The 49,099-nt window shown below is 33.4% G+C and carries 46 protein-coding genes, 1 other RNA gene and 2 pseudogenes; 35 read left to right on the top strand and 14 right to left on the bottom strand.

What is annotated here, in order from left to right:
- Nucleotides 1–264 (bottom strand): annotated as a pseudogene (locus tag OH814_RS20160) (IS110 family transposase); the annotation flags it as partial.
- A 564-nt stretch (nucleotides 265–828) separates the two neighbouring features.
- Between OH814_RS20160 and rpoN the strand changes: the two are divergent.
- Nucleotides 829–2,292 carry an RNA polymerase factor sigma-54 gene (rpoN, locus tag OH814_RS20155; protein ID WP_076562149.1) on the top strand — a complete coding sequence of 488 codons (1,464 nt, stop codon included), beginning with the start codon at nucleotides 829–831 and terminating at the stop codon, nucleotides 2,290–2,292.
- Nucleotides 2,293–2,353: 61 nt separating this feature from the next.
- On the opposite strand, the gene OH814_RS20150 is transcribed toward rpoN, so the two are convergent.
- A complete protein-coding gene (locus OH814_RS20150) occupies nucleotides 2,354–3,028 on the bottom strand; it encodes a beta-carotene 15,15'-monooxygenase (protein WP_201133556.1) in 675 nt (224 codons plus the stop codon).
- On the bottom strand, nucleotides 3,021–3,512 hold the full coding sequence (locus OH814_RS20145) for an RNA polymerase sigma factor (protein ID WP_076562147.1): 492 nt from the start codon (nucleotides 3,510–3,512) through the stop codon (nucleotides 3,021–3,023). The genes OH814_RS20150 and OH814_RS20145 overlap by 8 nt, the downstream gene beginning before the upstream one ends.
- Before the next feature lie 146 nt (nucleotides 3,513–3,658).
- Between OH814_RS20145 and rnpB the strand changes: the two genes are divergently transcribed.
- Nucleotides 3,659–3,980, top strand: an RNA gene (gene rnpB / locus OH814_RS20140) — RNase P RNA component class A.
- 99 nt (nucleotides 3,981–4,079) lie between these two features.
- Here the strand turns inward: rnpB and OH814_RS20135 are convergent.
- Both OH814_RS20135 and OH814_RS20130 read right to left on the bottom strand, forming a co-directional pair.
- Nucleotides 4,080–4,949, bottom strand: a complete 870-nt coding sequence (locus tag OH814_RS20135) for a polyphosphate kinase 2 family protein (protein WP_308829404.1) — start codon at nucleotides 4,947–4,949, stop codon at nucleotides 4,080–4,082.
- A gap of 139 nt (nucleotides 4,950–5,088) precedes the next feature.
- Complete coding sequence (locus OH814_RS20130) at nucleotides 5,089–5,544, bottom strand: DUF1573 domain-containing protein (RefSeq protein ID WP_308829403.1); 456 nt, start codon at nucleotides 5,542–5,544, stop codon at nucleotides 5,089–5,091.
- A 128-nt stretch (nucleotides 5,545–5,672) separates the two neighbouring features.
- On the opposite strand from OH814_RS20130, the gene OH814_RS20125 reads away from it, so the two are divergent.
- The 7 genes from OH814_RS20125 (at nucleotide 5,673) to OH814_RS20095 (ending at nucleotide 12,895) form a co-directional block, all read left to right on the top strand.
- The gene (locus OH814_RS20125) at nucleotides 5,673–8,288 is read left to right on the top strand and encodes a valine--tRNA ligase (RefSeq protein ID WP_308829402.1); all 2,616 of its coding nucleotides are present in this window, start codon (nucleotides 5,673–5,675) and stop codon (nucleotides 8,286–8,288) included.
- Between the two features lie 18 nt (nucleotides 8,289–8,306).
- The gene (locus OH814_RS20120) at nucleotides 8,307–8,921 is read left to right on the top strand and encodes a DUF3239 domain-containing protein (protein WP_308829401.1); all 615 of its coding nucleotides are present in this window, start codon (nucleotides 8,307–8,309) and stop codon (nucleotides 8,919–8,921) included.
- Nucleotides 8,922–9,011: 90 nt separating this feature from the next.
- Nucleotides 9,012–9,653 carry a DUF4241 domain-containing protein gene (locus OH814_RS20115; protein WP_308829400.1) on the top strand — a complete coding sequence of 214 codons (642 nt, stop codon included), beginning with the start codon at nucleotides 9,012–9,014 and terminating at the stop codon, nucleotides 9,651–9,653.
- A 55-nt stretch (nucleotides 9,654–9,708) separates the two neighbouring features.
- On the top strand, nucleotides 9,709–10,596 hold the full coding sequence (locus OH814_RS20110) for a ribokinase (RefSeq protein WP_308829399.1): 888 nt from the start codon (nucleotides 9,709–9,711) through the stop codon (nucleotides 10,594–10,596).
- 90 nt (nucleotides 10,597–10,686) lie between these two features.
- The gene (locus tag OH814_RS20105; RefSeq protein WP_308829398.1) at nucleotides 10,687–11,529 is read left to right on the top strand and encodes an alpha/beta fold hydrolase; all 843 of its coding nucleotides are present in this window, start codon (nucleotides 10,687–10,689) and stop codon (nucleotides 11,527–11,529) included.
- A 93-nt stretch (nucleotides 11,530–11,622) separates the two neighbouring features.
- Entirely contained in the window at nucleotides 11,623–12,264 is a 642-nt protein-coding gene (locus OH814_RS20100; RefSeq protein WP_308829397.1) for an HD domain-containing protein, read from the top strand.
- Nucleotides 12,265–12,304: 40 nt separating this feature from the next.
- A complete protein-coding gene (locus tag OH814_RS20095; protein WP_201133563.1) occupies nucleotides 12,305–12,895 on the top strand; it encodes a hypothetical protein in 591 nt (196 codons plus the stop codon).
- A gap of 2 nt (nucleotides 12,896–12,897) precedes the next feature.
- Here OH814_RS20095 and OH814_RS20090 read toward each other — a convergent pair whose 3' ends face one another.
- The 8 genes from OH814_RS20090 to OH814_RS20055 all read right to left on the bottom strand — a co-directional run bounded on the left by OH814_RS20090 (nucleotide 12,898) and on the right by OH814_RS20055 (nucleotide 19,094).
- Nucleotides 12,898–13,788 (bottom strand): DUF72 domain-containing protein, encoded by an 891-nt coding sequence (locus tag OH814_RS20090; RefSeq protein WP_308829396.1) that lies wholly within the window; start codon nucleotides 13,786–13,788, stop codon nucleotides 12,898–12,900.
- A 64-nt stretch (nucleotides 13,789–13,852) separates the two neighbouring features.
- Entirely contained in the window at nucleotides 13,853–14,266 is a 414-nt protein-coding gene (locus OH814_RS20085) for a DUF559 domain-containing protein (protein WP_308829395.1), read from the bottom strand.
- Nucleotides 14,267–14,721: 455 nt separating this feature from the next.
- Nucleotides 14,722–14,922 carry a helix-turn-helix transcriptional regulator gene (locus OH814_RS20080; RefSeq protein ID WP_076562139.1) on the bottom strand — a complete coding sequence of 67 codons (201 nt, stop codon included), beginning with the start codon at nucleotides 14,920–14,922 and terminating at the stop codon, nucleotides 14,722–14,724.
- Entirely contained in the window at nucleotides 14,919–15,368 is a 450-nt protein-coding gene (locus OH814_RS20075) for a hypothetical protein (RefSeq protein ID WP_115621514.1), read from the bottom strand. Before OH814_RS20075 ends, OH814_RS20080 begins: the two co-directional genes overlap by 4 nt.
- Nucleotides 15,369–15,526: 158 nt before the next feature.
- Nucleotides 15,527–17,185 (bottom strand): ribonucleoside-diphosphate reductase subunit alpha, encoded by a 1,659-nt coding sequence (locus tag OH814_RS20070; protein ID WP_076562137.1) that lies wholly within the window; start codon nucleotides 17,183–17,185, stop codon nucleotides 15,527–15,529.
- 357 nt (nucleotides 17,186–17,542) lie between these two features.
- On the bottom strand, nucleotides 17,543–17,977 hold the full coding sequence (locus tag OH814_RS20065; protein WP_308829394.1) for a hypothetical protein: 435 nt from the start codon (nucleotides 17,975–17,977) through the stop codon (nucleotides 17,543–17,545).
- Nucleotides 17,952–18,107: a hypothetical protein gene (locus OH814_RS20060; RefSeq protein ID WP_308829393.1), complete on the bottom strand. Its 156-nt coding sequence runs from the start codon at nucleotides 18,105–18,107 to the stop codon at nucleotides 17,952–17,954. The genes OH814_RS20065 and OH814_RS20060 overlap by 26 nt, the downstream gene beginning before the upstream one ends.
- Nucleotides 18,108–18,119: 12 nt before the next feature.
- Nucleotides 18,120–19,094: a ribonucleotide-diphosphate reductase subunit beta gene (locus tag OH814_RS20055; RefSeq protein WP_047442389.1), complete on the bottom strand. Its 975-nt coding sequence runs from the start codon at nucleotides 19,092–19,094 to the stop codon at nucleotides 18,120–18,122.
- A gap of 431 nt (nucleotides 19,095–19,525) precedes the next feature.
- Between OH814_RS20055 and OH814_RS20050 the strand changes: the two genes are divergently transcribed.
- From OH814_RS20050 to OH814_RS20035, 4 genes are all read left to right on the top strand, one after another.
- Nucleotides 19,526–20,215, top strand: coding sequence for an ABC transporter ATP-binding protein (locus OH814_RS20050; RefSeq protein ID WP_076562136.1), 690 nt, complete (start codon nucleotides 19,526–19,528; stop codon nucleotides 20,213–20,215).
- A 177-nt stretch (nucleotides 20,216–20,392) separates the two neighbouring features.
- Nucleotides 20,393–21,622 (top strand): ABC transporter permease, encoded by a 1,230-nt coding sequence (locus OH814_RS20045; RefSeq protein ID WP_076562134.1) that lies wholly within the window; start codon nucleotides 20,393–20,395, stop codon nucleotides 21,620–21,622.
- Nucleotides 21,623–21,689: 67 nt separating this feature from the next.
- Nucleotides 21,690–22,958, top strand: a complete 1,269-nt coding sequence (locus OH814_RS20040; protein ID WP_076562133.1) for an ABC transporter permease — start codon at nucleotides 21,690–21,692, stop codon at nucleotides 22,956–22,958.
- Between the two features lie 65 nt (nucleotides 22,959–23,023).
- Nucleotides 23,024–24,220, top strand: coding sequence for an efflux RND transporter periplasmic adaptor subunit (locus OH814_RS20035; protein ID WP_115621517.1), 1,197 nt, complete (start codon nucleotides 23,024–23,026; stop codon nucleotides 24,218–24,220).
- An 88-nt stretch (nucleotides 24,221–24,308) separates the two neighbouring features.
- Here OH814_RS20035 and OH814_RS20030 read toward each other — a convergent pair whose 3' ends face one another.
- Complete coding sequence (locus tag OH814_RS20030; RefSeq protein WP_076562130.1) at nucleotides 24,309–24,602, bottom strand: hypothetical protein; 294 nt, start codon at nucleotides 24,600–24,602, stop codon at nucleotides 24,309–24,311.
- Nucleotides 24,603–24,822: 220 nt separating this feature from the next.
- On the opposite strand from OH814_RS20030, the gene OH814_RS20025 reads away from it, so the two are divergent.
- The 22 genes and pseudogenes from OH814_RS20025 to OH814_RS19920 form a co-directional block, all read left to right on the top strand.
- Nucleotides 24,823–25,152, top strand: a complete 330-nt coding sequence (locus OH814_RS20025) for a metalloregulator ArsR/SmtB family transcription factor (protein ID WP_308829392.1) — start codon at nucleotides 24,823–24,825, stop codon at nucleotides 25,150–25,152.
- A 70-nt stretch (nucleotides 25,153–25,222) separates the two neighbouring features.
- Nucleotides 25,223–25,696: a DUF6428 family protein gene (locus OH814_RS20020; RefSeq protein WP_308829391.1), complete on the top strand. Its 474-nt coding sequence runs from the start codon at nucleotides 25,223–25,225 to the stop codon at nucleotides 25,694–25,696.
- Between the two features lie 76 nt (nucleotides 25,697–25,772).
- Nucleotides 25,773–26,384 (top strand): protein-tyrosine-phosphatase, encoded by a 612-nt coding sequence (locus OH814_RS20015; protein ID WP_308829390.1) that lies wholly within the window; start codon nucleotides 25,773–25,775, stop codon nucleotides 26,382–26,384.
- A gap of 4 nt (nucleotides 26,385–26,388) precedes the next feature.
- The gene (arsB, locus tag OH814_RS20010) at nucleotides 26,389–27,417 is read left to right on the top strand and encodes an ACR3 family arsenite efflux transporter (protein ID WP_308829389.1); all 1,029 of its coding nucleotides are present in this window, start codon (nucleotides 26,389–26,391) and stop codon (nucleotides 27,415–27,417) included.
- Nucleotides 27,418–27,791: 374 nt separating this feature from the next.
- A complete protein-coding gene (gene glyA, locus OH814_RS20005) occupies nucleotides 27,792–29,057 on the top strand; it encodes a serine hydroxymethyltransferase (RefSeq protein ID WP_308829388.1) in 1,266 nt (421 codons plus the stop codon).
- 152 nt (nucleotides 29,058–29,209) lie between these two features.
- Nucleotides 29,210–29,677, top strand: coding sequence for a regulatory protein RecX (locus OH814_RS20000; protein WP_123887567.1), 468 nt, complete (start codon nucleotides 29,210–29,212; stop codon nucleotides 29,675–29,677).
- Between the two features lie 74 nt (nucleotides 29,678–29,751).
- Nucleotides 29,752–32,778: a putative Ig domain-containing protein gene (locus OH814_RS19995; protein ID WP_308829387.1), complete on the top strand. Its 3,027-nt coding sequence runs from the start codon at nucleotides 29,752–29,754 to the stop codon at nucleotides 32,776–32,778.
- 9 nt (nucleotides 32,779–32,787) lie between these two features.
- Entirely contained in the window at nucleotides 32,788–33,024 is a 237-nt protein-coding gene (locus OH814_RS19990) for a hypothetical protein (RefSeq protein ID WP_308829386.1), read from the top strand.
- 291 nt (nucleotides 33,025–33,315) lie between these two features.
- Nucleotides 33,316–35,307, top strand: coding sequence for a nucleoside-diphosphate sugar epimerase/dehydratase (locus tag OH814_RS19985; RefSeq protein WP_308829385.1), 1,992 nt, complete (start codon nucleotides 33,316–33,318; stop codon nucleotides 35,305–35,307).
- A 96-nt stretch (nucleotides 35,308–35,403) separates the two neighbouring features.
- Nucleotides 35,404–36,213: a polysaccharide biosynthesis/export family protein gene (locus tag OH814_RS19980; RefSeq protein ID WP_076562120.1), complete on the top strand. Its 810-nt coding sequence runs from the start codon at nucleotides 35,404–35,406 to the stop codon at nucleotides 36,211–36,213.
- Nucleotides 36,214–36,247: 34 nt separating this feature from the next.
- Nucleotides 36,248–38,614, top strand: a complete 2,367-nt coding sequence (locus OH814_RS19975; protein ID WP_308829405.1) for a polysaccharide biosynthesis tyrosine autokinase — start codon at nucleotides 36,248–36,250, stop codon at nucleotides 38,612–38,614.
- 2 nt (nucleotides 38,615–38,616) lie between these two features.
- Nucleotides 38,617–39,585: an SDR family oxidoreductase gene (locus OH814_RS19970; protein WP_308829384.1), complete on the top strand. Its 969-nt coding sequence runs from the start codon at nucleotides 38,617–38,619 to the stop codon at nucleotides 39,583–39,585.
- 28 nt (nucleotides 39,586–39,613) lie between these two features.
- Nucleotides 39,614–40,891: a nucleotide sugar dehydrogenase gene (locus OH814_RS19965; RefSeq protein ID WP_308829383.1), complete on the top strand. Its 1,278-nt coding sequence runs from the start codon at nucleotides 39,614–39,616 to the stop codon at nucleotides 40,889–40,891.
- 5 nt (nucleotides 40,892–40,896) lie between these two features.
- Nucleotides 40,897–41,217, top strand: a pseudogene (locus tag OH814_RS19960) (GDP-mannose 4,6-dehydratase); the annotation flags it as partial.
- Between the two features lie 34 nt (nucleotides 41,218–41,251).
- Nucleotides 41,252–42,766 carry an oligosaccharide flippase family protein gene (locus tag OH814_RS19955; RefSeq protein WP_308829382.1) on the top strand — a complete coding sequence of 505 codons (1,515 nt, stop codon included), beginning with the start codon at nucleotides 41,252–41,254 and terminating at the stop codon, nucleotides 42,764–42,766.
- Nucleotides 42,767–42,779: 13 nt separating this feature from the next.
- The gene (locus OH814_RS19950) at nucleotides 42,780–43,871 is read left to right on the top strand and encodes a glycoside hydrolase family 99-like domain-containing protein (RefSeq protein ID WP_308829381.1); all 1,092 of its coding nucleotides are present in this window, start codon (nucleotides 42,780–42,782) and stop codon (nucleotides 43,869–43,871) included.
- A 1-nt stretch (nucleotide 43,872) separates the two neighbouring features.
- Nucleotides 43,873–45,081 carry a glycosyltransferase gene (locus OH814_RS19945; RefSeq protein WP_308829380.1) on the top strand — a complete coding sequence of 403 codons (1,209 nt, stop codon included), beginning with the start codon at nucleotides 43,873–43,875 and terminating at the stop codon, nucleotides 45,079–45,081.
- Nucleotides 45,082–45,089: 8 nt separating this feature from the next.
- Nucleotides 45,090–46,208 carry an EpsG family protein gene (locus tag OH814_RS19940; RefSeq protein ID WP_308829379.1) on the top strand — a complete coding sequence of 373 codons (1,119 nt, stop codon included), beginning with the start codon at nucleotides 45,090–45,092 and terminating at the stop codon, nucleotides 46,206–46,208.
- 39 nt (nucleotides 46,209–46,247) lie between these two features.
- Complete coding sequence (locus OH814_RS19935) at nucleotides 46,248–47,282, top strand: polysaccharide biosynthesis protein (protein ID WP_308829378.1); 1,035 nt, start codon at nucleotides 46,248–46,250, stop codon at nucleotides 47,280–47,282.
- A gap of 44 nt (nucleotides 47,283–47,326) precedes the next feature.
- Nucleotides 47,327–47,737 (top strand): WxcM-like domain-containing protein, encoded by a 411-nt coding sequence (locus OH814_RS19930; RefSeq protein ID WP_308829377.1) that lies wholly within the window; start codon nucleotides 47,327–47,329, stop codon nucleotides 47,735–47,737.
- Nucleotides 47,738–47,810: 73 nt separating this feature from the next.
- Nucleotides 47,811–48,929, top strand: a complete 1,119-nt coding sequence (locus OH814_RS19925; RefSeq protein WP_308829376.1) for an NAD-dependent epimerase/dehydratase family protein — start codon at nucleotides 47,811–47,813, stop codon at nucleotides 48,927–48,929.
- A 29-nt stretch (nucleotides 48,930–48,958) separates the two neighbouring features.
- The coding region (locus tag OH814_RS19920) for an NAD-dependent epimerase/dehydratase family protein (RefSeq protein ID WP_308827945.1) at nucleotides 48,959–49,099 on the top strand (141 nt) is incomplete at its 3' end.

Raw genomic sequence — 49,099 nt, 5'->3', positions numbered from 1 at the left:
ATATTTAACAGACATACAGTTAATCAAACTTGATTCAAAACCATTATCCAAAGAAAGATGAAGTATGCGACTACTATAATTACCTGTGGCTTCGATAACCAAACAATAATCTTCTGTGGAAAATTTCTTGAGAAACGATAAAATCGAGCGTTGATTGTTTTGGATATTAAAAACCTGATCTTGATTTACATTATCCGTAAAACTTACCGTTAAAAACTTTGCTCCTACATCTACACCAATCACTTTTTTTGATAATTTTGACATAACAAATTCTTTATTAAAGAGGTTTTCTTCTGATCCACCATGGTAAAAGTTTTACCAACAATGTTCTATCCGGATTTGGAAGAAAAACAGCAGCAGGGGAATAAAATCCGGGGCGATATCTTAGTATCAGTGAAGCGTCTGCCTTTATCCTGCTGCTTTTGCTCTTTGGTTGATTTTTTTAACCAAATTATTAATCTATTTTTACTAATGCAAACTTACCATAGCAGCGGTTACCCCGCAACGGAATGGGAAAGTTAAGGTTTAGCTTTGGCAAAGCGAAGGCGTGAGGAGTAAAAGCGGATAGCCGGATAAAGCTCCTGAAAAATCTAAATAGTAAATTAATTGTGGTAAATTAAAGGCGAATAGTTTTTTCTTCCCAAACAAAGATCTACTTTCTATGAAAAAAATATGAATCTATTCTTAAAGTTTATGTAAAAATATAAAAGCCAACAGATGATCTATTGGCTTTGTAAATTTAATACTACAAAAATCGTGCTAATGATGGTTTTTACAAAAAAAAATATTAAATTCGTAGATGTTATGTTAACAGACACAAAGTAGAATATGCTAAAACAACATTTACAACTTAAATTAGGACAGAAACTTGCTCCTCAGCAAATTCAGCTGATGAAGTTGATTCAGCTTCATACTTTGGAGTTTGAAGAAGAACTCGAAAGAGAACTTGAAGAAAACCCAGCTCTGGAAGTTGCCAAGGATGAATCTAAAGAAGATGAATACTCTACTTTAGACGAAAGCTATGAAAGCGAAGGCAACGAAAGTATTGAGACAGATTTTGATGTCAATGAATATCTGTATGATGATGAACCAAGCTATAAAACGGCTTCAAGTAACTATTCTGCCGATGATGAAGATTTTGATAATGAAAGTCTCCTTACTGAAGGACAATCGTTATATGATTATCTAATGGAGCAAATCAATCTTATCAACATCAATGAAGAAGATCTGAAAATTGCTGAATATATCATTGGTAATTTAGATACCGATGGATATCTAAGAAGAGAGATTAAAGCAATTGTTGATGATCTGGCTTTTTCGCAAGGGATTTATACAACCAAAGAGAAAGTAGAAGATATACTTGAAAATTATATTCAGAAACTAGATCCATCGGGTGTAGGAGCTAGAGGGTTGCAAGAATGTCTTTTGCTTCAGATTGAGAAAAAAGTAAGTTCTGATAAAGCAGTTTCATTGGCTGCTAATATTTTGAGATTCCAATTTGATGCGCTTACGAATAAGCATTACAATAAAATTATTCAGAAGTACGATATCGAAGAGGAAGATCTGAAAGATGCGTTGGAAGAAATCTCAAAATTATCACCGAAAGTAGGCGGAAACTTCGAGACACAAACAATTACCATTAATCAGGAAATTATCCCGGATTTTGTAATTCAGGTGAAAGATGGTCTGGTTATCCCAATGCTTAACAGCAAGAACGCACCGACGTTAAGAGTTTCTGAAGAATATAAAGATATTTTAACGACGTATTCTCATGATAAAAAGTCATCTGAGCACAAACAGGCTGCCTTATTTATTAAACAAAAATTAGATGCCGCAAAATGGTATATTGATGCTATTAATCAGCGTCAGAATACTTTGCTTCAAACGATTAATGCTATTGTGAAATTTCAGCATAATTATTTTATCACTGGCGATGAGAAGTCATTGAAGCCTATGATTTTAAAGGATATTGCTGATATTACAGGTTTCGATATTTCAACGATTTCAAGAGTTGTTAAAAGTAAATATGCAGATACTCCAAACGGAATTCTTTATCTTAAAGATTTGTTTTCTGACAGTTTAACCAATGATGACGGTGAAGAAGTTTCTACTAAAGAAATTAAAAATCATCTTCAGGAAGTAATCAGCAAAGAAAATAAGAGAAAACCTTTAACGGATGATGCATTAGTGGTTATTCTTAAAGAACAAGGATACAATATTGCAAGAAGAACTATTGCAAAGTACCGCGAACAACTTAATATTCCGGTTGCAAGACTTCGAAAAGAACTTTAAAATAGAAAAGCATTTCAAATCTGAAATGCTTTTTTTTATTGCTAAATATTCATGAATATTTTTAATTTTCCTGAGATTCAATTTCTTTTAACTGATTTAAATTTTTATCGAGCCTGCTGATGATAATTCCATACACCAATCGATAATAAACCCATATTAAGGATACGCACAAGATAGTGCTTACTATAATTCCAACGATAAATCCTGTAAAAGTTGAGCTGTTAAATTCAATATTCTGTGCATTTAAAATATAGAAGGTAAACCCAATTAATGCTGAGATTAAAACTAATAACAAACCTATATTAGTTAAAATAAAAGCATTCACAGTTTTTTTGAAGGTGATTATTCTTATAATAAACAGCTTAAGGTCTTCTTCAATTTTAATTTTACGGTAGTTTTGATAAAATTTAAGCACAAAAAATCCGGTTACTACAAGACTTAAAATTTTTACAATTAAATAAATATTATCTAGCTTAGCGACAAGCTGGCTGTCTTTGTGGACCCCCATCTTCTCCAAAATACTCAAAAAACTGTCGGATTCATTACTTTGTATAAGATAAAATACTCCTAAAACGCTGAAAAATAAAAATTCGATCACGCTGATCCAGAAAATATATTTCATGTAATTGCGTGACTTCTTATTGAGCATTTTCAGAATCTCATTATTGTCGTATTTCGGTTTTACAGGTTGTTCCTGCCAGGTTTTCTTAAAGCTGTCTAAATCAAATTCAGGCATGTTTTTCCATTTTTTCTTTAAGGATTTTCTTTAATCTGTTCATTTTCACACGTGCATTTACTTCCGTAATACCCAGGTTTTCGGCGATATCCTTATAAGGCAAGTCGTCGAGATACATCATTACAATTGCCCTTTCTACATTCGGAAGAGTTTTTATGACGGTGTAAAGAAGTGAAATTTGCTGCTGTCTGTCATCATCATCTTCAACAAAATCTCTGTGATTGATGTCTAGCTCGTTTGTTTGTAAACTTTTGCTTTTTTTTCTAAAAAGAGTGATGGCTGTGTTGAGCGCAACACGATACATCCATGTAGAAATTTTTGAATTTCCTTTAAAAGAATCATAGCTCCGCCAAAGCTGCAAAACAATTTCCTGGAAAAGATCTTCTTCATCTTCCAGCGAATTGGTGTACAGACGCGATACTTTAATAATCAATCCCTGATTATCTTTTACAAGCTGTGCAAACTCTTTCTCCTTAGAAATCAAAATAAATGTATAACTGCACGAAGATAATAATATAATGTAACAATGTAATAATTTAACAGTGTAACAATTTTAAAAAATCAGGAATTCTTTCTAATTGGTAAATTGTTACACTGATACATTGTTATATTTAATTATCTTTGCAGCCACGAGAAAGTCGGCTTGTTGATTCTTACTTCGGTAAGGGTAGGAAAGTCCGGACACCATAGAGCAGCAAAGCGGATAACATCCGTCATCCGTGAGGATAGGACAAGTGCAACAGAAAGCAGGTACAGTTCGGCTGTAGTGAAACCAGGTAAACTCTTTGCGGTGCAATGATAAGTATATCGGTTCTTTTCAGTAATGAAAATAGGGGCGGCTCGTCCTGAAAGCCGAGGGGTAATCAGCTCAAGTTTTGCAGCAATGTAAAACGTAGATAAATAACAGGCACTTTTTTTAGTACAAAATCCGGCTTATAGATTTTCTCGTGATTTTATTAAATTGCCACGAATACACGAATGACTTTTATAAATATATTTCGTGCATTCGTGGCAACTTTACTTGATCCTTTTTACTTTTTCCTTGGCTCTTTTACTCGCTTTCCAACTGTTTTTTAGCATCATCCAAACCAGCTTTATCTTCTTTTGAAAGCTCCGGGAATTTCAAATCCATTTTTTCTAAAGTATCGATGATGATCTGTACTGCAGAAAGTCTTGCAAACCATTTATTGTCTGCTGGAATTACATACCAAGGTGCTTCGTCTTGTGAGGTTTCATTGATGGCAGTTTCGTAGCATTGCATATAATCATCAAACAAAGCTCTTTCCGGAAGATCTGCTGCAGAAAATTTCCAGTTTTTTTCCTGCTCGTTGATGCGGTCTAATAATCTTTTCTTTTGTTCGTCCTTAGAAACATTCAGGAAAATTTTAATAATTGTTGTTCCGTTTTGAGCGAGATGTTTTTCGAAGTTTCTGATGCTTTCATAGCGGTTTTCCCAGAACTTTTTATCAAAATCTTTTACAGAATCCCAAGTTTTTTCACTTAAATTATATTCAGGATGTACTTTACAGACCAAAACACTTTCGTAATGAGAGCGATTAAAAATACCGATCATCCCCTTTTGGGGTAAGGCTAAATAATGTCTCCATAAAAAATCATGCGAATACTCTCTTGAACTTGGAGTTTTAAAGCTTGTCACATTACAACCTTGAGGATTTACACCACCAAAAACGTGCTCAATCAAGCTGTCTTTTCCTGCTGCATCCATCGCCTGTAGAACGATCAAAAGTGATTTGCTTCCGTCGGCATACAGTTTTTCCTGTAGCTCACGGAGCTTATCTTTTTCCTGAATCAGTAATTGTACACCTTCCTCTTTAGTGAGTTTACCTTTGTATTCTGTTGATGATTTTTTTATTGAGAATTTTTCTTTAATTAAAAAGTCGTCTGAGAAATTATTAGCCATGTTTTATTTAAAGTTTAGAATTAAATCAAATTTTATGTTTAATAGATGTCATTAACCATTAACGATCAACCAAACCCAATATAAATGTAATAAAAAAACCGCCTCGATTGAGACGGTTTTAAATTTTTTTGAGTAAAAATTATTTTTTAGCAGCAATTTTAGCCGCTTTTTTCTCAGCTTTAGCCGCTGCTTTTTGTTCTGCAGCAGTTAATGGTTTTGGCTCGGGAGCATTAGGAGTTACTTCACCTTTAATGTAAATTACGCTTCTGCTATTTACAGGATCATTAGAAAATACCTCAATCATTTTGTTGAATGGAGAAATACTTGCTGTGTTGTATCCAACTTTAATTTTAGCTGATTTTCCAGGTGCAATAGGAGCTTGGCTAAATTCCGGAGTAGTACATCCGCAAGATGGCTTTACATTCGAGATGATAAGAGGCTTATCTCCTGTATTGGTTACTGTAAAGAATCTTGTGCCGTCAGAATTTGGTTTTATTTGACCATATTCATACGTCGTTTTGTCAAATGTAATAGTTTGTGCAGATGCTAATGCAAATGTTCCGAATAATGCAATTCCTGCTAATAAGTTTTTCATATTCTTGAAAGTTAATATGTTTGTTAGATAAATTTTGAGAAACAAAGTTAAAAATTATTTTAATTAGTGCTTACATTTTTTTACTTTAAACTATTTTTGCAAATTATAAGTTAAAGAAACCAGAATTTATGCAGATTTCAGAAAAGTATAATCCACAGGAAACAGAACAGAAATGGTACAATTACTGGCTGGAAAACAAATATTTCCACTCAGAGCCCAACGAAAAGCCACCTTATACGATTGTAATTCCTCCGCCAAACGTCACAGGAATTCTTCACATGGGGCATATGTTGAATAATACCATTCAGGATGTTTTGGTCCGCCGTGCAAGAATGCAGGGCTTCAATGCTTGCTGGGTTCCGGGAACAGATCACGCTTCAATTGCTACTGAAGCGAAGGTTGTTGCCAAACTGAAGTCTAAAGGAATCAATAAATCTGATATTACCAGAGAAGAATTTTTGAAACACGCTTGGGAATGGACTGACAAATACGGCGGAACAATCCTTGAGCAATTGAAAAAATTAGGATGCTCTTGTGATTGGGACAGAACCCGTTTCACGATGGAAGAATCACTTTCTAAGCAGGTAATCAAATCTTTTGTTGATTTATATAACAAAGGACTTATTTACCGTGGTTACAGAATGGTCAACTGGGATCCGGAAGCGAAAACAAATATTTCTGATGAAGAAGTAATCTTTAAAGAGCAAAACGGAAAATTATATTTCCTTAAATATAAAATCGAAGGTACAGAAGAGTTTCTTTCTGTAGCGACAACACGTCCTGAAACTATTTTCGGGGATACTGCAGTTTGTATCAATCCTAATGATGAGAGATATGCTCATCTGAAAGGTAAAAACGTAATTGTACCAATTGTCAACAGAGTTATTCCGATTATTGAAGACGAATATGTTGATATAGAATTCGGAACGGGTGCTTTGAAAATTACGCCGGCTCACGATATTAATGACTACGAAATCGGACAAAAACATCAGTTGCCAATGATTGATGCTTTAGACGATGACGGAAATCTAAACGAGCACGGATTGCATTACGCAGGTAAAAACAGATTTGATGTAAGAAAACAAATCGCAAAAGAATTAGAAGAAAATGACCTTTTGTTGAAAGCAGAAGATTATGTAAATAAAGTAGGAACTTCAGAAAGAACAGGTGCGGTTATTGAGCCTAAAGTTTCTGTTCAGTGGTTCTTAAAAATGTCTGAAATAGGGAAGCCTGCGTTAGATGTTGTAATGGATGATGAAGTAAAATTTTATCCTGAGAAATTTAAAAATACCTACAAACACTGGATGGAAAACATCCGTGATTGGAATATTTCTCGTCAGCTTTGGTGGGGACAGCAAATTCCTGCTTTCTATTATGGTGATGGTGAAAATGATTTTGTAGTTGCAGAAACGAAAGAAGAAGCAGTAGAACTGGCAAAGCAAAAAACCAACAACGATCAACTAACAACTGACAATTTAAGACAAGACGAAGACGCTCTTGATACATGGTTCTCATCTTGGTTGTGGCCAATGTCTGTTTTTGACGGGTTGAATAATCCTGATAATAAAGACATCAATTATTATTACCCGACTTCAGATTTGGTAACAGGTCCGGATATTATTTTCTTCTGGGTTGCGAGAATGATTATGGCCGGGTTGGAATACAGAAAAGAAGTTCCTTTCAAAAATGTTTATTTTACAGGAATTGTAAGAGATAAGCAGAGAAGAAAGATGTCAAAATCTTTAGGAAATTCACCAGATCCGTTAGAATTGATGGATAAATACGGCGCAGATGGAGTTCGTGTTGGTATTTTATTGAGTTCTGCAGCCGGCAATGACCTTCTTTTTGATGAAGATTTAATGCTTCAGGGAAGGAATTTCATGACAAAAATCTGGAGCGCATTCCGTTTGATCAACATGTGGAATCATGAAGATAAACCCGCAAACGCAACAGATAACCAGACGATCGAATGGTTTGAAAATAAATTGAATAAAACGATTGTAGAAATTGATGATCAGTTTGAGAAATTCAGAATTTCTGATGCTTTACATTTGATTTATAAATTAATTTGGGATGATTTCTGCGGTTCTTATTTAGAAGCAATTAAACCAAATTATGGTGAAGGCATTTCTAAAGAAGTTTACCACAAAACAGTAGCTCTTTTCGAAGAATTGATGAAATTGGTTCATCCGTTTATGCCTTTCCAGTCAGAAGAAATCTGGCAGTTGATTTCGGAAAGAAGTATTGACGAAGCTTTAGTGATTGCACAACAGAAAAAAGCAGAAGGATTTAATGAAGATATTATTAAAAACTTTGAAACAGCTTCCGAAATTATTTCAGGCGTTAGAAATTACCGTCAGACAAAAGGAATTTCTCCAAGAGAAGCGGCTGAAATTTATACAAACGCTTCCGAGTTTGCGAATGAGCCTGTCATTAAAAAATTGGCAAACGTTTCCGAAATCCATTTCGGAGCAAAAACAGATAAGCCGAGCTTTACATTCTTGGTAGGTGCAACGGAAGTTTCGATCCCGTTAAGTGAAAACTTAGATTTGGGAGAAGAAAAAATCAAGACTGAAGAGGAATTAAAATATCTAAAAGGATTCTTAATTTCTGTAGATAAAAAATTGTCTAACGAAAAGTTTGTTGCCAACGCAAAACCAGAAGTGGTAGAAAGCGAACGTAAAAAACAAAAAGATGCGCAGGATAAGATTGCGATCTTGGAGGAGAAGTTGAAAAGCTTATAAAAAATTAATTAGTTTTGAATGAAAGACGATAGAGAAATTTTTACATTAGATAGCAATACGGTTGCCTCAAACCCGGGCAGAGTGAAAGTGATGCCTTTGGTTTTGATGAGACATATTCACGAACCTATTTTTTTATTAATTGCTTTATTGGCTTCGATTGCATTTACTATTGATGTTTCATTAATTTGGGGTGGAATTGTGTTGCTTATTTTTTTAGCAGTAAATATTTTTTATTGGAGAAGAAAAAAAGAACACTTTGCACACGGTGATTCAAATGGTGGAATTGTTATTTCTGAAAACCCCAAATTAGTTGCAGTTACAACAAATCTGTCAATAGGATTTGGAGGCAATTATCCGGTTGTGAAAATTGTATCTTATAAAGGGAAAAAACGACTGAATGATAGAATTGGAACTGTGGCATTGTATCAAGGTTCTAATAATACAACTACTCATTGGGAAGATTTTTTTCCTGTTCCGGTAGAATATGTGAATAATAACAAGATTGAATTAGAAAATGTTTTACAATCTTATTCCGAAGAAAGCTGGAAAGTTTTACAAAATAGAATTCAACAGATAAATAAACCATATAGAGAAGGTTTGTTTAAAATTTATTCTGAAGAAAGTAATTGGTAACTGAAAAGTTTATAAAAATAAGGATGAGACTTAGGTTAAGGTTGAAAAATAATCTTAATCTTAGCCTCAACCTTAACCTAAAAAATTAAAATGACACATCTAGAAAATATACAGAAACTATTCTCCAAAGACTTCGTAGAAAGTCCGTTATTGGAAAGTTTTGAAGTGGGAAAAATATATCTTTCTACCGGAAATCTGGTTGCTTGTGACCCTTTGATTACAAATGATATGCAACCTTTTACTATTCAATTTCCAAAAGGAGATTTTCAGGTTTTATTGCATAAAGAAAGAGAAAGCAATTGTGTTGCTTATGCCGAGATTATTTTTAGTGATGCCAAAATTTCATCATGGAAAATGGCAACAACCAAGGAACAGGACTTGAAGGATTTAGCTGAAGGTGAAGTGTTTGGCTATCCTGTAGAAAGCGGAATGGGCTGTTTTATGGATGTTCAGACTCAGGAACAGCTTAATCTTCTTGAGCAGAAACTTTTCCAGAGAAAAGGAGATGATTTTATGGGAATTTATGAAGAGTTCTTTCATGAGCATTTTTTTGATGAAAACGGGGCCATCGATCAATTTGCGTTTTTAAAACCTACTGAAGAAAATGCAGGAAATATTTTTGCCTTTGAAACGGGCTATGGTGAAGGCTTTTATGCAAGCTATGTAGGGTTTGATGAAGGAAATAATCCGGTAAAAATTATTACTGAATTTATTGAGATATTAGTCAGCTAAAAATTGCTTACATTTAAAAGTAGTTTTTTTAAAAATAAGACTATTTATATTTATGATGAATTTTTCTTCAGTGCACCCAAAAATTGTCGTCGTAGGCAGTTGCTCATTAGATTTAATATTATATGCTGATAAAATACCGTCTCATAACGAAACGGTAATGGCCACGTATTCTGAAAACTATTTTGGAGGAAAAGGTGCCAATCAGGCCGTTGGTACAGCAAGATTAGGAGCTGGTGTTTATTTTGTAGGTTGTGTAGGGATAGATCCTTTGGGGCAACAGATAATGCGAAATCTTGTCAATGAAAACGTGAATGTAGGTTTTGTTTATGAAACCGATCAGGAAGCTACAGGTATTGCCTATGTTACGAGCTGCAAGGGAGAATTTTCTGTGGTTGTAGATTCCGCTGCCAATAAAAAAGTAACTGTGAAGCAGATTGATAATGCTGAAAGGTATATTCACTCATCAAACCTTGTTCTTTTGCAGTTGGAAATCCCGATGGAAGTCGTAGAACATACAGTGAGGAAAGCCAAAAATCTTGGGAAAATAGTTGGTTTGTATGCCTCTCCGGGAGCGAAAGTAAATGAACAGATTTTGGATCAGGTTGATTTTATCATCGCTCGAAGCAATGAGCTTTCTGTTATTTTTGGAGAAGACAAAAGGGAAGAAATACTTAAGAAATATTTTAATAAGCTTTTTGTAAGAGACGAAACCAATTCTACAATTTATTTTGACGGAACCGAAATGAAATATTTCCGCAATGAAAATGAAAGCATGGTTTACAAAATGGGAATGGGCGACGCCTTTACATCGGGTTTTGCAGTGGCATTATGCCACGGAAATACCATTGAAGACTGCGTGAAATTTGGAAATCTTGTGTCATCTAAAGTATCGCTAGGAAAGGGTGCGCAGACAGCACTTCCATATCTTAAAGATCTTAGGTAGACTCTATTTGATGCATATTGAAAACTCTTTTAAATAGAGATTTATAAAACTAAAATTTCCACATTTGATGTGGATTTTTTATTACATACTATGGAAAAACTGATAATCAGTACAAAAGATCAATATCAACTTAGTGCACATATTTTTAAACCAGAAAAATCGAATGAGAAAATTATTCTCATTAATTCTGCAACGGGTGTAAAGCAGCAGGTTTACTTTTCTTTTGCTCAGTTTTTTGCAGAACAGGGGTTCACTGTTATTACTTATGATTACCGAGGAATCGGATTGTCAAAACCTGAAAAAATGAGAAATTTCAAAGCCTCAATGCGAACCTGGGGAAATGAAGATTTTAAAAGGCTCACAGAATTTGTGATAGAAAATTTTCCAGATTATCAGAAGTTCTGCCTCGGGCATTCTGTCGGTGCCCTAATTATCGGGATGAATGAAAATTCTAAAGTATTTGACAAATTTATTTTCGTAGCTACCCAAAATGCTTTTATTGGAAACCTGAAATGGAAGACGAAATTGGAAGCTTTTTTAGGTTTCGGATTTGCTCAGCCTTTTTTTACCGAGCTATTTGGTTATTTCCCAGCACATTGGTTTGGTTTGGGAGAAAGTCTTCCAAAAAATTGCGCTTATGATTGGAGAACCTTAATTTTGAACCGGAAATCTACCGGAAAATTATTGCTTAAAACGAATGATTATTCAAAAGAATTAAACCAAAAAGTATTGGTATTATATGCTGAAGATGATGTTTGGTTAACCGATAAAGGAGTGAAAAGTCTCCTTAATGATGTTTATCCAAACCTGAAACCTAATTATAGATTTTTACAGACTTCAGAATCAGAAAAAGGTGAAATAGGACATGTCAATTTTTTCAGAAGCTACAATAAAAAACTTTGGAATACTATTCTGAATGAAATTAAAAATTAGGCAATTAAAATTCCCATCTTCTGGAGGAGTGGATAAAATTCGAAAGAATTTTTGACGGGGTGGTTTAAAAATAAATTATATCAAAATTCAAAAATGAACATCATACAAAACACAATACAGTTTGTAAAAGAGAAACTGGAAGGCGCAGAAGCAGGTCACGACTGGTTTCATATTGAAAGAGTCTGGAAACTATCAAAGAAAATTGCTCAGGCCGAAGATTGTAATCTTGAGGTTGTTGAACTTTCTGCTTTATTGCACGATATTGCCGATCCTAAATTTCATAATGGAGACGAAACTGTCGCCTTAAAAATTTCAAGAGAATTTTTAGAAAGTCAGAATGCTGAAGAAGAAATTATTCAGCAGGTTTTATTTATAATTCAGAATATTTCATTTAAAAATAGAAATGAAGTTCCCGCTGATTTACCGATTGAACTTAAAATTGTACAGGATGCCGACAGAATCGATGCGATCGGTGCCATTGGTGTTGCGAGAACTTTTAATTTTGGTGGTTTTAAAAATAATCTGATGTACCATCCCGATATTCAGCCAAAACTGAATATGTCTAAAGAAGAATATAAAAAATCAAACGGAACAACGATTAATCATTTCTACGAAAAGCTTCTGCTGTTAAAAGATTTGATGAATACGAATGAAGGCAAAAAAATAGCCGAAGAAAGACATCAGTTTATGCTGACTTTCCTCGACCAGTTTATGAAAGAGTGGAATGTGGATTAAGAACCTCAGCAACAATCTTTAAATAAGTATCTTTGCACTTATGGGATTTATCATTTTTGTTATTTTTCTTTCGCTTGTTTTCTCACTTTTTTTTTCAAAGCTGAAAAGAGGAAAGTTAGGTCAGCTGGCTAAACTTTTCAGGATTGCAAGTGTGGTTTTTGCGGTCTCGGTTTTTACGTATTGGTTTATCAAAAAATCTGTGATAGGAGTCGTAAGCAACTCGCTGTCGTTACAGGTAATTAACAAACTTCCGCAGCCTTTAGATTTTTATGTCATCAATCTAAATAATCTTGATAAAAATACACCTTTAGAAACCAAGCATATCGGAAAAATACGTCCCGAATATTACAGAATAGAATATTTAAAGATGACCAAATCCGATGAATACTGGATTGCCGGGTATTTGGGAAAAAAAAATCTGGTTTACTTTTCCCAGCATTCTGTTCCCAATAAAAATATGGATCAGATGATTGAGGTGCAAAATTATATCAACCAAAGCGAAAAGCTTTCTGCTATAGCAAAAAAGGAAATAGAGGAAGACAATTACCAAAATATGCTGATGGGAATTTGGGTAACGCTTTGTTTTCTTTTACTGTTTCTAAATTTTGTTTTATTGGTAAAAAAGAAATAATTCTAAAATAAACTAGGCATATTTTCCTGCCCCATTTTAGGAATCAGCAGATCAGTTTTCCATTCTTTGTTTAGATTTTCAATAAAATAAGCTGAAAGAAGCGGTGATGCTTTCTCAATGTTTTGATGAACGAAAAAATACAGATTCTGAAGACCTTCTTTTTTCCATTTTGTAAGATGTTTCAACCAATCGTCTAATCTTTGGTAATCACTTTCATCGTTGGCACCCACATATCTGATGAATGCATTTGGAGTCGTTAGTCGCATGTGAAGCATATCTCTTCTTCCGGCAGTATCTACGATAATATTGGTTATATTATGTTGCTCAAAAAGCTCACATGTTTTATCAAAAATCTCTTCATCAGTAAACCATTCCGTATTTCTGAGTTCTATTGCTAAAGGAACTTCTTTGGGCCATTTATTTACAAACTGTTCTAGTCTTTCGTAATCTTTTGGTTTAAAATTATCATGAAGCTGTAGAAAAACCGTTCCCAATTTTTCATCAAAATTCAAGACAGCCGTTGCAAACTGTGTAACTACATCATCAATATTCAGAAGCCTTCTAAAATGGGAAACCGTATTGGTAATCTTTGGGAAAAACTTAAAATTAGCCGGTGTTTTTTCTTTCCATGTCAAAACCTGTTCAGAGCTTGGCATTCCGTAGAAAGTAGCATTCAGCTCGATAGAGTTGAACTGTGTGGCGTAATATGTCAATTCGTCCTTTGTTCCTTTCGGATAAAAGCCTTTAAGATCAGTTTTATTCCATTTTGCGCAACCAATTGATATATTTTCAAGTCCTTTTTTATTTTGCTTTAAAATTTCTTTAGTTCTTGAATGGTCTTTTGGTAACGTAAAATCGATTTTTGAAGGATCTTCTACTTGTCCGAATTTCATAGATTGAGGTTTTAAGGATTATTGAATGATGCTTTAAACAAAGATAATTAAAATTGTTAGAAAATTACTTGGGATTCTTTTCAAGTATAATTGCATCTATTATTAAACCGATCTGAGTGATTACTTTTCCTATGTTGTTTTCAATTTCACAATTAGTAAAGCGGATAATTTTCATCCCATTATCTTGTAAACTTTGAGTTCTCTCATCGTCTTTTTTAATCTGTTCCGGAGGATTATGGTATTCTCCGTCGACCTCAATAATTAGTTTTAATTGATGACAATAAAAGTCAGCGATAAATAGACTAATTGGGTGCTGCCTCCTGAATTTATGACCTTTCAGCTGATTGCTTCTAAGTTTTTCCCATAGAATTTTCTCTGCTTTAGTTTCATTATTTCGTAAAGATTGTGCTTTTAAAAACGAACTTGATGGAGCGCCTTTCCACATTCCATCATCGTAATTAGGTTTTAATTTTTTCATTTGTGTTTTTATTAAAGCTAATAAATTTTCGACAAATCACAATCTGCTCCCTTTAGGGTCGTGGCAACAAATTTCTCTGCAGAAATCAAAAATCATTTTCCCCAACCCTAAAGGGAGTGATTTTAGATTTTAGGAAATACAAACGTTCGTTAAAAGTTGAAATGATGCAGATTATTTGTGATAAAAATATTTGAGTGAAAAATAAATGTGATATGAAATTTTCTCCCTTTAGGGCTGGGGCAACAAATTTCTCTACAGAAATCAAAATCATTTTCCCCAACCCTCAGGGGAGGGATTTTAGATTTTAGGAAATACAAACGTTAGTTAAAAGTTGGAAAGATGGAGTATTTATGAAGGTAAATATTTAGTGTAAACTAAGCTCGATGTGAAATTTGCTCCCTTTAGGGCCGGGGCAACAAATTTCTCTAACCAAATTTCGATTTAGTAAAACAATTTCATTCCCCATCTTCTAACTCAAAAATATCTTCCACTTTCTTATCAAAATATTTCGCAATTTTCAATGCTAAAACCGTCGATGGAACATATTTTCCGGCTTCCATGGCATTAATCGTTTGTCTAGAAACTCCGATTTTTTTTGCTAAATCTTCCTGTGTGATATTTTTTATGGCTCTTTCGAGTTTAATTTTATTTTTCATTTTTTAAGTAATAGATAATTAAATCTGAAAACATACAAAACCAAAGGTAAGAACATACTGAAGATCATTGCTGTGAAAAAGAGGGTTCCAAAAATGGATATAAATAAAATAAGAACAATAGAATAGGTTGCAATCAAACTCCAGAAAACGGACTTTAAGCGTAGACTCGAAATATACTCATCTTCAATTTTTTCTTTGGAAAATCCGACCAAAATTCCGCCAATGATAATTAAAACTCCAAATAAATTGGGGAATAAATCAATGTTTGCGGTTTGCAGAAAACCTTGGTCTTCATTATTCAAAAATCCTGAATTATAAATGACTGGCAGAGAAATTTCAAAGTTCATGACTCCAGATAGAGAAATTAATCCAAGAATTAATGACGGGATAAAAATAAACCAACCGATCATCTTAAAATGGTGAGGAAAAAGTTGTAATGTATTCATGTTACTAATTTTTAATAAAACAAATGTAAAGAATATTTTACAATAAGTAAAGTTTATTTTACTTTTTTGTTTTAAATAAAAACCGCAGAAAAAATTTCCGCGGTTTCAATATTCACAGCCAAAACTTGGCTCTTTAAACTTTTTACTTGACTCTTCAATTAAGCTTCACAAGCCGAACAGCTCACAAAATTCACCATCATTTCCTTAGAAACAGACGAACTTCTTTGGTAATACAAAGTTTTTACACCTTTCTTCCAAGCTTCGATGTAAAGGTAATTTACGTCTTTTACAGGCATTGTTGAAGGAATCTGCAAGTTCAGAGACTGAGCCTGATCAATGTATTGCTGTCTTTGTGCAGCCTGAGAAATAATCTCCATCGGAGAAATTTCTTTGAAGGTTTTGAATACTGCTTTTTCTTCATCAGTCAGTTCAGTCAGGTGTTGAACAGAACCATGGTTTAGCATAATTGTTCTCCACGTTTCTTCGTTGTCAAGACCTTTTTCTTCCAGTAATTTAGCAAGATATTTATTCTTACGCATGAAGTTTCCTTTCGCCAAACCAGCTTTGTAGTAATTTGATGCAAAAGGCTCAATTCCCGGCGAAGTCTGTCCCAAAATCGCAGAACTTGAAGTGGTAGGAGCAATCGCCATTACCGTTGTATTTCTCATACCGTAACCTTTCAATAATTCAGGTTCTCCATAGATGTTTGCTAATTCTTTAGATGCAATATCAGCCTGAGCTCTGATGTGTTTGAAAGCTCTTGCATTAAACTGTGTTGCCTCAAAACTCTCAAAAGGAATCATGTTTTTCTGAAGATAAGAATGGTAACCCAAAACTCCCAAACCAAGCGCTCTGTGACGCAATGCGAAGTCTCTTGCTCCCTGAAGATAATAATTTCCTTCCGTTTTCTCGATAAATTCAGACAAAACAGCGTCAAGGAAATAGATCGCCAACTGTACTGCGTTGGTATCTTTCCACTCGTCATATAATTCTAAGTTCATAGAAGAAAGACAACAGATGAAAGATTCCTGTCTTGTAGACGGAAGCATGATTTCCGAACAAAGATTACTCGCATTGATGGTCAATCCAAGATCTTTATAAACCTGAGGTTTGTTTCTGTTCACGTTATCGGTAAAGAAAATATAAGGAAGACCTTTTTGCTGACGGCTTTCCAAAACTCTCGCCCAGATTTTACGCTTATCGGCATCTCCGTCGATCATATCCTGCATCCAGTAGTCCGGTACGCAGATTCCTGTAAATAGGTTCTGAATCGGACTTCCAATGTCTTTAATTGATAAAAACTCTTCAATATCACCGTGGTCAACATCAAGATACGCTGCAAAAGCGCCTCTTCTTACACCGCCCTGAGAAACCACATCCATAGACGTGTCAAACAGCTTCATGAAAGAAACCGCACCAGAAGATTTTCCGTTATCAGTTACCGCAGTTCCTCTGTTACGAAGTTCCCCAAAATATCCTGAAGTTCCGCCCCCGATTTTAGTCTGCATAATCACCTCACCCATTTTGTGGGTAATTCCTTCAATGCTGTCCGGAATATGCACGTTGAAACAAGAGATTGGAAGACCTCTCTGCGTTCCCATATTCGCCCACACCGGAGAAGAAAAACTGATCCATCCTTTCATGATCATCTCCTTGAAAGCCGGCTGCAGTTCAGGTTTGTATAATTTTTTTGCTGCGGCAGTGGTGATTCTGTCGATTGCACCGTCTACAGTTTCCCCTTTCAGAAGGTAACCTCTGTTCAGCATTTGCTCAGATTCTTCGTTGAGCCACCAGATATTGTTGTTTTGTTCTTCCATTCTTTATATTTTTTTATTGCTTCAGAGTCTTCCGTTGCAGTGAGTTTACACTGAGCTTGTCGAAATGAAGCAATTTTGTTTTCATTATTTTTTATTTAGAAGCATTTTGTGTGTGCTTCTTCTCAATTTTCTACCTGCTTTCCGCTATATCTTTTTTGTGATTGCGAACAACGTTAATTTATCACTTTAACTTTTCTGCCATCGCAATCACAAAAAAGGATGCCGCTGCAATCAGGGCTAGGACGACGTTTTGTTTTTCTTTACTCTAATTTTCGTTTTGCTTCCTATAAAAAATAAATTTCGCAAAATTATACACATAAATTAATTTATCTATTAACGTGTTATTGAATTATAAAATTAAATATTTAAAAAGCTATAAATTGAGCCGAATGCAATTAATAAAAATAAAATTTTAAATATGAAAAAAGACCAACTTCCTATTTCTATATAATCTTGAAATTTAATATCTCCTATTTCATGATCATCAATTAATTTTTTATCATATTTTTTCTCCGTAGAATTATAAATAATATAACAATTAATAGATCTCCAAACATATTGAAAAAAGTCAAGGATGAAATAAATTATAATGCATTTTAAAGGAAAGATTAAATCAATTGGAAGGAGTTGTTCGTTGACTTTTGAATTCTTAAAAATCCATATAATACCGATTCCAGCAAAAGCAAAATTTCTTGAAATCTCACTAATTTTTGCTGTACCTTCATAAAAATCATCTAACAGATTTTTTAGAGGATTTTTAATCGCATCATTGTGTTGTCTTTGGTCCTCCACTTCTTGTTTGCTGTTTGGTTATACCAATTATAGCTTTGCTTGTACCACCAGTACCCTTTTTTGTTTCAGAGGTGCTGCTTTTTGAAGAATTACCACTTTTATTTGAATTTGAATTATCTGTTTTTGCCATTACCTTTTCATTTTAAAACAAATCATTCGCCGTAATACTCTTATCATGCTTTGTATAATCCACCGGTCTTTTTGCGAAGAAATCATCCATAGAATTTGCGAAAACTTCCTCTTCAAACCATTTCATTGGGCTGTACTGTTCTGCAGTTGTGTTGTAACGTTTTTCCATGTTAATCTTGGTTAAGCTTTCGTCAACACGGTATTTCATAAAGTTAATTAAATCTTGTTTTGAGAATTTATCTAGTTCACCCATTTCAAAGATCCAGTCAAGAATTTCTCCTTCCAATTCGATCGATTGGTCTACCAAAGTGTAAATATCTTCAATGTCAGAATCAGTTAAAAGATCAGGTTGCTCCTCACGGATTTTATTGATCAGGTAAATTCCTCCATTCGCGTGAATCTGCTCATCGATAGATGTCCAGGCGATAATATTGGAAACATTTTTCATGAAACCTTTGAATCTTGTGAACGATAAAATAATTGCAAACTGCGAGAATAAAGACACATTCTCAATCAGAATACTGAATAAAAGCAAAGACGAAACATATTCTTTCGGAGTTGCAGAATTAGCATGCTTCAGCACATTTGATAAGAAATCTATTCTTTTCTTCAATGCAGGAACTTCTACAACATGGGTAAATTCTTCGTTATATCCTAAAACTTCCAGCAAACGCGAATACGCTTCAGAATGACGGAATTCACATTCTGCAAATGTAGATCCCAAACCATTCAGTTCAGGTTTTGGTAAGTGGTGATATAGGTTACCCCAAAATGACTTTACCGAAACTTCAATCTGAGCAATCGCCAAAAGTGCATTTTTTACTGCATTTTTTTCGTGAGGCTCAAGTTGTGACTGAAAATCCTGAACGTCTGCCGTAAAATCTACTTCCGAGTGTACCCAGAAAGATTTGTTGATTGCTTCTGTAAACTGAAGAACCTCAGGATACTCAAATGGCTTATAGCTTACTCTTTTATCAAAAATTCCCATATTGAATTGTAATGTCTTTTGTTTTGTAATAAATAGATTTCTGAAAATACAATCATATAATTGATAAGTATTTGATTTTTTGAAAGTTAATCGAATGATCGATTAATCTTGAATCCCAACTATTTTCTTTCATAATCTACCTACAAAGTTAGAGAATGAAGACTGATTTTAAAAGGGGTAAACACTAATTGACTGACTTTTAACCTTAAAAGTTTTCCACATTTACATGAAACTCCCTTTGCCATTGGATTAGAGGAACTTAAGCAGCAGAAACAAATTGCTGACAATGATTCTGGTTAAACAATAATTTTTAACTTATTGAATTTCAAAATGTAATGTATTAAACAGATGTAAATTAAAAAGAATTTTTTAATCTTGTAACAAAATGATTGTAGTAGCTACTTATAAGACATAAAAACATCCAAAGCTTAATGTTAGTAATTCAGGATCTCAATAAATCATACGATACGGGCAAGAGTAAACTGCACGTTCTCAAAGGAATCAACCTCAATATTTCTGAGGGTGAATTTGTCTCTATTATGGGAAGTTCGGGTTCTGGAAAATCAACTTTACTGAATATTATCGGAATTCTGGATGAAAAAGATTCTGGGATTTACGAGTTGGATGGTATTCCTATCGAACATTTAAATGAAGTAAAAGCTGCTGAATACCGCTCACGATTTTTGGGATTTGTGTTTCAGTCTTTCAATTTGATAGGTTACAAAACAGCGATAGAAAATGTAGCTCTTCCTTTATATTATCAAAATGTTTCAAGGAAAGAGAGAAATCAAAAAGCATTAGAATATCTTGAGAAAGTAGGCTTGGCACAATGGGCAAATCACTTACCAAACGAACTTTCGGGTGGTCAAAAACAAAGAGTTGCCATTGCACGAGCATTAATTACAGATCCAAAAGTAATTCTTGCCGATGAACCAACCGGAGCATTAGATTCAAAAACTACGCATGATATTATGAAACTTCTTCAGGACATTAATAGTGAAGGAAAAACGATCATCGTTGTAACACACGAGCCTGATGTTGCTGCTCAGACCAAAAGAAACGTCATTTTACGAGACGGAATTATAGAAAGTGATGAGTTTATAAAGCAAATTGTGCTTTAAAAGAACCAAGTGAAAAGGCAAAAGAATGAAGTTTTAAAAAAGATAAAAAGCTTAAGTTCTTTTTAAACAGAAAATTGTATTTAAATATAAAAAAAATCCAAGAAAAAATCGAGTAATCTGATGTAGATCCAAAGTCGGCTCTTTTATCTTTTTACTTGGCTCTTAAAAATAAAAGCTATGTTTGACCTAGATCGTTGGCAGGAAATATTCAGTTCGATTCGCAGTAATGTATTGCGAACGGTGCTTTCGGGCTTTACCGTGGCATTGGGTCTGTTTATTTTTATTGTTCTTTTCGGAATTGGAAGTGGTCTGAAAAACGCTTTTACAGAAGGCTTTGCGCGGGATGCTCAAAACCTGATTACCATTTATTCAGGGAAAACAACGATTGCTTACAATGGTTTGCAATCTGACCGTACCGTGACGATGAACAATGAAGATTATGATTTCTTAGTAAATAATGATAAAGAAAAAGTAGGGTATTCAACCCCGAGATATACCGCCAATTTGATGGTGAAGTATGGTAAAGAAAGTGGTTCTTATCAAATCAACGGAGCCGATCCTGAAGAAAAATACATCGAAAACAGAAAAATGTTGGAAGGGCGTTACGTCTCGTCAATGGATTTGGTACGGAAGCAAAACGTTGCAGTGATAGGGAGAATGGTACAGCGAGATTTAATAAAAAATGGAAGCCCGGTTGGTAAAGATTTGGATATTAATGGAACCATGTTCAAGGTTATTGGAGTATTTTCTGATGATGGAGGAGATAATGATGAGCGACATATTACAATTCCTATTACAACGTTACAGCAGATGAAAAAAGGTTCGGATACGATAAGTACGGCATACATTGCTTATAATGAAAATCTAACTCCTGAAGAGGCAATAAAATATGGTGATAAACTGAAAGACGGTCTTAAAGCCCGAAAAAATGTTTCTCCCGACGATGAAAATGGAATTCGTGTTTGGAATAATGCTAAAAATATGAATGAAACTTTCATGTTTATGGCGGTTCTTACCGGGATTGTAACGTTCATTGGATTGGGAACTTTATTGGCAGGAATTATCGGAATCAGTAACATCATGGTTTACATCGTTAAAGAAAGAACCAAAGAAATCGGAGTGCGAAAAGCAATTGGCGCAAAGCCGGGAAGTATTGTTGCTTTGATTGTCCAGGAAAGCGTTGTAATAACGGTCGTTTCAGGATTCGTAGGAGTTGGATTGGGCGTTTTGGCCTTACATTTAATAGGAGATAATTTAGAAGAATATTTTATTAAAAATCCAAGCGTGGGCTGGTACGAAATTATCGCTGCATTCATTGCTTTGGTAATTTCAGGATTAATTGCAGGCTTCGTTCCGGCTTACAGAGCCTCAAAGATTAAACCAATTGAAGCATTAAGAACAGAATAATTTAATTTCAAAATGAAATTATGAATTAACTCTTAACTCATAATTAATAACTTATAACTCAACAAAAGTGAACATTTTATTTAAAAAAGATACATGGCAGGAGATTTATTATTCACTCAAGAATAATAAGCTTCGTACGTTTCTTACCATGATTGGCGTGGGCTGGGGAATGTTTCTTTACGTTGTTTTACTGGGCTCTGCAAAAGGAATGGAAAATGGTTTTGATAAATTATTTTCAGGTTTTGCGACCAATTCTATTTTCCTGTGGGCACAAAACACATCGATTCCTTACGAAGGCTTTCCGAAAGGGAGAGCGATGGATCTGAAACTTCAGGATGTCGATATGCTTCAGCGAAAAATAAATGAAATTGAATATATTTCGCCAAAAAACTCACGAGGTAACTTCGGAAGCGCAGGAGAACAAATGTCTAGAAATGGAAAAACAGCGACCTATAGTCTGAATGGAGATTATCCGATCGGAAATAAAATTTCAGAGAAAAAACTTATTTACGGAAGGTATCTAAATGATGCCGATGTTTCACAAAATAAAAATGTAGCCGTCATTGGCGAAGAAGTTTATAAAAACTTTTTTGATTCTAAAAAGAATGAAAACCCAATTGGGAAATCAATCAATGTAAAAGGTATATTCTTTAATGTAATCGGTGTATTCAGAGTGAAAAGAGGTGGCGGAATGGATAATGATCAGACTGTTTTTATCCCACTTTCCACGTTTACGAAAATCTATAACGACGGCGATAATGTAGATGTTTTTGCCATTGTAAGTAAGCCAAATGCAGACGTAAATGATGTAGAAGATAAAGTGAAGAGTGAATTGAAAAAGAAAAACAAGGTTTCTCCTGAAGATACCAATGCTTTTGGAAGTTTTAACCTTGGAAAAGAATTTAAAAAGCTGACAGGATTTTTAACCGGAATGCAGCTTTTAACCATCATTGTAGGAACTTTAACTATTCTTGCAGGCGTAATTGCAATATCAAATATCTTGTTGATCACAGTAAAAGAAAGAACAAAAGAAATCGGGATCCGAAGAGCTTTAGGCGCAAAACCTTCAGAAGTAAGAAACCAGATTCTGCTTGAAAGTGTTGTGATTACATTAAGCTCGGGTTTACTCGGGTTTATTTTCGGAATTTTCGTTTTGATGATCTTTAATACGCTAACTCAAAATCAGGATGATTTTCCATTTTACAATCCAACAGTCAATTACAGCAATGTATTCAGTGCAATGACGGTGATGGTTGTTTTAGGGTTGATTATTGGGATGATACCTGCACAGAGAGCCGTTAAAATACGCCCGATCGAAGCATTGAGGAGCGAATAAATTTGAAAATTTAGATAACAAACAGCAATCAATATTTTAAATAAATTAAAAAAAATAAACTATATATGAAAAAGAAATTTACCTGGAAAAAAGGCATCTACATATTTTTGGGGCTTTTGTTTGCGGTAGCATTATTTTCAGGAATCAGCTATGTGGTAAAATCAAATTCTACCCAAAGTGAGGCTTTTCTTACACGGAAACCTTCTATTCAGAATATGGAAGACAAAGTGATGGCAACAGGAAAAATCGTTCCTAAAGAAGAAATCGAAATTAAGCCGAATATTGCAGGGATTATTGAGAAAATTTTGGTAGATGAAGGAGATAGAGTAGAAGCCGGACAATTGATTGCAACGGTAAGAATTGTTCCGAATATAGCGGAAGTAAATAACGCAACACAAAATGTGCAAAACGCACAGCTTCAGATTAATAATGCAAAAATGAATGTTGCAAATATGCAGACTCAGTTTGCAATGTCTGAAAAATTATTTAAGCAAGGTGTTGTTTCAAAACAGGAATATTTGACAGCTCAGCAACAATTATATACACAGCAACAAGCTTTGAGAAATGCAAACCAACAATTGGTAACTGCACAAAAAACTTTGCAGATTGCAAAAACAGGAGCTATTCCGGAATTGCAGGGTCTGGCAACAACGCAAATTCGTTCTAAAGCCGCAGGAACTGTTCTTGAAGTACCGGTAAAAGTAGGAAGCCAGGTAATTGAAGCTAACTCTTTCAACGCCGGAACAACGATATGTTCGATTGCAGATTTGAATTCATTGATTTTCCAGGGTGAAATTGATGAGGCACAAGCCGGAAAACTAAAGCAGGGAATGGATATGAAAATCGTAATCGGAGCTTTGCAGAATAAGTCTTTTCCAGGAAAGCTGACAATGATCGCACCGAAAGGAAAAGATACTAACGGAACGATAAAATTTCCGGTAGAAGGTGATGTAAACAATCCTAATAACGAATACATAAGAGCCGGTTTCTCAGCCAACGGAGAAATTGTGATGAGTTCTCAGAAAAATGCATTGCTTTTGGATGAATCTTTAATTCAGTATGAAAAGAAGAATGGTAAAGACGTTCCTTTCGTTGAGGTAAAACAGAAAGACGGCAAATTCAAAAAAGTATATGTTAAGCTTGGTGCAAGCGACGGAATCAATGTACAGATTCTTTCAGGAATCAATCAGAATTCTGAAGTGAAAGTTTGGAACCCTTCCGATAAAGATAAAGAAGAGCTGAAAGAGAAAGCTAAGAAATAATTCAAGTTTTTAGTATAAAACAAAAGTCCCAGATTTTCTGGGACTTTTTTGATGTATTATTCTCAAATAAAGTTTATTTGGATGAAATTTAGCCTAAAAAATTAATTTCTTTATCCTTAAATTTATTTTTAACCACCAGTTGATTGGCGGTTTTCAACATTTTTCTGCGAAGCTTAGCCAATTTTCTTACATTTTTATCTTCGCTGTAATCAAAAATATTGTCTTTGAAACTGAAGGTGTCCCCATCTTTAAATTCGATGTTGCTTTTCTTAAGTTCCCCATGCAGCATAAGGTTGGTCATGCTTTTAAGAATCAAATGTTCAGATTCACCAAGAGATTTTAACGACTTAAGTAAGTGTTTTTTGTATTTTTTCTTTCCCATAACTCTAAACGATTTTCGATTTTAAGATTATGCAAATATATCATTTAGTTAAGACTATTTTGTAACGATTCCAGCCAAATTTGATGACTTGAGAATAATCTTGCATATTTTAAAAAGGCAATGTTTAACAAAGCAAATTAAATGTGATTCGGTATTTAAGGATAAATTAAATTTTCGATATTAAACTTATTATCGTAATATTGCAATATTAAAATGAAATATGGGGCTTACAAAGACAGAAATTTTCAGTGAAGAACAAAACAGATTAGCGACGCTTTTCAAAGTTTTGGGTCATCCTGCAAGGATTGCGATTTTGCAACATATTATCAACCAAAAAGCTTGCATCTGCAATGATTTGGTTGAGGAATTGGGTTTGGCGCAGGCTACTATTTCACAACATCTAAAAGAACTGAAAAATATAGGAATCATCAAAGGCTCTATCGAAGGAAAGTCGGTTTGCTATTGTATTGATGACGAAGTCTGGAAAACGATGCAAACTGAATTAGGATTGTTTTTTACTCAGGACATTCAATCAGAATCATGCTGTTAAAGGCATTTTTTTATTTATCATCATCGTTATATAGCAATATTACAATACGTATTTAATTAATATATTTTGTATGAAACTTTCAAAGATTAAAGAAATTTTACCATTATTAGAAAATGTAGAATTTCAGCTGGAAAACGGAAATTTTGTACCCGAACATTTTCACGTAACAGAAGTCGGGCAGATTACCAAAAACTTTATCGACTGTGGCGGAGTGATTCGTACAGAAAGAGTAGTCAATTTCCAGCTATGGAATGCTGATGATTTTGAACACCGTCTAAAGCCGATAAAACTTTTACATATCATAAACCTTTCCGAAGAAAAATTAGGTATTGAAGATTTAGAAATTGAAGTAGAATATCAATCTCAAACGATAGGAAAATATGATTTAGAGTTCAACGGGAGCCACTTTGTTTTAGTAAATAAAACGACAGCTTGTCTGGCTCAGGATGCTTGCGGAATTTCTTCAGAAAAACAAAAGAAAAATTTGTCAGAATTAACTTCAGATTCAGGTAATTCTTGTGAACCCGGAAGTGGATGTTGTTAATTTTTTCCAGCCACGAATGCACGAATATTAGAAGGATTCGTGTATTCGTGGCATAACAATATAATTTAAATTCGAAATGAAAAAAGAAATTAAAGAACGTTGCGAAATCATCAGCAAAAATTTTAAAGAAATTAATCCTGAAAGAAAAGTTCTGTTAGAAAAACTAGCGAGTCATATTCAGGAGAAATTAAATTCAGGCAAAGAAATCAACTTGGTATACGTTTGCACGCATAATTCCCGCCGTAGTCATTTGGGGCAAGTTTGGGCAAAAGTCGCTGCCGATTTTTATGGTTTTAATGTTAACACTTTTTCTGCAGGTACAGAAGCGACATCTTTTAATAAAAATGCTATTAATGCATTGATTTCATCAGGGCTTGAAGTAAAAAAAATGGACGAAACTCTCAATCCTAAATACAAAGTTATTTTTGGAGAGAATAAATCGAATCTTTGTTTTTCAAAAACCATTGACGATGAAACCTTGCCTAAAGAAAATTTTGCGGCAGTAATGACGTGCGGAGATGCAGATGAAAACTGCCCGTTTATTCCCGGGTGTGATTTAAGAATCGGGACGACTTACTTTGACCCAAAATCTTACGACAATTCTATTCTTCAGGACGAAAAATATACCGAAAGAAGCAACCAAATTGCGATGGAATGTCTTTATGTTTTTTCTTTAGTTAAAAATTAATTCCATGCAGCCCAAACTCAAATTTCTCGACCGTTATCTTACTCTTTGGATTTTCCTTGCGATGGCAATCGGAGTAGGTTTAGGTTTTTTATTTCCTAATATTTCATCCATTACCAACTCGCTATCTGTAGGAAGCACCAATATTCCGTTGGCAATCGGTTTAATTTTGATGATGTACCCACCGCTTGCAAAAGTAGATTATTCGCTATTGCCAATAGCATTTAAAGATAAGAAAGTATTATCACTTTCATTGCTGCTCAATTGGATTATTGGTCCAATTCTAATGTTTATTCTAGCCATTATTTTCCTGAAAAATGAACCGGATTATATGATAGGATTAATCTTGATTGGCTTAGCAAGATGCATTGCAATGGTAATCGTCTGGAATGATTTAGCGAAAGGAAACCGGGAATATGCCGCGCTTTTAGTCGCTTTGAACAGTTTGTTTCAAATTTTTTCTTACAGCTTTTTTGTATGGTTATTCATCAATGTTTTGCCACAAAAATTAGGATTGGGTAGTTTTAATGTTTCTGTACCGATGAAAGATGTAACGCAAAGTGTTTTAATTTATCTTGGGATTCCATTTTTGTCAGGATTTTTAACACGTTATTTTTTAGTGAAATTGAAAGGTGTAGAATGGTATAACCGAAAGTTTGTACCAAAGATTTCGCCGATTACATTGTATGCTTTATTATTCACCATTGTTTTGATGTTTAGCTTAAAAGGCGATAAAATTGTAGAGCTTCCGATAGATGTTTTGAAAGTAGCAATTCCTCTTGTTATCTATTTTGTATTGATGTTTTTCGTAAGTTTTTTCATTAATAAATGGATGAATATTTCTTATGATAAAAATGCTTCAATATCGTTTACCGCTACAGGAAATAATTTTGAATTGGCGATTGCGGTTGCCATTTCCGTCTTCGGAACTCATTCTGCACAAGCTTTCGTAGGCGTTATAGGTCCTTTGGTAGAAGTTCCGGTGTTGATTTTATTGGTAAGAGCCAGTTTATGGTTAAAGCGAAAATTCTATTAAAATTAAGTTAAAAAACATTGTACATTTTGAAGATATCTTTTAAGTATTTGGTATTTAAATTATTGTATTTCTCTGTTAAATGAAATGCCCTTGTTTATCATAAAAAAGAAATCTATCTCAATAAACTTTGTCTTTCTTAGCGATTAGAAACTCAACAATAGACCAAGAATTCTAAAGAAAATATTGGTATAAAGATAAACAAGCCGTTTGACTATGTCTAATCTTTGATTTCACTTATTTCCTAAAGACAAAATTTAAAATTCACAGCAGGCTAAAAAAGTAAAGACTTAAGTGTAAAAATCATTATAAGAAATACGTAAATCTATACTAAATTCCGTATTTTTGGGATTCAAAATCTAAAAATCTAAGAATAAATGGACATTATTTTTGACCTTATCGAAAAAGAAAGAGAAAGACAATCCCACGGATTAGAGCTTATTGCTTCAGAAAACTTTGTTTCTGAAAATGTAATGAAAGCAATGGGAAGTGTATTGACGAATAAATATGCAGAAGGATATCCGGGAAAAAGATATTACGGAGGTTGTGAAGTAGTAGATGAGGTTGAAACTTTAGCAATCGAAAGAGCAAAACAGCTTTTTGGGGTTGATTATGTAAATGTTCAGCCACATTCTGGTTCTCAGGCCAATGCTGCAATTTATTTGGCAGTTTTGAAACCAGGTGATAAAATCATGGGAATGGATCTTTCTATGGGAGGTCACCTTACTCACGGTTCTGCAGTGAACTTTTCAGGAATTCAGTATGACGTGGTTTCTTACGGAGTACAGCAGGAAACTGGTTTGATCGATTACGACCAAATGAGAGAAGTAGCGTTGAGAGAAAGACCAAAAATGCTAATTGCTGGTTTCTCGGCGTATTCAAGAGATTTAGATTATGCAAAATTCAGAGAGGTTGCAGACGAAATCGGTGCGACACTTTGGGCAGATATTGCACATCCTGCAGGTTTGGTTGCAAAAGGATTATTAAATTCTCCATTCGAACACTGTCATGTTGTTACCACGACGACTCACAAGACCTTAAGAGGTCCAAGAGGAGGGATGATCATGATGGGTAAAGATTTTGAAAATACGTACGGACACAAAACGCCAAAAGGAGAAATCAAGCAAATGAGCCAGGTTCTTGATGGAGCTGTTTTCCCAGGAATTCAGGGTGGACCATTGGAGCACGTGATTGCCGGTAAAGCAATTGCTTTTGGTGAAGCTATAGACGATAAGTTCTTAACTTATGCAAAACAGGTTAAATCTAATGCTCAGGCTTTATCGAAAGCGATGGTAGATTTAGGTTTTGATATTGTAAGTGGCGGAACAGACAATCACCTGATGTTGGTTGACCTTAGAAACAAGGGCGTAAACGGAAAAGAAACTGAAAAAGCTTTGGTAAAAGCGGATATTACTTGTAATAAAAACATGGTTCCGTTTGATGATAAATCTCCGTTCACTACTTCTGGTATCAGATTAGGAACTGCGGCGATCACAACTAGAGGTCTTAAAGAAGATGATATGAATACCATTGCAGAATTAATTTCTGAAGTAGTAGACAACATCAAAAATGAAGAAGTAATCGCTGACACTAGAAAGAAAGTAAACCAATTAATGGAAGGTAAAGCTTTATTCAATTATTAAGAGTTGCTTTGAGCTGATTGCAATTTGCTTTTGGCTTTTCAATATAAAAATAAAAAGAGGTGCAAATATTTTGCGCCTCTTTTTTGCAAATTGTAATTTTGAACTATCAACTATCAACTATCAACTATCAACTATCAACTATCAACCAAACTATGCAGCCCGATAAAAAGCTTTTTACATTTGAAGAAACCAAGCAGAAACTGGTCAACTATTGTGTGTATCAGGATCGTTGTCATGCTGAGGTTGAGCAAAAAATGCGGGAATTTGTTTTAATTCCCGAAGCAAAAGAGGAGATTCTTTTATACTTGATGAAAGAAAACTACTTGAATGAAGAAAGATTTACCAGAAGTTATATTCGAGGAAAATTTTATATAAAAAGCTGGGGGAAAACAAAAATTAAAATGCATTTAAAGCAAAAAGGGATTAATGATAGACTAATCTCTACCTGTTTTGATGAAATTGATGAAGAAGATTACCAAAAGACACTTCATAGAATTTATGATAATTATAGTTCAAAGTTAAGCGGTTTGCAGAATTATCAAAAAAAATCAAAAACTATTAAATATCTCTTAAGCAGAGGCTTTGAATATGAAAATATTTTACAGATAATTGAAAATTAATGTAATCGTAATTTTAAGTTTTTATTGAGTTTTTCTTAAAGACATAGTTTTGTCTGACGAAAAAAAAATAATTTATGGATTTAAAATTACAATGTAAATCAAAAGCGATATATGCGTTTTTGATGGCTCTTTTCTCGGTGTGGGGATGGGGGCAAACAACAGTTACTTATAACTTTGGAGCCACGGGTGCTGTTACTGGTCTAAATGCTACAACACCTGTGTCTATTGATGCAAATATAGGTTTTGCATCTTTTAAAAATAGTGGTACTGTAGATCCTGTCATAAGTGGTGGCCAGCTCAGATTATATCAAAATACCACAAAAGGTGGTTCTATAAAAATTTATCCTACAAATGGAGCGGTCATTAGTAAAGTTGTTGTTTATGCTTCAGGCTCAGGAGGAACTGGTCCAGCAAGATATTCGGTAAATACCGTTGGTTCCACTTCATTATCTATTAATTTGGGAGCTTATACAATTAACTCAATAAATGGCACAACCGAAGTAGAGTTTTGGAATGTAGGGAGTAGTTCATCTACGAGAACCTATGTAGATAAGTTTGAAGTGACTTATACAATAACACCTACTTCATCACCTTTAGTTACGGGTGCTTCTCTTACAGGAACGGTGGGGACTGTTTTTTCACACCAAATTAGTGCAACGCAGAATCCTAATTCATATTCTTTGGTAGCAGGTTCTTTACCTGGAGGATTAACGCTAAATCCAACAACAGGAGAAATTACAGGAACACCAACTGGGGCTGGTGTTTTTAATACAACGATAAAGGCATCAAATTCTGCAGGTGATTCTCCGAATACCAATTTTGACTTTACAATTGCGAAAGGTAACCAAGTATTAACGGCTTTTACAGATCAAACAAAATATCTTAGCAGTCCGTCATTTACTCTACCTTTAAATTCAGAGAATGCAAATTTACCTGTATCATATACTAGTTCAAATCCTTCTGCTGCAAGTGTTTCAGGAAATACAGTTACAATTGTAGGAATGGGATCAACTACTATTACGGCTACACAGTCAGGGAATGCAGACTGGAACTTACTAAATCAACAAATAATTGTCACTGTTTCTGCCGATCCAGTTACTTACGCTGGTATAGGAAGATTCGAGAAAATTACTTCAACAAGTGACCTCACAGATGGTTATTATGTTATTACAAATGAGAATGGTGATTTCTTGATGACTAGCAATAGAGTTGGCGCTGATACAACAGGATACTTTAATAAAGATAATTCAAATCAATCTAATAATATTATAGTAAACCCAACAATAGCAAATGTATGGAAGATAGAATCGAACGGGAATGCTAAAACAATTTTTAACGAAAATGTTTCGAGATATGTAGGTCGAGGAAATACTTCTGGGGGCACTTCTTCTTGGGAAGCTTCTTCATCTTCGACCACTCTTTGGGTATTTAGTTATCTCAATTCTAAATGGGAAGTGGAGAATAATGGTAAATATTTGGCTTCAGGAAATTCTGATAATAGATTTACAGCTTATGTAAATACAAATCAGCAAGAATTGCAACTTTTCAAAAGAATAGAAACCACAATTTGGAATGGAACTTCTTGGTCAAACGGAGCTCCAGATGCTAAAGATGTAATTATTACAGGTTCTTATTCTACTGCGTCACAGCCATCTTTCACAGCTAAAAATATCACTATTAAAAACGGTGGAGTTTTAGAACTTACTTCTGGTAATACAATTTCAGCTGTAGATGTAACGGTAGAAGATGGCGGTAACCTAATTCAGAAAGACGGTTCTGTTTTATCTTATACAGGAGCTTTCAAAGCATTGAAAAACGGAACAAGCGAAGTTAATAAATATGCATTTTGGTCTTCACCTGTTGTTAATCAGAATTTAACTAATATGTATACAGCTGGAACACCAGCGTTTATTACAGAATATGATACGGCTACAGATTCTTATGTAAATGCAGCTTCTACAACTTCTGTATTTGCGAAAGCTTACTCGATTAAAACTCCGGTTGCCAATGCTGCTTTAGTTTTTGAAGGAACTCCAAATACCGGAACGCAGACTTATACATTAGCGACTTCTGGAAACGGTTTTAACTTAATTGGTAACCCGTATCCTTCAAGCTTAAGTTTAGGTGCTTTTTATACTGCCAACGCAGCAAGAATTTCAAGTACTTTTTATTTCTGGGATAACAAAAGCACGAATGTAACGCTTCAAAACGGTGCTACCACTACAAATTATGGATATGCTACATTCAATGCTGCTAACGGTGCAAATCCTACCTGGGTGCCTGCTCCAAATGGTAATGGAGGAACTGCCGTTGTTCCGACAGGTGCGGTTGCAAATATTGGTCAGGGATTTATTGTTAAAACTTTAAATACATCTGTTGATACTTCTTTGACATTTAATAATGAAATGAGAGGTGCTACAAATGGTACTTTCTTCAATAAAAATAATTCTGCAACCGAAGGTAAATTCTGGTTAAGACTAAATTCTGAATACAATACCAACAATACTTTTGCAGTAGATTATACAGACGGGGCTTCAGACTCATTCGATAATTATGACTCTAAAGCGATAGGAATGGGTTCTGACGGGTTCTATACCTTAGCAGATTCACAAAAATTAATTATTCAAGGGAAAGCAAGTTTTGACATCAATGATGTAGTTCCTGTAGGACTTAAGCATTTCCAAAATGGAAACTTTACGATTGCTTTAGTACAGAAAGAAGGATTGTTTAATAACGGACAGGCAATTTATCTGCATGATAAAATAACAGGTGCCTACACAGACCTTCAGAATAGTGCCTATACATTTAATGCAAACGCAGGAGAAACTGCTGATAGATTCGAGATTGTTTATAAGCTTAATGTTTTGGCAACTGCAGAAATTAAAAAAGATACTTTTGAAGTTTTCAGAGACGGTCAGGATTTCGTTGTAAGAAACGATAAAAATGTTGAAAAAGTAGAAATCTTTGATGCAGCTGGAAGAAAAATCCAGACAATTAATGAGAATTCTAAAGTAATTCGTGTACAGCTTTCTTCTAAAGGTGTTTATATCTTGAAGGCATTATCACAAGGTAAAGAGTACACAAAAAAAATAATTAAATAAGAAAGAATTATGAAAAAGATTATAATAATGTTTGTAATGGTATTATCAGGATTTGTTTTTGCACAGGAATCTTCAGATAATCCATTTATATATGATAATGGTACAACCGAGTTGCAAGAAGAAGATGTTTTGCCTGCAAATCCGGGTGATCCGGGATTAGCACCTATCGATGATTATATTCCGGTACTTTTAATAATTGCATTGGGTTTAACAATAGCGTGTGCAAATAAGAAGAAGACAGCTTAAGAATAGTCATTTTATTATTAATTTAATCTTCCGGAATTACTTCCGGAAGATTTTCTTATTTATAACAATAAATTAAATTAAGTCTCATTTATTTTAAATTTCAAACTTAAAATAGTTTTAAGATAAGAAACTGTGTTAAATATTTATCTATTTCATTTTGAATGTGGTAGATTATTCTTTTAAATTTTAAGTATATGGGTATTAAGTAAATGAAAATATATTTTTAAACTGATTTTTTTATAAAAATAATATCATTATATTTGCGGAATAATCAAAATATCAAAATGTTGGATGAAAAAGCTGGATGATGCTTTTAGTGCGTTGTATAAAGGGGATAATATTGTAAAACTCACAGAGCTAAGATATATACCGCGATGGATTGTCATTCTTATTGATATTTCAATTATACTTCTATCCATATTTTTGGCATATATACTTCTAGATAGACTGCGCGTACAGGTCAATTTCCCCAATCATCGTTTAGAAAAAAGAATAATACTTATTGCGGTTAATTTATTGTTTATGTTTGTTTTTAGAACATACGCTGGTATAATAAGACATTCTACTTTTTTTGATTTATTTAAGATTGTTTTATCTTCAGGCAGCACTTTAGTAACATTAATATTTTTAAATTTTTTTATAGAGCTCCTGTTTGGTAAACCACTTTATTTATATCCTACTTTATTTCTTTACTTTTTCATTTCGATTTCGCTGATGTTCTTCTTCAGAATGGTTACCAAGCAATTTTTTAATATTTTAATTGATATTAAAGGGGCTTCGTCAAAAACCAGAGTGGCAGTTGTGGGGGTAAGTGATGCATCTGTTTCTTTAGCAAGAGCAATACTTCATAATCCTAATTATCCTTATAGGTTAGAGGGTTTCGTAACGAAAAGATCAGATTCTAACAAAGCAGTTCTGCTGGGGCATAAAATTTATAATAGTGACTATTTTTTTAAGAATAAAAATATAACCGGCAAATTTGATGCAGTTTTGATTATCAAAGAGATTATGTCAAAACAAGAGCTCGAAGAATGGATGACGTTGGCTTTAGACCACGGACTGAAAGTTTTGAAAGCTCCTACATTAAGTAAAATGCGTGATTCTGATTTGGTCGGTGGAATTCGTCAGCTGCAAATAGAAGACCTATTAAATCGGAGACCTATAAAAATAGAAAACGAAGAGGTTACAAGAAGGCATGCTGGGAAAAGCGTGCTGGTAACAGGTGGAGCAGGTTCTATCGGTAGCGAAATTGTACGTCAGGTAGCTCAGTTTAGTCCTTCGCTGATTGTTGTGCTTGATCAGGCAGAATCTCCTTTATACGAATTGGAACTTGAATTGCTCGAAAAATTCCCTGATCAGAAATTCAAATTTGTCTTAGCGGATATTTCCAATTCTTACAGGCTTGAAAAAATATTTGAACTCTATCATTTCTCAATGGTTTATCATGCAGCGGCTTATAAACATGTGCCTTTAATAGAAGAAAATCCGCATGAAGCCATTTTTGTAAACGTATTAGGGACAAAGAATGTCGCACTGCTCTCAAAAAAATATAAAGTAAACCGTTTTGTAATGGTTTCTACAGATAAAGCCGTAAACCCTACCAATGTAATGGGTGCCTCAAAGAGAACGGCTGAGCTTTTTGTGCAGTCTTTACAGAATACGGAAGGCAATACAACAAAATTCATTACTACGCGTTTTGGAAATGTATTAGGCTCAAATGGGTCAGTGATTCCGCATTTTAGAAAACAAATTGAGAAGGGTGGTCCCGTTACCATCACGCATCCCGATATTATACGTTATTTTATGACGATACCTGAAGCGTGCGAGCTGGTACTTCAGGCAGGGACTATGGGAGATGGTGGTGAAATTTATGTTTTTGATATGGGCGAGCCTGTGAAAATATTAGATCTTGCAAGAAGAATGATAAAGTTATCAGGATATATTCCCGATGAAGAGATCAAAATTAAATTTATTGGCTTAAGACCCGGCGAGAAACTTTATGAGGAACTATTGAGTAATAATGCAACTACAGTTCCTACACATCATGAGAAAATTATGATTTCCAAAGACCCTTATTTGGGATTTGAAGAGATTGATTTATTATGCAAACAAATTATAAAATCCGCAGTTAAAAGAGATAAGATACAGGTAGTCACCCTTTTGAAAGCAATTGTTCCGGAATTTATAAGTAATAATTCAGAGTTTGAGCTTTTAGACATAAAAGACAATGACATTATTGTTATGAGTGACCAAAGCCCAAGCATTCAGTTGAGTAATAATTGAATCATATTTGTTAATAATCGTTAAAACGAATTAAACAATAGTTTAAAAAATCTATTTAAAAAATAATAAACCTATTTTTGTGAAAAATTTTCAGAAATGATTTTAAAAAAATATTTTATTTACAGTGTAGTTGGCTTAGCGATAGCCTCATGTACACCAAGACAGGAAATTAACTATATGCAAGATATTGAAAGTGTCGCATTAGATAATTCGATTAAAAACAGTAGGAGTACATTACAGCCTGGTGATAAATTAATTATTACTGTGACAGCTAAAGATATGGACGTGGTAAAGCCATTTAACCAAACTTATTCTTCAAGTGCAACAATAACACAGTATTCTAATCCAAGTTCAAATAATCTTCCTCAGCAGCTTCCGGTTTCAGGACCTACATATATTGTAGATACAGATGGGAATATTACATTTCCGCAAATTGGTACTGTAAGTACAAAAAATGAAGATGTAGAAACGATGAAGGCTAAATTAACTAATCTCATCTCACAATATGTTAAAAATCCAGATGTAGATTTAAAATTAATAAATTTTAAAGTTGCTGTTTTAGGAGAGGTTACAAGACCAGGAACTTATGTTATTCCCGACGGAAGTACAACACTTTTGGGAGCTTTGGGTCTAGCTGGAGATCTTACTGTATATGGTGTCAGAACAAATGTATTGGTCGTAAGAAATGTCGATGGAAAGATCACAAAAGAAAGGATAGATTTGACGAGTGCGCAGTTTATAAATTCACCATACTATTACCTTAAGCAAAATGATATGATCTATGTGCAGCCTAATGCGAATAGAGAGAAGGCAGCACGAATTGATCCAAATACAGGATTGTACATTTCGGTTGCATCAGTTATTGCTTCTTTAGTGATTGGGGTTTTGGCTCTTACAAAAAATTAATTTAAGAGAATTCTTTATAGTGGATTATAATCAAATGCAAAATGAGATTCAGGAAGAGTCTTTAAATATCAGGGAAATTGTTAAACCTTACATTCATCGGTGGTATTGGTTTATCATAGGTGCTATTGTAGCCGTTATTGTCGCATGGTTCTTTTTAAGATACAGCATTCCCGTGTATAGCACAGAATCAACCTTATTAATTAAAGAGGTTAAAAAATCAGCGGCAGGTCAGCCTGATATGTCTGTGATTTCAGAATTAAGTGGTATTGGAGGGATGGGTACCAACTCAGTAGACAATGAAATTGAGATTCTGAAGTCTAAAAAACTGATGCTCTCAGTAGTAAGAGAATTAGCACTAGAAACTAATATTTATTCTAAAGGAAATATAAAAGATAGCGAATTATATAAAGAAACTTCTCCTTTTTTAGTAAGGATCATCAGCGAAAAGAAAAAAGCTAAATATCCGAAAACAGAAGTTATCGCTAAAGTAAAAGGCAATAAGATCATCATTGAATCTGAGAGTTTCAAGAAAGATATTCAAACTGAATTCAATAAATCGGTTACAATGCCTTTTGGTGTGGTAATGTTCCAGAAAAATCCCAAATTTAAATCAACTACTTCAGAAAAATCAACTGCACAGTTCAGACTGCAATTTATGTCAGGAATGGACAGAGCAATATATTATCTTGCGAAGCTCAATGTAAATTTGGTACAAAAGGAGGCTACAGTTCTTAAAATTTCAATCACTGATCCTATTTCTGACAAATCTGTGGATATTTTAAATAAGCTTGCTGTAAATTATAACCGTGAAGCAATTCTAGATAAGAACTCTGAAGCACAAAAAACAGCTAGTTTTATTGATGAGCGTATTAATCTTATCAGTAAAGAATTAGGTACCGTAGAATCTCAGAAAGAAGATTTTAAGCTTCGGAACAATATCGCAGATATTCAGACTGAAGCACAGCTTTCTCTGGAAACAGCCATGAGCAGCCGCCAGAAGCAGCTTGAGAACGAGTCTCAGCTAGAGTTGGTACAAAGTCTGCTTAGTTCTGTTAACAAACAGGGTACTTATCAGGTTTTACCTCTAAATGTTGGACTTGCAGATCAGAATATCACATCTAATATTGCAATGTATAATCAGTTGGTCATTGATAGAAACAGATTACTTGAGAGTTCCACTACAGTCAATCCGGTTGTTCAGAATATTACCAGTCAGATAAACAGTATGCGTAGCTCAGTAATTCAGAGCTTACAAAAAAGTCAATCTGCACTTCAGATTTCAATAGGAACAATTGCCGGTGAACAAAACAAATTGTCTGGTAGAATCTCTAAAATTCCAGTTCAGGAAAAGATGTTCCGTAGTATTGAAAGACAGCAAAATATTAAAGAACAGCTTTATCTATTATTACTTCAAAAAAGAGAGGAAGCTGCTATATCATTGGCAATTGCTGCTCCAAAAGCTAGAATTGTAGACGATGCTTTAACGAACCCTGTTCCGGTTTCTCCGAAAAAAATGATTATTTATCTCGGAGCATTGATTATAGGGTTGCTAATTCCTTTTGCTATTATTTATCTTTTAGAATTATTTAACAATAAAATTAAAACTAAACAAGATCTTGAAAAACTGCTTGATGGAGGAACTGTAGTTGGAGAGCTTCCGTCTTTACAGAAAGGCGATCCTGAAATTGTTCAACTTAATGATTTATCTCCTTTAGCAGAAGCGTTCAGAATTTTAATTACCAATATTAATTTTATGTTGCCAAAAAACAAAAAAGGTAATGTGATTTTTGTTACCTCTACAGTTAAAGGGGAGGGAAAAACATTTACTTCGGTTAATTTAGCGCTTACATTAGCATCACCTCGGAAAAAGGTAGTTATTATTGGGTCAGATATTCGAAATCCACAGTTACAGAGATATAATGAAAGCAGAAGAGGATTGATTGGTCTTTCAGAATTTATGTATGATGACCAGATGGATGTTTCAGAAATTATTCATCCCACTTCGTTCAACCCTTATTGTGATGTGATTTATTCAGGAGCTATTACACCAAACCCGACAGAGCTTTTATCTAACGGAAGGTATGAGGAATTGGTAGAATCATTAAAACCAATGTATGATTACATATTATTGGATACGGCTCCATTAATGTTGGTAACAGATTCATTTTTAATTGCTGATGTGGCAGATATTACAGTATATGTTACCCGTTCTGGTTATACAGAAAAAGAATTAGTTGGATTTATCAACAAGCAAATAAAAGATAAGAAAATTAAAAATGTGGGAATGGTGCTCAATGATGTGAGTAAAATGAATAGCGGATATGGCTATGGGTATAAATATGGGTATGGCTACAGTGCTGATTCTGATAAATCATGGTGGAAGAAAATGTTTAAATCATAATAATGAATAAAATTTTAATTACTGGAGGAGCAGGTTTTATAGGGTCTAATCTTACAGAATATTTTTTAAATAAAGGCTATCAAGTAACTTGTTTAGATAACTTCGCAACCGGGCACCGTCATAACATAGAATCTTTTCTTGCTAATGAAGAATATAAACTGATTGAGGGTGATATAAGAGATTTAGAAACATGTCATGAGGCTGTTGCTGGAGCAGATTACGTTTTACATCAAGCAGCATTAGGATCGGTTCCCCGTTCAATTAATGATCCGATTACTTCTAATGAAGTCAATGTTTCTGGTTTCTTAAATATGTTAGTTGCCGCTCGTGATGCGAATGTTAAACGTTTTGTTTATGCAGCTTCTTCTTCTACCTATGGTGATTCCGAATCTTTACCAAAAGTTGAAGAAGTGATTGGAAAACCACTATCTCCTTATGCAATTACAAAGTATGTAAATGAACTTTATGCAGATATTTTTAGTAAAACCTATGGTTTATCTTGTATAGGGCTGCGCTACTTTAATGTATTCGGCCGTCGCCAAGATCCAAATGGAGCATATGCAGCTGTTATTCCATTATTTGTAAAACAATTCATGAACCATGAATCGCCAAAAATTAACGGAACAGGAGATTACTCTCGCGATTTCACCTATATTGATAATGTTATCCAGATGAATGAACGTGCAATGTTGGCAAATGATTCTAAAGCAATTAATACAGTTTATAATACAGCTGTTGGTGATCGTACGACATTGAATGATTTAGTTAGATATTTGAAAGAATACCTAAGCGAATTTGATAGAGAGATTTCTAATGTTAATGTAATATATGGGCCAAACCGTATCGGAGATATACCACACTCATTAGCGTCTATTGAAAAAGCCAAAACATTATTAGGATATGAGCCAACTCATACTATAGATAAAGGGCTGAAAGAAGCAGTACAATGGTACTGGGAAAACTTAAAATAATAAAGAAAACTGAATATAATTTCTCCTTATGAATTACAAAATAGCAATTATTGGTTTAGGATATGTAGGTCTACCATTGGCGAGGTTATTTGCTACTAAATACAACACTGTTGGTTTCGATATCAATGAAACACGAATTCATGAATTGAGATCGGGTACTGATAATACTTTAGAGGTTGAAAATGAGGTGCTTCAGGCAGTTTTAGTTGATAATCCTAACGAAGAGAAAGGATTATATGTAACCAATCAGTTAGACGAGATTAAAAATTGTAATTATTTCATAATTACGGTTCCTACACCAGTTGATAAAAATAACCGCCCCGATTTAACTCCTTTATTTAAAGCGAGCGAAACGGTGGGGAAAGTACTCAAAAAAGGAGACATTATTATCTATGAATCTACTGTTTACCCTGGTGCTACCGAAGAAGACTGTATCCCGGTAGTGGAGAAAAATTCTGGTTTGAAATTTAATGTAGATTTCTTTGCAGGATATTCACCAGAAAGAATTAACCCAGGTGATAAAGAACATACCGTAGAAAAAATATTGAAAGTAACATCTGGCTCTACTCCTGAAATAGGAAAAAAAGTAGACGATCTTTATAGATCTGTAATTACTGCAGGGACACATTTAGCACCCACTATTAAAGTAGCAGAAGCTGCAAAAGTAATTGAAAATTCACAACGTGATATCAATATTGCATTTGTCAACGAATTAGCTAAAATCTTCAATTTATTAGAGATTGATACACATGCTGTTTTAGAGGCGGCAGGTACAAAATGGAATTTTTTGCCTTTCAAACCAGGTTTAGTAGGAGGTCACTGTATTGGGGTAGATCCTTATTATTTGGCGCAAAAAGCTCAGGAACATGGTTATCATCCTGAGATTATCTTAGCAGGAAGAAGATTGAATGATTCTATGGGTGAATATGTGGCATCGCAAGTCGTGAAAACAATGATTAAAAAAGGAATTAATATCAATGGCGCAGAGATTTTAATGTTAGGTGTAACTTTCAAAGAAAACTGTCCAGACGTACGTAATACGAAGATTGTAGATGTTATTGCAGCATTAGAAGATTATGGTGTCCAAGTAACGACTTATGATCCATGGGCAAATCCTGGTGAAGTAAAACATGAGTATGGTATTGATAGTTTGATTCAATTACCAGATACAAAATTCCATGCAATAATTTTAGGAGTAGCACATAACGAATTCTTGAATATTGATTTTGATGCATTGAAAAAGGACTATGCTATTGTTTATGATGTAAAAGGAATAATTTCAGATAAGTCAGACAATAGATTGTAATTATAATGAATAACACTATTTTAATTACTGAAGGAGCAGGTTTTATAGGATTGCACGTTGTTCGTGAATTTATTCTAAAATATCATAATTATAACACCATTAATTTAGATGCCGTCACTTATGCAGGTAATCTTGAGAATTTAGTAGATATTGAAAATTCTTTGAATTATACCTTTGTAAAAGTTGATATTATAGATGCTGCTTATGTTTTACAGATTTTTTAACAACATCAACTTGATGGTGTTATTCACTTAGCTGCAGAATCGCATGTTAATTGTTCCACAAACGATTCAGAATTTGTGATGACGAATGTTATGGAGACTATCTGTTAAATGTTTTAAATTAAATATTTTATTACGAATGAAATCTAATATTTTGAATATTCTGACAAATTATGGAAATAAGTTATTTGGAATTGTTTCTATATATCTTTTTGTTCCACTATATATTAAATTATTAGGTGTCGAAGCATATGGTATTATTAGTTTTTATACAGTTGTATTAAGTATAATTAGTTTGGCTGACTTGGGATTATCTTCAGCGGTAATTAAAGAGTTTTCAACTTCTTCTTCAGAAGATTATAAGTATACAGTTTTCAAATTAATTGAAAAGAAATATCTTATTATATGTGGAACTTTGTTATTATTTCTATTACTATTTTCAAATATAATTGCAAAATATTGGTTACATTCAGATAAATTTTCTGTTGAGGATTTAACAAAATTTGTTATATTAATATCAGTAGGAGTAATTTTTCAATTAAGTTCTTCACTTTATTACGGTGCTATTTTTGGTTTGGGATTTCAAGTCAAAGCAAATATTTATCAATTTTTTTGGACTTTAATTCGTTTAGGTTTTATTGTAATTATCCTTAAATATTTTTCAAATAATTTATATATATATTTCTTGTGGCAAATAATTTGTAATATTTTTTACGTTTTATTTTTGCGTTTCAATGTACTTTTATATTTTAAGACTAAAATTGACGTTTTAGTCGTTATTTTTCTAAAACTCCCAAAGCATATTTTACTTTACATTGGTGGCATGAGTTTAATCTCAATCATTTCATCTGTAAATTCGCAAATGGACAAAATTTTAGTTAGTTCATTTTTCTCATTAAAGATTTTTGGGTATTACAATTTAGCATCGTCATTAGCCCAGTCGCCTAGACTATTAGGGATGCCCTTAGCTACCGCTTTATTTCCTGTTTTTTCTAAAATGGCTGCAGATAGAGATAAGAAGCGTTTGGAAAATGTATTTAAATTATCAAATTATTTTTTGAACGTGATGATTTTTGTGATTTCATTAATTTTATACATTTATATTTCTGAAATATTTAAATTGTGGTTGGGTAATAGAATCGAAGTTGGGTTCAAAGATGATATGGAGTTTTTAGCAAGAATGTTAATAATAGGTACGGTATTTTTATCAATGCAGTTATTATTTTACTATACTTTATTAGCTTTTGGTAAAACAAAATACACTATTTATCAAGGGATCTGTCAGATTATTCTAGGTATTCCACTTTTATACTTTTGCATATATAAATTTGGCTTTAGTGGTGCAGGTTATTCTTGGGTTATAATAAATGTAGGTGCTTATTTTTATCTTTTTTTTCCATTAAAAAAATTGATAGATATAGGAATAATAAGTTTTTTTATAAATTATACATTTGTGCCTTTTCTTATATGTTTAATGATGTTTTTGTGTAGCTACACTATATATACTAAGTACCCAAATTTTAGTTTCATATTTTATATAATATTATCATCATTTTTTTCTGTGTTTTTCTGTGTGTTATATCTTTTTAAATTGAAAAATATCCCCTTAAAAATGTCTAATTTTAAAATTATCATATCCAATATTAAAAATTAAATTATTAAGAAAGATGAGTAGTAATAGAGTTATTGCATTTTATTTGCCACAATATCACCCTACAGCAAGTAATGATATTTGGTGGGGAAAGGGATTTACGGAATGGACTAATGTTGGGAAAGCTAAACCCTTATTTCCAGGTCATGAACAACCTCGAGTGCCTGCTGATTTAGGATATTATGATTTAAGACTACCGCAAGTGCGTGAGCAGCAAGCAGAAATGGCGAGAAATGCAGGAGTTGAAGGGTTTTGTTATTATCATTATTGGTTTGGTAATGGAAAGCAAGAGTTAGAGTTACCATTTGAAGAGGTTTTGGATTCTGGTAAGCCTGATTTTCCATTTTGTTTGTGTTGGGCAAATGAATCTTGGCATGCCAAATTTTGGAAAAATAACAAAGTCACCTCAAAAAAAGTTTTAGCGGAACAAATTTATCCAGGTTTGGATGATTATAAAAATCATTTTTTTAAATTGCTCAAGGCATTTAAAGACAATAGATACATCAATGTCGATGGAAAGCCTTTATTTATGATATATAGACCATTAAAATTTCCTGATGTGAAAATTTTCATGGAATTATGGCAAAATTTAGCTCGAGAGAATGGATTAAAGGGAATTTTTTTCTGTGCACAGGCGGGCAATATTGAAGATCTTCATAAACTTTTAGATATGGGTTTTGACAATGTTAATTTAATGAGATTATCTGACAGGTTGGTCAAAAAGAATAAAATTTGGAAATATATTAATCCGCTTATTATTAAATTTTTCCCTATTCCAATAATAATTAAGTATAAGAAAGCTATAGACTTTTTAATTGGAAAAGAGGAGCTTTCTGAAAAAGTATCTCCTTCAATAGTTCCTAATTGGGATCATTCTCCTAGAAGCGGAAGACAAGGATATGTATTAACCGGTCATAATCCAAGCTTATTTCGTAAACATGTCAAATCGGTATTAACTACTACCATTAATAAAAGTGAAGACAAACGTCTTATTTTTTTAAAATCATGGAACGAATGGGGGGAAGGAAATTATATGGAGCCAGATACTAAGTATGGAAACCAATTTTTAGAAGTTTTGAAAGAAGAATTAATGCAGAATGTTAAATAGTATGAAAAAAAGGATGTTAATTATACATCATGGTAGAGGATTAGGAGGTGGACTGATTGCTCTTTTGGGTTTGATTGATGAACTTAAAAAAAATTATAATGTAGCTGTATTTTGTATTTTTAATAGCGAGGCCATAGAATACATAGAACAAAGAGGAGTTAATGTTATCCGTCCTAAGTCATTTATATTTTATAAATATTTCTACAAAATATTTTCACATACTTCTGCAAATTATTTTAATTTCATAAAATATATTTTGAAATTATATAAATTTTTAACTTACCATGTAAACAAATATATTTTTTCAAAGATAGAATACAATTTTCTTATTAAAGATTATGATTTGGTGTATTTAAACTCTACTTTTATTTCAGATTGGGCATATTATCCTTCAAAAAAAGGTAAAAAAGTAATTATTCATATTAGAGAACCTTTAAAAGATGACAGAAAATTTATCTTTTATAATTTAATCCGGTCAAATATTAAGAAGAACTGTGATTGGGTTGTAGCAATTACAAAAGATAATGCAGGAAGGCTAAATCTTTTGAATAAAACAACAGTAATCTATGATCCTATAATAAAAATAAGGAATAAAAAAGAAACTATTTTAGAAGAAAATTATGAAACAGATAGTGAACATAGATATTTTACTTATTTAGGAGGAAGTTCACGCATAAAAGGTTTTGAACAATTAGTTCATTCATTAAAATATCTAAATAATGATGTTAAAATTTTCTTTTTGGGAAGCTATACAGATAAATTATCGTCTTTAAATCAATTAATTAAAGGAATATTTGACCCCTATATTTTTAAAAGTATTAGATTATACAGAATTCTTAAAAAAAGTCCTAATGCTATTATAATAGGTAAAACTCAAGATGTGTTTTATTATTACAAAAAAAGTGTGGCAACTATATCTTGTTTTTCAAAGCCACATGCTTCCTTGCCAATATTGGAAAGTTTTTCCGAAAGAGTTCCAGTTATTGTTTCTGATATTACAGGAATGGACGAGTTTGTAAAGAAAAATGAAAATGGTTTTTTTTTTCAAAATGGGAACTCTTTAGATTTAGCAAATACAATTAACCACGTAGCGAATTTGAAGGAAAATGATTTTGCGGTTTTAAGAAATAATACTGAAAAAATGTGTGGTTTAATAGCTAACTTCGAAATGTTAAGTAGAGTTATTGATAAAATTCTAATGAAAAAATAGAAATCTGGATGATAAGGCTATTAATAATTTTTTTAATTATTTTCTTGGGAGTAATATACAGTTCTGATATAATACAAAAGCCTTATGAAAAAAGAAGAAAACATTATATTATTGTTATTGTTATAATGCTGATTCTTCAATCAGGTTTGCGTAATTGGTATGTAGGAGCGGACACTTACCAGTATTATACCATTTTTGAAGATGTTAAGAGTTCGTCTTTTAATGATATCATTTCAAGAATAATGAACAATGAAGGGAAAGACCAAGGTTATTATCTGTTTCAGAAAATTTTCCAAATTTTCATCACTGATTATCAACTTTACCTACTTTTTGTTGCTTTGATTTTTATGTCTGCATTAGGACATTTTGTCTATAATAACACAATCCACATTAGGCATGTGATTGTTGCATTTGTACTTTATATGGCAATGTTTTACAGCTTCTTTTCAATTACAGGAATTAGACAAACACTTGCTACTGGTTTGTTATTATTTGGGTTTCAATTTATAAAAAAAAGGAAATTAATTCACTTTTCTTTTTTTGTAATATTAGCTTCATTTATGCATATTTCTTCGTTGGTTTTTTTTTCATTGTATTTTATAGCTAATATTAAGAGATACAGGACAATATATATAAGCGTTTTTATTCTGTTTCCGATAGTATTTTTATTTAAAAATGAAATTGCTACATTTTTAGTTTCTTCTTCCGAGAGTACTCAAAAAAGATTTGAAAGCTATCTAGAAGATAAAAGTACTAATGGTTCTATAGCTCTTACAGCTGCTCATATTCTAATAGCATATTGGGGAATGCTCTCCATAAAAAAAACAGTTTCTATGTTTCCCTCTACTGGAATAATGTTTAGTACGTTTGCTATTGCTTTTTTATTATTTCCTTTACAATGGGTTAATACTAATGCAGGTAGAGTAGCACAGTATTTTGATATAATACTTATTGTTTGGATTCCATTTTTGATTGATACTGCCACCATGTGGAAATCTAAACAAAGAGAGGTATTATATCTTTTAATAATTGGCATTTTTATTTTTCTAACATTATTTTCTATAAGAAAAGAAGCGGAATATAAATTTTTCTGGCAGTATATGGAAATTCCTTATAACTATAGGTAATGTCTCATTTTTTAACACACTAAAAATATAAATTTTTACATGAAAATTCAAAATAAAACCCTTTTAATAACAGGAGGAACAGGTTCATTCGGAACAGCAGTGCTCAACCGTTTTTTACAAACCGACCACTTCAAAGAAATCCGTATTTTTTCTCGTGATGAGAAAAAACAGGATGATATGAGAAATTTATACAAAAACGATAAAATCAAATACTATATTGGGGATGTAAGAGATTTTTCAAGTGTAGAACCTGCTACCAGAGGTGTTGACTATATTTTTCATGCAGCAGCGTTAAAGCAAGTTCCATCTTGCGAATTTTTCCCAATGCAGGCAGTGAAAACCAATGTTGAAGGAACGCAGAATGTAATTCGTGCGGCAGCAGCCAATAAAGTACAAAAAGTAATTTGTTTATCAACAGATAAAGCAGCATATCCAATCAATGCAATGGGAATCTCCAAAGCGATGATGGAGAAAGTGGCCGTTGCAGAAGCCAGAAATCTTACAGATACGGTAGTTTGTTTGACCCGTTATGGTAATGTAATGGCTTCAAGAGGTTCTGTAATACCATTGTTTTTAAATCAAATCCAAAAAGGAGAACCAATTACGATAACTGACCCTAATATGTCAAGATTTTTCATGTCATTGGATGATGCGGTAGATTTGGTTTTATTTGCTTTTGAAAATGCCAATCCTGGAGATTTATTCGTAAACAAAGCTCCTGCCGGAAGCATTGGAGATTTAGCACAAGCTTTAATTGAATTGACTGGTAAAGAAGTTCCTATAAAAGTAATCGGAACACGTCACGGAGAAAAATTATACGAAACTTTGTGTACTCGTGAAGAAATGGCCAAAGCAGAAGATATGGGCGATTTTTACCGTGTTCCTGCAGATAATAGAGACTTGAATTATGCTCAATATTTTTCTGAAGGTGAGGAAGAAGTTGCGCAAATTGAAGATTATCATTCACATAATACTGAGCAGCAAGGTGTAGAAGGGTTGAAAAAACTGATTTCTACTTTACCTCTGATCCGAAAAGAAGTTTTTGGGGAAGATGTAATGCAATATCCTTATTAGAAAGTAAAGGTAAAAGAGCCAAGTTAAAAGTTAAAAGGAAATCGATGCTGTTAGAAGGTAAAAAACATCAGGACGAGAGAGGAATCATTACGTACAACAATGATTTCAATGCCTCACAGATCAAAAGAATCTATACGATTGAAAATCATTCGACAGATTTTATTCGTGGTTGGCAGGGGCATAAGGTTGAACATAGATGGTTTGCTTGTATGAAAGGAAGTTTTAGTATTTCTGTGATTGCTGTAGATGATTTTAAAAATCCTTCAAAAAATTTAACAGTAGAGAAATATCTTTTAACAGATGATGTCTTAACTTACCTTCATATTCCGTCAGGCTATATTACTGCGATTCAGGCGAGAGAAAATAACAGTAAACTTCTGGTCTTAGCTGATTTTGATTTAGGAGAAATCAATGATGAGTTTAGATACAGTTTAGAATACTTTGACAATATCTAAATTATAAAATTATATTGTAGCAGATGGTTGTAATAACCAGAGCTAGAAGCCAAAAGCTAAAAGCAATTTAAATATGAAAAAAATCGGAATTACCGGTCAAAATGGTTTTGTTGGAAAACATTTGTACAATACTTTAGGGCTGTTTCCTGAAGAATTTCAAAGGATAGATTTTCAAAAAGAATATTTTGAAAACGAAAATGAACTAGATCAATTTGTTGCAAATTGTGATGTTATTATCCATTTGGCTGCAATGAACCGTCACGAAAATGAACAATTTATCTATGAAACTAATGTAGGTTTAGCTCAAAAATTGGTTGATTCCCTGAAAAGAGCCAATTCAAAAGCTCATGTTATGATTTCTTCTTCAACACAAGAAGAAAGAGATAATCTGTATGGAAAATCAAAAAAAGAAGGAAGACAAGCTTTAGCCAATTGGGCAGAAGAGAATGGAGGTAAAATTACAGGATTAATTATTCCTAATGTTTTCGGTGCTTTCGGAAAACCATTCTATAACTCTTTTGTTGCTACGTTCTGTCATCAGCTGACGCATGGTGAAACACCGACAATTGCCAACGATGGTGAGGTGAAATTAATTTACGTTCAGGAATTGGTAGATACGATTGTTAACGAAATAAGAGAAGGCAACAGCAAACCGGAATTCGTTATAGATGCTACCGCAACAAAAAAAGTTTCAGAAGTTCTAGCATTATTAAATGATTATAAAACAAAATATTTTGATGGCGGAGAAATTCCTGTGATCAATAATACATTTGAACATAATTTATTCAATACATTTCGATCATACATCGATTACAAAACCCATTATCCGGTAAAATTCACCCAACACACAGATCCTCGCGGAGCTTTTGTGGAAGTAATTCGATTAGGGATCGGGGGACAATGTTCATTTTCAACCACTGTACCCGGAATTACCAGAGGAAACCATTATCACACCAGAAAGATCGAGCGTTTTGCTGTAATTAAAGGAAAAGCTTTAATTCAATTACGAAAAATCGATACTGACGAAGTATTAGATTTTTATCTTGATGGAAACGAACCTGCTTATGTAGATATGCCAATCTGGTATACCCATAATATTAAAAATATCGGAGACGAAGAACTGTACACTATTTTCTGGATTAACGAAGCATTCAATCCAGAAAATGCAGATACGTATTTTCTTGAAATATAATCCTAAGATATAAATTCTAAATTTATAGAATGAAAAACATCATCATCACTGGCGGAGCAGGATTTATTGGCTCACACGTCGTAAGAGAATTTGTAAAAAATAATCCGGATTCTACGATCATCAATTTGGATGCTTTAACGTATGCCGGAAATCTTGAGAACTTAAAAGAT

This window comes from Chryseobacterium sp. CFS15, assembly GCF_031118795.1.
GTDB classification, from domain to species: domain Bacteria; phylum Bacteroidota; class Bacteroidia; order Flavobacteriales; family Weeksellaceae; genus Chryseobacterium; species Chryseobacterium indoltheticum.
Note: the sequence above shows the minus strand (reverse complement) of the source record. Positions and strands in the feature narration are given on the sequence as shown.

What these genes read in the sequence shown, in the direction of transcription:
- OH814_RS20080 (WP_076562139.1), bottom strand. Translation starts at nt 14,922, where the DNA reads ATGAAAAATAAAATTAAACTCGAAAGAGCCATAAAAAATATCACACAG.
- OH814_RS20050 (WP_076562136.1), top strand. Translation starts at nt 19,526, where the DNA reads ATGTTAGTAATTCAGGATCTCAATAAATCATACGATACGGGCAAGAGT.
- OH814_RS20100 (WP_308829397.1), top strand. Translation starts at nt 11,623, where the DNA reads ATGAACATCATACAAAACACAATACAGTTTGTAAAAGAGAAACTGGAA.
- OH814_RS19955 (WP_308829382.1), top strand. Translation starts at nt 41,252, where the DNA reads ATGAAATCTAATATTTTGAATATTCTGACAAATTATGGAAATAAGTTA.
- OH814_RS19995 (WP_308829387.1), top strand. Translation starts at nt 29,752, where the DNA reads ATGGATTTAAAATTACAATGTAAATCAAAAGCGATATATGCGTTTTTG.
- OH814_RS20125 (WP_308829402.1), top strand. Translation starts at nt 5,673, where the DNA reads ATGCAGATTTCAGAAAAGTATAATCCACAGGAAACAGAACAGAAATGG.
- OH814_RS19925 (WP_308829376.1), top strand. Translation starts at nt 47,811, where the DNA reads ATGAAAAAAATCGGAATTACCGGTCAAAATGGTTTTGTTGGAAAACAT.
- OH814_RS20110 (WP_308829399.1), top strand. Translation starts at nt 9,709, where the DNA reads ATGAATTTTTCTTCAGTGCACCCAAAAATTGTCGTCGTAGGCAGTTGC.
- OH814_RS20130 (WP_308829403.1), bottom strand. Translation starts at nt 5,544, where the DNA reads ATGAAAAACTTATTAGCAGGAATTGCATTATTCGGAACATTTGCATTA.
- OH814_RS20060 (WP_308829393.1), bottom strand. Translation starts at nt 18,107, where the DNA reads ATGGCAAAAACAGATAATTCAAATTCAAATAAAAGTGGTAATTCTTCA.
- OH814_RS19970 (WP_308829384.1), top strand. Translation starts at nt 38,617, where the DNA reads ATGAATAAAATTTTAATTACTGGAGGAGCAGGTTTTATAGGGTCTAAT.
- OH814_RS20095 (WP_201133563.1), top strand. Translation starts at nt 12,305, where the DNA reads ATGGGATTTATCATTTTTGTTATTTTTCTTTCGCTTGTTTTCTCACTT.
- OH814_RS19990 (WP_308829386.1), top strand. Translation starts at nt 32,788, where the DNA reads ATGAAAAAGATTATAATAATGTTTGTAATGGTATTATCAGGATTTGTT.
- arsB (WP_308829389.1), top strand. Translation starts at nt 26,389, where the DNA reads ATGCAGCCCAAACTCAAATTTCTCGACCGTTATCTTACTCTTTGGATT.
- OH814_RS20030 (WP_076562130.1), bottom strand. Translation starts at nt 24,602, where the DNA reads ATGGGAAAGAAAAAATACAAAAAACACTTACTTAAGTCGTTAAAATCT.
- OH814_RS20000 (WP_123887567.1), top strand. Translation starts at nt 29,210, where the DNA reads ATGCAGCCCGATAAAAAGCTTTTTACATTTGAAGAAACCAAGCAGAAA.
- OH814_RS19980 (WP_076562120.1), top strand. Translation starts at nt 35,404, where the DNA reads ATGATTTTAAAAAAATATTTTATTTACAGTGTAGTTGGCTTAGCGATA.
- glyA (WP_308829388.1), top strand. Translation starts at nt 27,792, where the DNA reads ATGGACATTATTTTTGACCTTATCGAAAAAGAAAGAGAAAGACAATCC.
- OH814_RS19945 (WP_308829380.1), top strand. Translation starts at nt 43,873, where the DNA reads ATGAAAAAAAGGATGTTAATTATACATCATGGTAGAGGATTAGGAGGT.
- OH814_RS20120 (WP_308829401.1), top strand. Translation starts at nt 8,307, where the DNA reads ATGAAAGACGATAGAGAAATTTTTACATTAGATAGCAATACGGTTGCC.
- OH814_RS20085 (WP_308829395.1), bottom strand. Translation starts at nt 14,266, where the DNA reads ATGAAAAAATTAAAACCTAATTACGATGATGGAATGTGGAAAGGCGCT.
- OH814_RS19985 (WP_308829385.1), top strand. Translation starts at nt 33,316, where the DNA reads ATGAAAAAGCTGGATGATGCTTTTAGTGCGTTGTATAAAGGGGATAAT.
- rpoN (WP_076562149.1), top strand. Translation starts at nt 829, where the DNA reads ATGCTAAAACAACATTTACAACTTAAATTAGGACAGAAACTTGCTCCT.
- OH814_RS19930 (WP_308829377.1), top strand. Translation starts at nt 47,327, where the DNA reads ATGCTGTTAGAAGGTAAAAAACATCAGGACGAGAGAGGAATCATTACG.
- OH814_RS20055 (WP_047442389.1), bottom strand. Translation starts at nt 19,094, where the DNA reads ATGGGAATTTTTGATAAAAGAGTAAGCTATAAGCCATTTGAGTATCCT.
- OH814_RS20135 (WP_308829404.1), bottom strand. Translation starts at nt 4,949, where the DNA reads ATGGCTAATAATTTCTCAGACGACTTTTTAATTAAAGAAAAATTCTCA.
- OH814_RS20105 (WP_308829398.1), top strand. Translation starts at nt 10,687, where the DNA reads ATGGAAAAACTGATAATCAGTACAAAAGATCAATATCAACTTAGTGCA.
- OH814_RS20015 (WP_308829390.1), top strand. Translation starts at nt 25,773, where the DNA reads ATGAAAAAAGAAATTAAAGAACGTTGCGAAATCATCAGCAAAAATTTT.
- OH814_RS19935 (WP_308829378.1), top strand. Translation starts at nt 46,248, where the DNA reads ATGAAAATTCAAAATAAAACCCTTTTAATAACAGGAGGAACAGGTTCA.
- OH814_RS20025 (WP_308829392.1), top strand. Translation starts at nt 24,823, where the DNA reads ATGGGGCTTACAAAGACAGAAATTTTCAGTGAAGAACAAAACAGATTA.
- OH814_RS20090 (WP_308829396.1), bottom strand. Translation starts at nt 13,788, where the DNA reads ATGAAATTCGGACAAGTAGAAGATCCTTCAAAAATCGATTTTACGTTA.
- OH814_RS19950 (WP_308829381.1), top strand. Translation starts at nt 42,780, where the DNA reads ATGAGTAGTAATAGAGTTATTGCATTTTATTTGCCACAATATCACCCT.
- OH814_RS20035 (WP_115621517.1), top strand. Translation starts at nt 23,024, where the DNA reads ATGAAAAAGAAATTTACCTGGAAAAAAGGCATCTACATATTTTTGGGG.
- OH814_RS20045 (WP_076562134.1), top strand. Translation starts at nt 20,393, where the DNA reads ATGTTTGACCTAGATCGTTGGCAGGAAATATTCAGTTCGATTCGCAGT.
- OH814_RS20115 (WP_308829400.1), top strand. Translation starts at nt 9,012, where the DNA reads ATGACACATCTAGAAAATATACAGAAACTATTCTCCAAAGACTTCGTA.
- OH814_RS20020 (WP_308829391.1), top strand. Translation starts at nt 25,223, where the DNA reads ATGAAACTTTCAAAGATTAAAGAAATTTTACCATTATTAGAAAATGTA.
- OH814_RS20150 (WP_201133556.1), bottom strand. Translation starts at nt 3,028, where the DNA reads ATGCCTGAATTTGATTTAGACAGCTTTAAGAAAACCTGGCAGGAACAA.
- OH814_RS19965 (WP_308829383.1), top strand. Translation starts at nt 39,614, where the DNA reads ATGAATTACAAAATAGCAATTATTGGTTTAGGATATGTAGGTCTACCA.
- OH814_RS19940 (WP_308829379.1), top strand. Translation starts at nt 45,090, where the DNA reads ATGATAAGGCTATTAATAATTTTTTTAATTATTTTCTTGGGAGTAATA.
- OH814_RS19975 (WP_308829405.1), top strand. Translation starts at nt 36,248, where the DNA reads ATGCAAAATGAGATTCAGGAAGAGTCTTTAAATATCAGGGAAATTGTT.
- OH814_RS20075 (WP_115621514.1), bottom strand. Translation starts at nt 15,368, where the DNA reads ATGAATACATTACAACTTTTTCCTCACCATTTTAAGATGATCGGTTGG.
- OH814_RS20070 (WP_076562137.1), bottom strand. Translation starts at nt 17,185, where the DNA reads ATGGAAGAACAAAACAACAATATCTGGTGGCTCAACGAAGAATCTGAG.